This is a genomic window from Streptomyces prunicolor NBRC 13075 (assembly GCF_000367365.1).
Classification (GTDB): Bacteria; Actinomycetota; Actinomycetes; order Streptomycetales; family Streptomycetaceae; genus Streptomyces; species Streptomyces prunicolor.
The window spans coordinates 115,344-171,502 of the sequence record NZ_BARF01000025.1 but is presented as its reverse complement, the minus strand read 5'-3'; the positions used below and the strand labels follow the sequence as shown (position 1 = coordinate 171,502).

Genomic DNA, 56,159 nt, shown 5'->3' with positions numbered 1-56,159 from the left:
CGGTGAGCCGGATGTCGGCGCGCTTGGCGACCCGGCGTTGCAGCAGCGTGGGACCGAACGCGACGGCGGCGAAGTCGGTGTCCGGCGCGACCCGGCTCGTCGGCACCGCCCGGGGCGGATCCTGCGGGTGGGCGCCGGAGACCGGCTTGACCACCAGGTCCGGGAAGCGCCGCGAGAACTCGCGGGCGGCCTGCGGAAACGTGGTGATCAGGGTGGCCGGCACCGGCAGTCCGCTGCGCTGCGCGAGCCGCAGCTGCCAGGGCTTGTGCCGGGCGCGGCGGGCCGCGTCGGGGTGGTTCATCCAGCGGGCACCGGAGCCGCGCAGCATGCCGTAGAGCGCCTGGGAGGCCTCCTCGGTCAGCCACGCGGAGGGCTGGGGCGCACGGGTCGCCGGGGTGCCGGGCCTGCGCACCCAGATGGACCGCAGTCCGCTCACGCTCACCAGCCGCCCCCCGGCGGACAGATGACCGCGGAAGGCACCATGGACGTACTCGCCGGACAGCGCTACCCCGCCCGTGAGGTCGGCGGGATCGATCCGGACCACGGGGACGCCGGACGCGTGCAGGTGGACCACCACCAGGTCCGCCGTGACGTCCTCTTCGCAGGTAAGGACCAGGACGGTCATTTTCGTCGTTCCGTGTTCAGTCGTCGAAGTGAGTCTTCGATCCCGCGGTGGACGTCGTGGTCCCCAGTTCTCTCAGCAGAGCGAGATCATGGGCGGCGACCCGTCCGTCGGCGAGCACGTTCAACTGCAGTCCGGAGTCGTAGGTGTACGGAGCGCTGAGCTCCAACTGTGCTGCCGGGCGAGCGTAGTTGAGCGCGAACGGTTGCATCGTCTCTCCCTCGTCGGTACTGCCTCGTGCAAGCGGTGGCCACCCTGCGAGGTCGCTTGGCCCGCTGACTTCCGTCTGCTTCCAGAGACTTATACGAATCGAACGAGTGAATGGTTTCCTTACGCTGCGTAATCGCAGGAAGGAACGTGCGAGGCGCCCGACCGGTTCAGCCGAGGTCGCCCGGCCGCCCCTCCTCCTGCTCGCCGAGGGACTTGCGCATGGTGCGCAGGGCGAGGAGAAGTACGGCGATGTCGTCCAAGTACACGGGATCGGGCATCAGATCGGTCGGCAGTACGAAGTAGAGAACGGCACCCCAGAAAACCCATTTTGGGCCGGTCGGAAGCCCTGCGCGCCGCATTCCGCGCCGCATACGGACGAGCCGTACCAGCACTCCGACGGCCACGGCGAGCAGCACCGCCGCGAGCACCGCGGCGATGACGATCACGGTTGTGGTCGAGTCCACTGGCGCCTCTTTCCCCGGGTGTGGCCGCACGGCATGTGCCCTATCCGGATGCCCGGTTACGGCCCGGGTATGACCGACGAGGGGAACATCACACCCGAACGCCTGGAAGAGCCTTGACAGCCGTTGACCCCTTGTCAGGCACTGGTACGTTTTCACCGTGAGCGCGACCAACGGCACCGGAACCCACGTACGGATCGGCCTCGACGCCCCACCGCGCGTGGCGAGCCTCGGCGTCGGCGTGCACGGGACGACGGGCCCGCGCGACGTGTTCCGGCTGCCCGACCTCTGGCAGCTCCATCTGTACCGCTACGAGGCGGAGTTGACCGTCGACGGTGTGGTGCACGAGATCAGGCCCGGCCATGTCAGCCTGGTGCCGCCCGGCGCGCTGGTGCGGTTCCACTACCGGGGCCGCTCCGAGCATCTCTTCGCCCACCTGGAACTCCCGTCCGCCGGTGAGCGGTTGACCGTCCCCGTGATGCAGGACGCCGGTACGCAGACGCCCGTGCTGACCGACCTGATGCAGCGGGCCGTCGCTGCGGCACCGCGCAACTCCGCCCGCGCGGCGGCCGAGTTGTGGTCGGTGCTGTGGCGCGTGGCGGACCTGGCGTCCCCGGCGGCCGGTGGGACCGCGGGACCGCACCCCGCTGTCGCCCTCGCCGTCGCGCACATCGAATCGCACCTGGCGGCCCAACTGGCCGTCCCCGACGTGGCGTACGCGGCCGGCGTCTCGCACAACCACCTCATCCGCCTGTTCCGCGCCGAGACCGGCACCACGGTCGTCGCCTACATCAGGCACCGCCGCATGGAACGCGCCCGGCACCTGCTGCGCGAATCGACCCTGTCCGTCCCGGCGATCGCGGCCGCTGTCGGCATCGGCGACCTCCAGGCCTTCAACAAGGCGTGCCGACGCGAACTGGGGGCTTCACCCAGGGCGGTTCGCGCCGGCACCGCGTGACTCAGTCCCGGCCCACACCCCGGTAGAGGTCCAACTCCCCGTCCAGTTCGACCGCCAGGACCGTCGCCCGCTCGTCCACGTCGGCCGCGCCCGGGGCGTCGATCCACGTGACGCCCGGCACGTCACCGAGCCCGCCGATGACGTCGTGGCCGAGCTCGGCACCGGTGCCGAGCACCGTGACCCGCTTGACGGGCGTACGCAGGCCGCGCACCGACACCGACTCGCGCGGCGGATCGAAACACACCAGGTACAGCGTGCGCCGGTCGGCGGAGAGGGTGCTGGGCCCGTAGTGGTGCCCGGCCGGCAGACCGGCGACCGTGCCGTACACCGCCTCCGCATGCCGGGCGATCCAGGCACCGAGTCCCTCAAGTCGCTCCGTCTGAGCGGGCGTTATCGTCCCGTCCTCCCGCGGACCGACGTCGAGCAGCAGATTTCCGCCCATCCCGATCGTCTCCGTGAAGTAACGCACCAGCTGCCGCACCGACTTGTGGTGCTCGTCCCCGTGCTGGAAGCCCCACGAGTCGTTGACCGTGAGACACAACTCCCAAGGCCCGTCCGGGGCTTGCAACGGCACCCCCTGCTCGGGCGTCGCGTAGTCGCCGTAGCTGAGCATGCGGGCGTTGAGGACGGTGTCGGGATTCCCGGCGAGGATCAGCTCCGCCAACTCCCGCATCCGCCACTGCTCTTCGCCGCGCTCCCACTCGCCGTCGAACCACAGCAGGTCGGGCCGGAAGCGGTCGACCAACTCGCCTACCTGGCCGTCGCGGTAGCCGAGGTAGCGCGCCCAGGCGGCCGGGTCCTCGTGACCGGGGCGTGCGGAGGCGTACGGGTTGGTGCGGAGCTCCTCGTCGGGCGGCTGGGGGTGCACCGTGCTGGCGTAGTCGGGGTGGTTCCAGTCGGAGTGGGAGTAGTAGAGGCCGACCTTGAGACCTTCCTCGCGCAGCGCCTCCGTGTACGGCCCGATCAGATCGCGGCCCGCCGGGGTGTGGCGGACCACGTCCAGGTCACCGTGGGCCGAGTCCCACAGGGCGACGCCGTCGTGGTGGCGGGCGGTCAGTACCGCGTACTTGGCACCCGCCCGCGCGAACAGCCGCGCCCAGGCCCGCGGTTCGTAGCGTGCGGCGGTGAACCCGTCGAGCTGCCGCATGTACCGGTCGTGCGGGACCTGGCCCGTGTAGAACGACCAGGACTCCGGCACACCGTCGACGGCGTAGATCCCGTAGTGGACGAAGATGCCCAACTTGGCATCGCGGAACCAGGGTTGCATCGGCATGCCGCCAAGCTAGGCCGGGCGGTGCCGGGGGCGCGTGGGCGGCGATCACCATCGGTGGTCCATTTTCACCACCGGCACTCCGCTGCGTAGCTTCGCGGGACCGATGGGGGTCCCGCAAACCACCTGACTCAGGTCCGGGGTACTACCGCTCCTCGGGCGGCCGATCCCCGTCACGGGGAGGATCCTCGCGGTCGCCGTCGGTCGCCGGTGCCGGGCGCAGCGACTTCGTCGCGTCCCGCAGCCGGCCGAACGTCCGCTGGAACGGCGACCCGGTCGGCTGAGACGTCACCCCGGGCACGGAGGCACCGCCGGAATCGCGGAGCGCGGCCAGCGCCTCGTTGGCCCGGTCCGCGGACTCCCGGTACAGGTCACGGGACTTGGTCATCGCTTCGAGCGCCTCGGCGTACATGGCCACGAGCCTGCGCTCCCGGGCCAGTTCCTCCTCCAGCGTCATCAGCTTCCACTGCTCGCGCAGCGCGGTGACGGCCTCCTGGCCGCCCTCCGGCAGTGGACGCGCGGAGGCGGCGTAGCGGCAGAGCACGTCCACGAGTTCGGTGGGCTCGGAGCCGTCGAGGAAGACGCTGCGCACGGAGAACTCGCGCACGTCGTAGGAGGGAGCCACCGGACTGGTGGGCAGCACCACGGCACCGCCGCGCGGCACCTGGAAGTCGAACTCGCGCAGCAACGCCCAGTTGACGGACCGTAGTTGGTCGGGCGTGGCCCGGTGCTCCACCACGCAGTGCCGGAGACTCGGCGGCAGCAGCCGGGCCAGGGGCAGCCGGCCGTGCGCGTCCGGGGTCATGGCCTCGTGCACGACGACGTGAATGCTCCACCCGTCCTGCGCACAGCTCCGGAACAGCCGCCGCAACTCCTTCTCGTCGGAAGGCAGCGGATTGACCTGCCCGAAGCGCAGCCCCGGAACCGTCACACGGTCCCAGCCGCCGTCGGCGCTCTCGGAGTCCTCGGGCCAGAACATCGTCGCGGGGGAGGGCCACCGGGGATCCCAGACCCGCTCGGCCTCCGCGACCAGGATCCACTCCCGCCCGTCCGCCGGGACGGAGCCGGCGGCGGTCGAACCCGGTTCCGGAGCGGGCGGGAACGTCAGCCGTGCCCGCACGGTCACCGTCCCCTCCACCCGCCACCGGGCCTCGAAGACCTGCTCGCGCGGATCCTCGTGCTGGTCCTCGTCGGGTTCCAGGTGGTCGTCGATGACCTCGCGGTCCTTGAGCCGTTGCAGCTGTCGCCGTACGACATCCGCGGCGTCCTCGGACCCGACGTGGTGGCCGCGAGCCAGCCACACCGTGTGGGGGATCGTGGGCGGAGTTGTGGAGGAGTTCGACATAAGCCAATCTGCGGGCGGGTGCGGTGCTGACCCACCAGTATCACCGTCGGAGATCTTGGCGGGTCAAGCGGGGGGTCGAGCAGGGGATGTTGAGTCTCGTATGCCCGATTTTCCTGCGATACCGCGCGAGCATACGCGCGGGGTGTGATCCGTTCACTCCGGGCGGGCGGGTTTCACGCGTGCCTTTGACATGGCCCGGTCCGCAGAATGGTCGGGCGGACGGGACCCGCCCACCATCCGCTCGGGGCGGGTCCCTTCCGTGTGCCACCGGACCTCACCGCCGCCGGCGCCTGTCCGCGGCCCCCGGCCGGGACGGGACGCCCGGTTCGGGCGCGGGCGCGCTGAACCCGGCCGGCACCGAACGCGCGCCCGGCGCGGACGGCACTTCCAGCGGTACGACCGTCTCCTCGCGCGGCGGCCGGGTGCGCGGCAGCGGCTTGCCGACGACGCGGGTGTGCGTCATCAGCGAGGCACAGGCCGCGCAGACCTCGGCCAGGGTCCACACCTGGCCGACCGCGGGATCGTGGCGCAGCACGAGCAGCACCGAGCCCGAGCAGTCGACCCGGGTCCCCTCGTGCGCCGCACACCGCTGGCGACGGCAGCCGCAGGCCGCGTCGGGGCGTACGGTCGCCGCTCTGACATGGGCCGCCGCATGGGCTTCGGCGAAGCGGCGCAGGGCCGCGATGTCGCGCGACCGGGCGGGCATGCCGCACCCGGAGGAGCAGCTGACCGAGGCGGTACGGTCGCGGTGACCTGTGATGCGAATAGTCCAAGTACGCCCGGGCCGACGGGCTGACGGGGCGTCAGGGTACGCGAGAGCCAAGACCACAGTTCCTTTGAGTGGAGGTGTTCACGCGGAAGAGGCGCTGAGTTAAGAACTACCCGTCGTGGTGCACTTCACATCATTCGCGGACCCCAAGTATTCGTTCGAGCCGGTCGAGGCGCGGGAGCGTGCCATCCGGTACGAGGGGATGATGGTCGGCTTCTGGGAATGGGTGCGCCGCCGCGACGAACGTGCGCGGGACCGTTGACCACGACGGCGGTCGCACCTACCGTCGCGATGGTCCAGAAGAGATCATCGAGGGCCGGGCCGAGGCCATGAGCCGGCAAGGGGGCCGCCGTGCGTCGTCCGACGAACAGAATCCGGCGTCGCGCCACGATGATCGCGGTGACGGTCGTGTGCCTGGCCTACGCGCCGATCGCCATGACCGAACTCTGGCCCTACGCCCGCCCCGGCGCCCCCGCCCTCGGCGAATGGGTCATGGGCCGCGTCGTCTCCCCGCACTACGTCACCGACGCCCTGGCCAACCGGATCGCGCCCTACCGCCACAGCCTCGTCCCGATGATCGTCCACTCGGTCCTCGGCGGCGCCCTCATGCTCCTCGGCCCCGCCCAACTCCTCACCGCCGCACGCCACCGCACCCGCCTGCACCGCGTGCTCGGCGTGGGCTTCGCGGTCACGGTCTACGTCTCGATGGCGGGCGCCGGGATCTACCTGGCCCGCACGGCACCCGAGGACGCGTTCAGCGGTCCCGCGTTCTGGATCGTGCTCGCCACCCTCCTGGTCGGCACCGTCCTCAGCGTGACCTTCGGCATCCTCGCCGCGATCCGCGGACTCCTCGACCTGCACCAGCGCTGGATGCTCCTCTGCTACGGATTCCTGCTCACCGCACCGCTGTTGCGCCTGGAGTGGGGCTTCCTGCCCCGGCTGCTGCCCGGCCTGACCATGGAGCAGATCAACCAAGTGGCGATCACACACCTGGGTTTGGTCGTCACCTTCGGCGCGCTGGTCGCCTCGCGCGCACGGGACCACCGTACGACGATCGAGGGGGTCTCGGGGTCCTGGGCGCCGCTGCCCGTGCTCGCGGGCGCGCAACTCGCCGGTGCGGCGGCCCTGTTGTGGATCGCGCGCTCCTACCTGGACTTCGGCGCGACCGGACAGCGACTGCTGGGGGCCTATCTCCTGCCCTACGCGGTCGGTTACGTGACGATGGCCGTCAACGCCCGGCGTGCCGGGCGGCAGGGCAGGCACTGGGCCCAGGAGGAGTGGCGGCTGCACCTGACGGCACTCGGCCTGGCCCCGGTGCTGTCCGTCGCCGCCGTTCCGGTGTTCCAACAGGCCCTCGGCCTCGACCGGTTGACGGCTCTGACCGCCGGTGTCGCCATCGGCTGCGGCATGCTCGCGTTCGCGGCGACCACCGTGGTGAGCCTGCGCGTCGTGCGCGCCGGTGAAGTCCTGGCGGCGGTGAGCCGGTCGGTCAGTGGGGATAGGCGCGAGGCGGCCGTTGCCGGGGCAGTTCGTCGCGGAAGTCCTGGATGAGTGAACTGACCTGACGGATGAGGGCGGTTGACTCCAACCGGTCGAGATAGAGGTTCTGGCGCGCGAGCCCCAGGGCGTCCACGCAGAAGTACACGGCCATCAGCGGATTGATGAACAGCTCGCCGCCGCGCGTGCGTTCGGTGAAACGGACGTCTCCGAAGTCCCCGCGTACGGCCGCCGCCACGGAACCGTTGACGATGCTCGGATGATCCGGCGTGCACTCCTGAGCGTGGGCCACCGCATCGAGATACAGCTGCCCCTCGTGGCTCTCACGCGGGAGCGAGAACGCACCGAGATAGGCACCCTCGCGCTCCAGCGCGGCCAGATTCTCCAGCACCAGCGAGTGGTTGACCCCGTGATAGGCGTCGACACCGAACCCGAGGCACGCCACCATCCGCACCGGCACCTCGTCCAGCCCGGTCACCGCCGCGAGGCTGACCATGTCCTCCTCCGGCGTGCCCAGCCCGTGCTCGTCGCCCCGCATCAGGATGTCGGTGCCGCCGTCCACCAGCACGACGGCGTCGACCCCGCCGAGGTGCTCGATCAGCGTGCGGTACGCGTCCCGCAGCGGGCGCACACCGGTCAGCGGGAACGCGTACACCGTCGACGGCATGCCGTGCAGATCCAGCCACCGGGCGAGGGACCGCTCGGGGAAGTAGTCGCCCCGGGCCACCGTGTCGGGCCGTATCGCGGCGACGTCCTGGTCCACCCACACGTCCTGGTCGAGGCCGTACAGGTCGGCGAAGGACAGGTTGGCGAGGTGCACCTCCTTGCCGGCCGAGCGCAGCGCGAGGGCCAGCGGCAGCCCGGCGTAGACATCGAAACCGCCGCCCGCACCGGCGACGAGGATCCGGCGCGCGTCGCGCAGCCGGGAGAAGAACGGGGGTTCGAGGAGGGAGAACACCGGGGGACGTTAGCAGGCCCGTACGCCATGATGGGCGGGTGGACTTCGAACCGTACCGGGGCGAACTGGTGGCGTACTGCTATCGCATGCTGGGCTCGTTCCACGAGGCCGAGGACCTGGTGCAGGAGACGATGCTGCGCGCGTGGAAGGCCCGCGACCGGTACGACCCCGCACGCGCGTCCGTGCGCACCTGGCTCTACCGCATCGCCACCAACGTCTGCCTCACCGCGCTCGAAGGACGCGCGCGCCGCCCCCTGCCGTCCGGCCTCGGCGCACCGGGCGATGACCCCGGAACACCGCTCACGCCCGCGACCGACATCCCCTGGCTGCAGCCCTTCCCCGACGCGCGCTACGACGTGGAGGCCCGCGCCGACATGCGGCTCGCCCTCGTGGTCGCCCTGCAACGGCTGCCCGCGCGGCAGCGGGCCGTGCTCGTGCTGCGCGAGGTGCTGCAGTTCAGCGCCGCCGAGGTCGCCGACCAGCTCGACACCACCGTCCCGGCCGTCAACAGCACGCTCCAGCGCGCCCGCGCCGCCCTCACGGACGTCGGCGACGACGACACGATCGCCGAAGCGGACGACCCCGGGGCACGCGAGGTCGTCGACAGCTACCTGCGGGCGTTCGAGGCGGCCGATGTCCCCACCCTGGTACGGCTGTTGGCCGACGCCGTGGTCCTGGAGATGCCGCCGGTCCCGCTCTGGTTCAGCGGCACCGGGCACTACGGCGCGTTCATGCGCAGGGTCTTCGAACTCCGGGGCACGGACTGGGCGTTGACGCGCCTGGCCGCCAACGGGCAACCGGCGCTTGCCGCGTACGCGTCGGCCCCCGACGGAGACCGGTGGCTGCACAGCCTTCAGGTGTTCACGGTCACCGGCGGGCGCATCACCCGCAATGTCGTCTTCACCGATCCGCAGGTTCTGGACACCTTCGACCTGCCACGAAGGATTTCCTCGAACTGATCCCACTCGCCGCGATGAGTTCGGCCGACGCCACCGGTACGTACCGGTGAGCACCGACCGAAAGGACATCCATCATGAGCGTCATCGTCATCCAGTTCACCACCCTGGACGGGATCGTCTCCGACCCCGACGGGTCCGACGGCACCCCGGACGGCGGCTGGATCTTCCGCTACGGCCGTGAGGAGATCGACGGCGACAAGTTCCGGCTGGGCAGCACCCTCGACGGCGGGGTCATGCTGCTCGGCCGCAGGACCTGGGAGGCGTTCTCGCGGCTGTGGCCGGGCCGCGACGACGAGTTCTCCGCGCGCATGAACGCCGGGGCGAAGTTGGTCGCGTCCCGCACCCTGACCGATGTGTCGGCGTGGACGAATTCGAGCGTCCTCGACGGCGACCTCGTCGACGCGGTGAAGCGCGAGGAACGGGATGTGATCGTCATCGGCAGCCTGCCCGTCGTCCGCACGCTGATGGCGGAGGACCTGGTCGACGAGTACCGGCTGATCACCTTCCCCACGGTCCTCGGCACCGGCGAACGGCTCTTCCCGGCGGGCGGTCCGCCCCTCCACCTGGAGTGCCGGGAGATCGAGAAGACGGCCCACACCGTGTTCGCGCGGTACGGCAGGGCGGCCCGCTGACACGCGCGAGGGGCCCGGCGGTACGGCCGCCGGGCCCCTCGGTGTCAGCTGCGCGGGAGTGCGGCTTACGCGTTTGCGGGAGTGCGGCTTACGCGCCGCTCGCCCGCAGCATGTCCTCGCGCTCGACGATCTTCACGCGCTCGCGGCCCTGCGGCTCGCCCAACGCCTTCTCGGCGGCGTCGAGTTGGTACCAGCCGTCCCAGGTGGTGAAGCGGACGTCGCGCTCGGCGAAGAACGCCTCCACGGCCTCCGGGTCGGGCGAAACGGGCGTGTGCAGACGGCCGTTGGCGTGGTCGTCGAGCAGGTTCGCGACCGTCTCGTTGGCGTCGCCCTTGGTGTGGCCGATCAGGCCGACCGGGCCGCGGCGGATCCAGCCGGTGACGTACGTCGACCGGAGGTGCTCGCCGGTCTCCTGGATGACCCGGCCGCCCTCGTCCGGGACGGTGCCCGAGTCGATGTCCCAGGGGAGCTTGGGGAGTTTGTCGGAGAGGTAGCCGACCGCGCGGTAGATCGCGGTGGTGTCCCAGTCCTTGAACTCGCCGGTGCCCTTGACGTTGCCGGTGCCGTCGAGGGCGGTGCGCTCGGTGCGCAGGCCGACGACCTTGCCGTCCTCGCCGAGGATCTCGGACGGGGACTCGAAGAAGTGCAGGAACAGCTTGTGCGGGCGGTCGCCGACATCGCGGATCGCCCAGTTCTCCAGGGTCTTGGCGACCATGTCGGCCTGCTTGTTGCCGCGCCGGGTGGTGATCGAGCCCTCGTCGTAGTCGATGTCCTCGGGGTCGACGATGACCTCGATGTTCGGCGAGTGGTCCAGCTCCCGCAGCTCCATCGGGGAGAACTTCGCCTGCGCCGGGCCGCGGCGGCCGAAGACGTGGACTTCGAGAGCCTTGTTCGCCTTGAGGCCCTCGTGGACGTTCGGCGGGATCTCGGTCGGCAGCAGTTCGTCGCCGGTCTTGGCGAGGATCCGGGCCACGTCGAGAGCCACGTTGCCGACACCGAGAACGGCGACCTTCTCGGCCTCCAGGGGCCAGGTGCGCGGGACGTCCGGGTGGCCGTCGTACCAGGAGACGAAGTCGGCGGCGCCGTAGGAACCGTCGAGCTCGACGCCCGGTATGGACATGTCCCGGTCGGCCGTGGCGCCGGTGGAGAAGACCACCGCGTCGTAGAAGCTGCGCAGGTCGTCCAGGCTGATGTCGGTCGGGTAGTCGACGTTGCCGAAGAGACGGATCTGCGGCTTGTCCAGGACCTGGTGCAGGGCGTTGATGATGCCCTTGATGCGCGGGTGGTCGGGGGCGACGCCGTACCGGATCAGGCCGAAGGGCGCGGGCATCCGCTCGAAGAGGTCGATGGACACGCCGGGTTCGGCGGCCACCTCGGACTTGAGCAGGGCGTCGGCGGCGTAGATCCCGGCGGGGCCGGCTCCGACGATGGCTACCCGCAGGGGGCGCGGCATGATCAGGTTCCCTTCGAGCGAAAACAAGCGACTCGACGGGAAGCCTAAACTAAGGCATGCCTAAGTCGGTATGCGGGTCCCGTCTATGACCTCATAAGGCCGACTTATGGGGTGTTCACGTCTGATGCATGGATCGGGCGGGGGAGTGGGCGGGGAATCGGGTGCCGGACCGGGGCGGGGTTCTCAGTCGGCCGGACGGATGTGCACCACGTCCTGGACCACCTCGGGCGGTGTGCTGAGCAGCTGGACCATGACCCGGGCGACGGTGGCCGAGGGGAGCGGTTTCATGGCGCCCACCCTGGTCAGATAGCCGTCCGCCTCCCAGATCGGGGCCGCGCGCTGCCGGTCCTCGCCGGGGAAGTTCTCGATGAAGGCGCTGTCCGAGATCGAGCCCAGGATCACCAGCGCGACCCGGATGCCGTCGCCGCGCAGCTCCTTGTGCATCGCGGCGGTGAAGCCGTTCAGGCCGTGCTTGCTCGCCGCGTACATCGCCATCAGCGGCATGTGGTCCAGCGTGATCTCGGAGGAGATGTTGAGAATGTCACCACCGCCGGCCGCCCGCAGCAGGGGCACCGCCGAGCGGATCGTGTGGATCGGGCCCAGGAGGTTGGTGCCGACGCAGGCTTGGATGTCCGCGTCGGCGGTCTCCTCGATGGCGCGGATACGGGCGACACCGGCGCTGTTCACCAGGATGTCCACCCGCCCGAACCGCTCCTCGACCTGAGTGAACGCCGCGCGCACTGTCGCCGCTGCTCACGTCGGTCGGGATCGTCAGTACCGATCCCTTCATCTCGCGCGCCGCCGTCTCCAGTCGGTCCGCGCGGCGGGCGAGCAGCACCACCTGCGCCCCGTTCTCCGCGAGCAGTGCCCCGACGGCACGCCCCACGCCGGTCGAGCCTCCGCTGATCACGGCGACTTTGCCCTGGATCGTGCCTGCCATGACGGCCTCCCCGGCGAGACGTTGACGAGACGTTGACGAGACGGAACGAGCTGGGGCGATCAAGTGAGAGGCCATCTCTCGATAATTGAGAACGTCATATTCATCATCGGAGATCGGCATTCATCACTGGAGATCGGTCCTGCGTCACGGGCGGCCCTGCCCGGCAGTTGGCAACAGGCTGCTTCCGTGCGGGAAACGGCTCGGTAATGCCCGCGCGGTTTCCTCGGGAGAAATCGAGATTCACATCAGGAAACCCCGGATGCTGGGAGCCTCCCATGGCGATGGACACCGCAGCCGCACCGCCCACGACCACCGACCCGGCATCCTCGGCCGACCCCGCACCCGACCTCGCCGCCCAAGTCCGCGCCGACGGCATCGAGTTCGTCCTCGCGGTCTTCGTCGACCTCGCGGGCAAGCCCTGCGCCAAACTCGTCCCCGTCGAGGCGGTCGAGGAACTCCAGTCCGACGGCGTCGGGTTCGCGGGCTACGCGGCCGGAGCCCTCGGCCAGCAGCCCAGTGACCCGGACGTCATCGCGCTCCCGGACGTCAGCTCGTACACCCCGCTGCCCTTCGTGCGCCCGGGACTTGCCCTCGTGCACTGCGACCCGCACGTCGAGGGGAAGCCCTGGCCGTACGCGCCCCGCATCATCCTGCGCGCGGTACTGGCCCGTGCCGCCGAACTCGGACTGTCCCTCGCGGTCGGCGCGGAGATCGAGTACTTCCTCGTCAACCGCGACGAACACGGCACGCTCTCCGTCGCCGACAGCCGCGACACCGCCGCCCAACCCTGTTACGACGCACGCGGGTTGACCCGGATGTACGACCACCTCACCGCCGTCTCCAAGGCGATGAACTCCCTCGGCTGGGGCAACTACGCCAACGACCACGAGGACGGCAACGGCCAGTTCGAGCAGAACTTCGCCTACGCCGACGCCCTCACCACCGCCGACCGGGTCATCACCATGCGGTACCTGGTGTCGGTGCTGGCCGAACAGCGGGGCATGACGGCCACGTTCATGCCGAAGCCGTTCACCGACCGCACCGGCTCCGGGATGCACATGCACCTGTCGCTGTGGCGGGGCGACGAACCCGCGTTCCCCGACGCCTCCGACACCCGGGGCCTGGGCCTGTCCCCGCTCGCCTACTCCTTCGTCGGCGGCATCCTCGACCACGCCCGCGCCCTCCAGGCCGTCGTCGCGCCCACCGTCAACTCGTACAAGCGCACCGGCGCGATCTCGACCCGCTCGGGCGCCACCTGGTCACCCCGCAAGGCCGGTTACGGCGGCAACGACCGCACCCACTTCATCCGCGTCCCCGACGGCAACCGCATCGAACTGCGCGGCGGCGACGGCTCCGCCAACCCCTACCTCGCGGCGGCCGCGGCCCTGGCCGCCGGACTCGACGGCATCGAACGCACCCTCGACCCCGGTGATCCGGGAGACGCGGCGGTCACGGCGGCCCGCCCCGAACTGCCGCCGACCCTGCTGCACGCCGTGGAAGCACTGGCCGCCGACCCGGTGATCGGCGGGGCTCTCGACGCGGCGGGCCCGGGAGTCAGCGAGTACTTCGGCGAGGTCAAACGGCAGGAGTTCTTCGACTGGCACGGCACGGTGGGCGCCTGGGAGTTGGACCGTTATCTCACCGCCTTCTGACCCATCCCCACCCCCTCATGAGAGGAGAGCCGCATGTGCGGAATCGTCGGGCTCCATCTGCGTGAGCCCTCCCTCGAACCCCGGCTCGGTGAACTGCTCACCGCGATGCTGGGCCAAGTCGTAGAACGCGGCCCGGACTCGGCGGGTGTAGCGGTCTACGGCGACCCGCGTCTGTCGCCGCCGGGGCGTGCTGTCGTCTCGCTGCTGGGGGTGACTCCGGAGGAGGTTTCAACGGCCTTGCCAGGTGCGGGGGTTGTCGCCGCCGACGCCACGACAGTCGTCCACGCGGAGTTGCCGGTCGACGAGTTGCTCGCCACCATCGCCACCGCGCTGCCGTATGCCACCGTCATCGGCTCGGGAGAGGGGTTCGCCGTCCTCAAGGGCACCGGAAATCCGGTCCAGTTGGCCGAGTCGTTCGGGCTCGCCGGAGTGACCGGCTACCAGGGCGTAGGCCACACCCGGATGGCCACGGAGTCGGCCGTCACCCCTGAAGGCGCGCACCCTTTCTCCGTCGGCCCCGGTCAATGCCTGGTCCACAACGGCTCGTTCGCCAACCACGCCACCATCCGACGCGAACTCCGCGCCCAGGGCGTGCGGTTCGACAGCGAGAACGACTCCGAGGTCGGCGCCCGCTTCATCGCCCACCACCTCGACCGAGGTGCCGACCTGGAGAAGGCGCTGCGGCTGCTGTGCGAGCGTTTCGACGGTTTCTACACGCTGCTGGTCTCCACCACCGACTCCTTCGCGGTGGTCCGCGACGCCATCGCCTGCAAGCCCGCACTGGTCGCCGAGACGGACGCCTGGGTGGCGATGGCCTCCGAGTACCGCGCCCTGGACGTGCTGCCGGGCATCGAGAACGCCCGCATCTTCGAACCCGAGCCGGAAGAGGTGTACGTATGGCGGCGCTGACCGAGGCGGAGGTCGTGGACCTCGCGGCTTCCTCCGTCCGCGATCTCAACCAGGCGCTGCACGCTCCCCAACCGGCCGTGTCCTGGGGGGTGTTGAACCCCCGAGGCGCCCACAGCGTCGCCTGCGGCCTCAAGGACGAGGTGACCGTCGACATAGCGGGCCATGTCGGCTACTACTGCGCCGGCATGAACCAGCACGCCACGGTCACCGTCCACGGCAACGCGGGAGTGGGCGTCGCCGAGAACATGATGTCCGGAACGGTCCGGGTACGCGGCGACGCCTCACAGTCCGCGGGGGCCACCGCACACGGCGGACTCCTGGTGATCGAGGGCAACGCGGCTGCCAGGTGCGGGATTTCGATGAAGGGCGTGGACATCGTCGTCGGCGGGAACGTCGGCCACATGAGCGCGTTCATGGGACAGGCGGGACGGCTGGTGGTCTGCGGCGACGCGGGTGACGCCCTCGGCGACTCCCTCTACGAGGCCCGCATCTACGTCAAGGGCACGGTCAAGTCCCTCGGCGCGGACTGCGTGGAGAAGGAGATGCGGGACGAACACCTCACGGAACTGGCCGAGTTGCTCAAGGCGGCGGAGTTCGACGAGGACCCGGCCGACTTCCGCCGCTACGGCTCGGCCCGGCAGCTGTACCACTTCAAGGTCGACAACTCGACGGCGTACTGAGGGAGTTGCAACTTTCATGGACTTCGCATCCCGTGGCCTGCGCGAGTCGGCCACCTTCGACCGCGCCACCATCCACGCCATCCAACGAGCCGCGGCCACCGGCGTCTACGACATCCGCGGCTGGGGCGCCAAACGCCCCCTCCCGCACTTCGACGACCTGCTCTTCCTCGGCGCCAGCATGTCCCGCTACCCCCTGGAGGGCTACCGCGAGCGCTGCGACACCGACGTCGTCCTCGGCGCCCGCAACGCCAAGTACCCGCTGCACCTGGACATCCCGGTCACCATCGCCGGCATGAGCTTCGGCGCCCTCTCCGCGAACGCCAAAGAAGCGCTCGGGCGCGGGGCGAGCGCGGCCGGCACCTCCACCACCACCGGCGACGGCGGTATGACCCCGGAGGAACGCGGCCAGTCCAAGCACCTCGTGTACCAGTACCTGCCGTCCCGCTACGGCATGAACCCCGACGACCTCCGCGAGGCCGACGCCATCGAAGTGGTCCTCGGCCAGGGTGCCAAACCCGGCGGCGGAGGCATGCTGCTCGGCCAGAAGATCACCGACCGCGTCGCCGGGATGCGCACCCTGCCGGTCGGCGTGGACCAGCGCAGCGCCTGCCGTCACCCCGACTGGACCGGTCCCGACGACCTCACCATCAAGATCGGCGAACTCCGCGAGATCACCGACTGGGAGAAGCCGATCTACGTCAAGGTCGGCGCCACACGCACCTATTACGACGTGAAGCTCGCCGTCCACGCGGGCGCCGACGTCGTGGTCGTCGACGGCATGCAGGGCGGCACCGCAGCCACCCAGGAGGTGTTCATCGAGCACGTCGGCATCCCCACCCTCGCCGCGATTCCCCAGGCGGTACAGGCACTTCGGGAACTCGGCGTCCACCGCGAGGTCCAACTCATCGTCTCCGGCGGCATCCGCACCGGCGCCGACGTCGCCAAGGCCATCGCACTCGGCGCGGACGCGGTCGCCATCGGTACCGCCGCCCTGATCGCCCTCGGCGACAATCACCCCCGGCACGACGCCGAGTACCGCCAACTCGGCTCCGCCGCAGGCTACTTCGACGACTTCCAGGACGGCCGCGACCCGGCCGGCATCTCCACCCAGGACGAGGAACTCGCCGCCCGCCTCGACCCCGTCGAAGGCGGACGCCGACTCGCCAACTACCTCCGCGTCCTCACCATGGAGGCCCAGACTCTCGCCCGCGCCTGCGGCAAGGCCCATCTCCACCACCTGGAACCCGAGGACCTGGTAGCCCTCACCGTCGAGTCCGCCGCCATGGCCCGCGTCCCCCTCGCGGGCACCGACTGGATCCCCGGAGCCGTACGGTGATCGCCGTCATCGGCGCGGGCCTGATGGGCGCGGCCACGGCCTGGCAACTCGCCCGGCAGGGTCACGAGGTCACGCTCGTCGAGGCGTACGGGATCGGCCACAAGTCCGGCAGCTCCCACGGCAGTTCACGCATCTACCGCCGCGCCTACGCCGACCCCCTCTACGTCCGCCTGACCGGCGAGGCCCGTGAACTCTGGCAGGAGCTGGAGCACGACACCGGCGCCCAACTGCTGCGCCTCACCGGGGGATTGGACTTCGGCGCGGGCCGCGACCCGGAGGGCATCGCGGACCTCCTGGCGGCAGCCGCCGTACCGCACGAACTGCTGACCGCGGCCGAAGCGACCGACCGCTGGCCGCAGTTCCGCTTCGACGGTCCCGTGCTCCACCACCCGGACGCGGGCACGGTCGACGCCGACGCGACGGTGGCCGTAACCGTACGCAGGGCCGCCGAACTCGGCGCCCATGTCCTCACCGGCGTCCGCGTGACCGGCGCGGACATCCGCGCCGACGGCCGGGTGGAGCTGCGGACGGACGGCCCCACCGTCGTCGCGGACACGGTCGTCGTCGCATCCGGCGCCTGGCTGCCCCAACTAGCCGCCCCGCTGGGCATGGTGAAGCCCCTGCCACCCCTCCAGGTGACCCAGCAACAGGTCTTCCACTTCCGTCGCCGCGATCCGTCGGCGAACTGGCCCGTCTTCGTCCACAAGGACGAACTGAACCTCTACGGCCTCCCCTCCGGCAGCGACGGCGGACCCCTCCCGGCCCTCAAGGTCGCCCAGCACGACGAGGGCACCCCCACCACCGCCGACACTCGCACCGGCACCATCGACCCCGCCTCGCGCGACAAGGTCACCGCGTGGGTGGAACGCACCCTGCCCGGCCTCGACTCCACGCCCGTGGCGGAGGCCAGTTGCCTCTACACCACCACCCCCGACGAGGACTTCGTCCTCGACCGCACCGGCCCCTTCGTCGTCGTCTCACCGTGCTCGGGCCACGGCGCCAAGTTCACGCCCCTCATCGGCGCGATGGCCGCCGACCTCGCCCTGGGCCGCGCCGCGCCCCACCCACGATTCGCGCTGAGCCGTTGACCCGCGACCGGCAACTCCCGGCAAACACACGCCCATCAGGCAGAATGACCGCCATGGGCACCGACCACGACGACCGGACAGCCGCGCTGCCCGACCGGGAGATCACCCCCGAACAGGCCGACGGGCCAGTGGACTTGGAGACCGCGATCGCCCGCCAGGTGCGCCGCTACCGGGTCGCGGCCGGTCTGTCGGTGGCGGAGATGGCGGCCCGGGTCGGCATCTCGAAAGCGATGCTCTCCAAGATCGAGAACGCGAACACGTCGTGCAGCCTCACCACTCTCGGCCGCCTCGCCACCGGCCTGAACGTCCCGGTCACGGCCCTCTTCCGCGGCGTCGACACCGAACGTGAGGCCGTCTACGTTCCCGCCGGTCACGGCGCCCAGATCATCCGCCGCGGCAGCCGGGTCGGCCACCTCTACGAACTCCTCGGCGCCCTGCGCGGCCCCCACAAACGCATGGAAGCCGTCCTGGTCACCCTCACCGAGTCCAGCGAGGTCTTCCCCCTCTTCCAACACCCCGGCACCGAGCTGCTGTTCATGCTCGAAGGCGTCATGCTCTACGGCCACGGCGAGGCGGCCTACACCATGCGCCCCGGCGACGCCCTCCAACTCGACGGCGAGGGCGCGCACGGCCCCCAGGAACTGATCGAACTCCCCGTCCGCTTCCTGTCCGTCACCGCCTACGGCGACCACGGAGGGGACTGAACACTCTGGTGACGGGCCGGTCCGCTCGCTAGGCTGCGCGACAGAATCGGGATCGTCAACGCGCCGGTGGCTGGGTAGCGCGTCTCTCCGACGTGCTCATGGGAGACGCCGATGGCGTACCGATCCCTGCTGCGTGTTCCCGGCGCGGCATTCTTCCCCCTGGGTTTTCTGGCCCGGCTTCCCTACGCCACCTCCTCCCTCGCGACCCTCGTCCTTGTCCAGGCCGCCTCCGGCAGTTACGCCTTCGCCGGTCTCGCGGCAGCCGCCCAGGGCTGCGCCAACGCGCTCGGCGGTCCGGTCTCCGGGGCACTGGCCGACCGCCACGGCCACCGCCTCGTCGGGACGGTCACCGCACTCGCCAACGCCGCCGCCCTGACCGGCCTCATCGCGGCCAGTCACACCGGCCGCGCGAGCATGATCGTCGCCTCCGCGCTGGCCGGACTCACCCAACCACCGGTCGGCCCGCTGGTACGAGTCCACTGGTCACGCCTGCTCCACACCCGCGACCGGCCCGACCTCCTACCCACCGCCCTCTCGTACGAGGCGACCGTCGAAGAGATCAGCTTTGTCGCCGGCCCCGCGATCGTCGGACTGCTCGCCTCCCTCGGCCCGACAGCGCCGACCGTGGCGGCCATCGCCCTCCTCGTCCTGGCCACCCTCCCCTTCGCGCTCTCCCTCACCCACGAGGGAGCCGAGCACCGTCAAGGCTCCCGCTCCGTACGAACTCCCTTGCCCCGCTTGCCACTTGTCGCCATGTTCCTCGCCATGGCCGCGATGGGCACGATCTTCGGTGCCACACAGACCGCCGTCACCGCCTACGCCAACGACAGCGGCCACCCCGGCAGCGCGGGACTCCTCTACGCCCTCTTCGGCATCGGCAGCGCCGTGGCAGGCGCCGCCTGTGCCTGGCTTCCCGCCCGCTTCACCCTCCGCCACCGGTACGTGACCTTCGCGGCGACCTTGCTCCTGGGCGCCCTCACCCTGGTCGCGGGGGACAGCCTGCATGCCGTTCCTACGGCCATGACCATCGCCGGTGTGACCGTGGCCCCGTACCTGATCAGCCTCTACGCCCTCACCGAACGCCTCGCGCCCGCCGATCGCGCGACCGTCGCGCTGACGATCCTCTGCGCGGGCGGACCACTCGGTACCGCTACCGGGCAGGTGGTGGCCGGGTACCTCGCCGACAGCCACGGCAGCACCGGAGCCTTCCTGGTGGCACCGGTCGCGGCGACCGCGGCTCTGCTGCTCGCCGTCGCGGTGTTCGTGACAGGTACCGGTGCTCTCCGCCCGGCTGTTCGTGTTGCCGTCGGGTCCGGGACACCGGAGTCTGGGGGAATGGGTCGGGCCAAGGGGAGGACGGGCGATGGGGACGAGCGCTGAAACACCGGACGCCGAACGGCGACGGCTGGCCGAGGCCGACGATTCCGGGGTGCCCTGGCGCCGTTGGGGTCCTTATCTGAGCGAGCGCCAGTGGGGGACCGTACGGGAGGACTACAGCCAGGGCGGCGACGCCTGGTCGTACTTCACCCACGACCAGGCCCGCTCCCGCGCCTACCGCTGGGGCGAGGACGGCATCGCGGGCGTCAGCGACGACAAGCAGCGGCTGTGCTTCGCGCTCGCGCTGTGGAACGGCCGCGACCCGATCCTCAAGGAGCGGATGTTCGGCCTGACCAACGCCGAGGGAAACCACGGCGAGGACGTCAAGGAGTACTACTTCTACCTCGACAGCACGCCCACCCACTCGTACATGAAGTACCTCTACAAATACCCGCAGTCGGAGTTCCCGTACGAGGACCTCAAGGCCACCAACCAGGCCCGTGGGCGCGGTGACTTCGAGTACGAGCTCCTCGACACCGGCATCTTCGACGAGGACCGCTACTTCGACGTGTTCGTCGAGTACGCCAAGGCGGGCCCCGACGACCTGCTGATCGAGATCACCGCGCACAACCGCGGCCCCGACGAGGCACCCCTGCACCTGCTGCCGACCCTGTGGTTCCGGCACACCTGGTCCTGGGCCGGCGGCACCGCCGTACCGTCCATCCACCAGGAACCCGGCGGCCGACTCCGCGCCGACCACGAGGAGCTGGGCCCGCGCTGGCTGTACTGCGACGCGGACACGGAGACCCTGTTCACCGAGAACGACACCAACAACGAGAAGATCTTCGGCAGTTCGAACACCTCCCCGTACGTCAAGGACGGCATCGACCGCTACGTGGTCGGAGGCGAGACCGGAGCCGTCAACCCCGACCGGACCGGCACCAAGGCCGCCGTTCACCACGTACTCACCATCCCGGGCGGCCAGAGCGCCACCGTCCGCCTGCGCCTCACCGCCACCGAACTGCCCGACTGGACCGGCGACTTCGACTCGGTCATAGCCCAACGCCGCGCCGAGGCGGACGAGTTCTACGACGGCGTCACCGCCGCCGACACCCCGGCCGACGAACGGAGGCTGGTCCGGCAGGCGTTGGCCGGGATGCTCTGGAGCAAGCAGTACTACTACCTCGACGTCGAGCGCTGGCTGACCGAGCACGGCGTCGACCCGCTCGCCTCCGACCCCCGGGTGCGGAACAGCAACTGGTACCACATGGTCAACGACGAGATCATGTCGATGCCGGACACCTGGGAGTACCCGTGGTTCGCGGCCTGGGACCTCGCCTTCCACACCGTCGCCCTCTCGATGGTCGATCTCACCTTCGCCAAGGGCCAGTTGGACCTGCTGCTGCGCCGCCTCTACCTCCACCCCAACGGTCAGATCCCGGCGTACGAATGGAACTTCGGCGACGTCAACCCGCCCGTGCACGCCTGGGCCACCCTGTTCCTCTACGAGTTGGAGAAACACCGCACCGGCAAGGGCGACCGCGCCTTCCTGGAGAACGCCTTCCAGAAGCTGATGAAGAACTTCAGCTGGTGGCTCAACCGCAAGGACACCGACGGCAACAACGTCTTCCAGGGCGGCTTCCTCGGCCTCGACAACATCGGCGTCTTCGACCGCAGCGCCCCGCTCCCCACCGGCGGCCACCTCGACCAGGCCGACGGCACCGCGTGGATGGCGCTGTACTGCCAGAACCTCCTTGAGATCGCCATAGAGCTGGCCGTCGACAACCCCGTCTACATCGAGCAGGCGCAGTCCCTGTTCGAGCACTTCGCGTGGATCGCCGTCGCCATGAACCGCATCGGCGCCGACAACGCGAGCCTGTGGGACGAGGAGGACGGCTTCTTCTACGACGTGCTGCGGCTGCCCGACGGCACGGCGACCCGGCTCAAGGTCCGCTCCCTCGTCGGCCTGATCCCGCTCGCGGCCACCAGCCTGGTCGGCGGCTGGGCGGACCGGCGCTTCCCCGAACTGGTCGCCGGCGCGCGGGAGTTCATCGAACGCCATCCAGCCGTCGAGGCCACCATCTCCTCGCACGAGGCACTGGGCCCGAACGCCGACGGCCGCTACCTCTTCGCCCTGTTCGGCGAGGACCGACTCCGCCGCATCCTCTCCCGGATGCTCGACGAGGGCGAGTTCCTCGGCCCGCACGGCATCCGCTCTCTCTCCCGCCACCACGCCGAGCACCCGTACGCCTTCGAGGTGCACGGGGAGTCGTACGGCGTCGGCTATCTGCCCGCCGAGTCCGACTCCGGGATGTTCGGCGGCAACTCCAACTGGCGCGGCCCTGTGTGGTTCCCGGTCAACCTGCTCCTCATCCGCGCCCTGCTCAACCTGCACGCCTTCCACGGCCCGGCGTTCACCGTCGAGTGCCCGACCGGATCGGGTCGCCAGCTCACTCTCTACGAGGTCGCCCGCGAGATCTCCGACCGGCTCACCGCCACCTTCCTCAGCGACGCCGACGGACACCGGCCGGTGCACGGCGCCCAGGCCAAGTTCGCCAAGGACCCGCACTGGAAGGACCTGATCCTCTTCTACGAGTACTTCCACGGCGACAACGGCGCCGGCCTCGGCGCCTCCCACCAGACCGGCTGGACCGGCCTGTCCGCGGTCACCGCCACCCTCTTCCACACCCTGGGCGACGGCGAGTGGTCGGCCCGGGGCCGCGAGAGCCTCCGCCCGACCGGTGACCGAGAGGAACCGCTGTCATGACAGCCTGGCCCGAGCATCCGGTGATCTACGAGATCAACACCCTTATCTGGCTGGGGGAGTTGAGCCGCCGCTACGGCCACCCCGTGACCCTCGGCGAGATACCAGAAGCCGCCTGGGACGAGGTCGCGCTCCCTGGCGTCGACGCCGTCTGGCTGATGGGCGTGTGGGAGCGCAGCCCCGCCGGGCTGGAGATCGCGCTGCGCGACGCCTCGCTCCAGGAGTCGTTCCGGGCCGCGCTGCCCGACCTCCGCCCGGAGGATGTGGCCGGTTCGCCGTACTGCGTCCGCAACTACGTCGTGGACGCAACCCTCGGCGGCCCCGAGGGGCTGGCTGCTGCCCGCGCCCAACTGGCCGCCCGTGGCGTCCGGTTGATCCTCGACTACGTCCCCAACCACATCGCCCCCGACCACCCCTGGCTGACCGAACGCCCCGGCTGCCTGGTCCAGGGCACCCCGGACGACCTTGCCCGCGACCCCGCCGCCTTCCTGGAGACCGGCGGCAAGGTCTTCGCCCGAGGCCGCGACCCCTACTTCGCGCCCTGGCCCGATGTCGTCCAACTCAACGCCTTCAGCGACGAGTTGCGCACGGCGGCCGTCGACACCCTCACTTCGATCGCCGACCAGGCGGACGGCGTGCGCTGCGACATGGCCATGCTGCTGATGACCGACGTGTTCGCGAAGACCTGGGGCGAACGGGCGGGCACGGCACCGGCCGAGGACTTCTGGCCGTACACGATCCCCAAGGTCCGCGAGCGCCACCCCGACTTCCTGTTCGTCGCCGAGGCGTACTGGGACCTCGAATGGGCCCTGCAACAACAGGGGTTCGACCACTGCTACGACAAACGGCTCTACGACCGCCTGCTGCACGAGGGCGCGGAATCGGTGCACGGCCATCTCCAGGCCGACGTCCGCTACCAGCGCGGCTTGGTCCGCTTCCTGGAGAACCACGACGAACCCCGGGCCGCCGCCACCCTGTCGCCCGAGCGGGAACGGGCGGCGGCCGTGGTCATCGCGACCCTGCCCGGTGCGACGCTCTGGCACGAGGGGCAGTTCGAGGGACGGAAGGTGCGGCCACCGGTCTTCCTCTCCCGTCGGCCGGAGGAGCCCGTCGACAAGGAACTCCTCGCGTTCCACCACCAGTTGCTCGCCGCGGCCGCCTCCTCCGGCATGCGCACGGGAGGGGAGTGGCAGCTGCTCGACTGCACCGGCTGGCCGGACAATCCCACCCACGAGAACCTGGTCGCCTGGTCCTGGACGACCGATTCTCGCCGCCATCTCGTCGTCGTCAACCTCTCCGAACAGCCCGCCCAGGGTCGCGTCCGCCTCCCGTGGACCGACCTGCGCGGTGGCTCCCGCCAACTCACCGAACTGCTCGACGAGTTGACCTACGATCGGGACGGCGACGAGCTGGTCGACCCCGGCCTCTACGTCGAGTTGGAGGGGCTGCGCTGGCATCTACTCGCGGTGATGCCCTGATCTTGACCTGTGGTCAAGTGGTGAAGGATTGACGGGAGTTGTGAAAGGTGACAAGAATTCAGCTTGCTTCGCTGTGCCTTAGCTGAGCGGAGCATCTGCGAGCGGTCCGGTCGCGCACGCCCTCGATCGTTTTCTTTCGTGCGCCCGCCGCTCGTTCTGCCACCTCCCACACCTTTTACCATCGTCGAGGCTCACTTTGTCACGTTCGCACCATTTCCGATCCCTGTCCGCCCTCGCAGCCACCGCGTTCATCGCTGCCGCCGCGCCCGTGCTCGCGGCCGGCCCGGCGAGCGCCACCGACGCCGACGCGTGCCAGTCCGCCACCGTGCAGTACCGCATCGTCGGCGCCGATGGAAACGTTGTCGGCGCAAACTGGACCTCGCAGGGCGGGTTCCTCCAGTGGGACACCATCCCCGGCACCGTCGAGGTCCGGCTGGCTCCCGACCAGAGCGTCGGGGACGGCTGCAAGTACCCCGTCTCGCTCGCCGAGTACACCGCCGAAGGCTCCACCTGGTACACCTCGGGCCACCAGACCATGGTCGACAAGGCCACGGTCTACCTCACCGCCAAGGACGTCGCGGGCTCGCAGGACACCTGGCAGCAGCTGAAGGTCAAGTCGCCCGACTGCTACGGCCAGATCGACCTGTACGGCGACGACGTCACCTACGACGGCGGCACGGGCGAGGGCCACGGCCCGCTTCCGTACCAGCCCGACAACATCATGACCCCGTACCACCTGATCGCGGCCTGGAACGGCGGCGACAAGGAGTGCACCCCGAGCACGCCGGAGTCGCCCACCCCGCCGGCCTCGGTGCCGCCCGAGACGCCGGGGACCCCGGCCGACAGCACGCCTCCCGCCGAGGAGTCGACCCCGCCGGCCAGCCCCAAGCCGTCGACGACGCCGCCCACCTCCGCGCACGTCCCGCCGCTGAAGGCGTCGCCCTCGCCCTCCCCGAAGGCGACGCCCAATGGTGGCAACACGCCGCTGGCGGAGACCGGTTCCAACGCGCCGGTCGGTCTCATAGCGGGCGGTGCAGCCCTGGTGATCGTCCTCGGCGGCGGCGCGGTCTACATGGCCGGCCGCTCTCGCCGCTCCTCCTGACACAGTCGCGCCCGGCGTGAACTGACCGCCCCGCCCCGTGAGTTGTCACAGGGCGGGGCTCACGGCCGTGGCCAGGGACGCCCGCCGAGCCGTTCGATGTCGGTGTTGAAGCGTCGTAGAAAAGCCGCGAAGGCGTCGATGTCCTCGTCCGGCCAGTCGTCCATGATCTGGTCCAGGGTCTGGACCAGACCCTCGCGTTCCTCGTCGAGCATCCGCGCGCCCAGGTCCGTGATACGGAACTTGCGGGCCATCCCGCCCTGGGGATCGGGGATGCGCTCCACCAGCCCGGAGCGCATGGCTGCCGCCGTCTGCCGGTTGAGGGTGGACGTGTCGAGGCCGAACGCGTCGCTCAACTCGCCGATCGACATGGGCCCTTGGATGCGGATCCGGCTCAGCAGGATATAGGCGCTGCGCTCCAGTACGGCGTCCTTGCGGCGTGCGGCCTTGTGCGAGAGAAGAGCGTGCCGGCTGAGGAGCATCTGCTCGTACTCGATCTCACGCGTACGCCTGTCCATCGGTCCGCCGCCTCCTGCTCTCTGCCGATGCCACCGCCGTGTCCTGCGGTCCGCGGAGGCCCGGCCCATCCTCGCACGACGGTATGCATCATCCTGATGACATGGCCGATACATATGATGTGTACGATGCACATTCCTTCACATCCCGACTGAACTGATACGCCGAGGAGTCCCGTCATGGACGCCCCCCAGCCCTCAGCCCGCGCAGGCGGCGTGATCGCCACGCTGGCCTTCGCAGGCACCACCGCGGCGATCATGCAGACGCTGGTCACCCCGCTCATCGCCGATCTCCCGGAGATGCTGCACACCTCGTCGTCCAACGCCGCGTGGGTGGTCACCGCCACCCTGCTGGTGGCGGCCGTCAGCGTGCCGGTCGTCGGCCGCCTCGGCGACCTGCTGGGCAAGCGCCGCATGCTGCTCGTCTGTTCCGTCCCGCTGATCGTGGGCTCGGTGGTCTGCGCGCTGTCCTCCTCGATCGTCCCGATGATCATCGGACGCGGTCTCCAGGGCATCGGCATGGGCATGGTCCCGCTGGGCATCGCCCTGCTGCGGGACGTCGTACCGCGGGAGCGGCTCAGCCCTTCCATCGCACTGGTCAGCGCCTCCATGGGCATCGGCGGCGGGCTCGGTCTGCCGATCGCCGCGGCCGTCGCCCAGTACGCCAACTGGCGTGCCCTGTTCTGGGGTGCGGCCGCCCTGGCCGTGGTGGTCGCCGCCCTGATCTGGTTCCTGATCCCGGACGTACCGGCCGCCGCCAAGGGCCAGCGCTTCGACGTGCCCGGCGCCCTCGGCCTGGCCGTCGGCCTGGTCTGCCTGCTGCTCGGCATCTCCAAGGGTGCGGACTGGGGCTGGGGTTCGGGCACGGTCCTCGGCCTGTTCGCCGTCGCCGTGGTGGCCTTGCTGGTCTGGGGCGTGTGGGAACTGCGCACCAGCGACCCGCTGATCGACCTGCGCACCACGGCCCGGCCCCGGGTCCTGATCACCAACGTCGCCTCGGTGTTCGTCGGCGTCGCCATGTACGCCAGCATGCTGGTCGTGCCGCAGCTGCTCCAGTTCCCCGCGGCCACCGGATACGGCCTGGGCCAGTCGATGCTCGCGGCCGGCATGTGGATGCTGCCCGGCGGCATCATGATGATGATCGTCTCCCCGCTCGGCGGAAAGCTGACCAACATCCGCGGCCCGAAGTTCACCCTGATCAGCGGTGTCCTCGTCATCACCGCCGGCTACGCCCTGTCGATGGGCCTGATGGGCTCCGCGTGGGGCCTCATGGTCGTCTGCATCGTCATCAACAGCGGCGTCGGCCTCGCCTACGGCGCGATGCCCGCCCTCATCATGAGCTCGGTCCCGCTCTCCGAGACCGCCGCCGCCAACGGCTTCAACTCCCTCATGCGCGCCCTCGGCACGTCCATCGGCGCCGCGGTGATCGGCGTGGTCCTCTCCCAGATGACCACCACGGCAGGCGGCTACACCTTCACCTCCGAGGGCGGCTTCCGCACGGGCCTCATCATCGGCGGCGGCGTCGCCCTGCTGGCGGCCCTGGTCGCGGCGGCGATCCCGGCGGTACGGGCAGCCACGCCGACCGAGGAGAAGACCGAGGCGGTCAGCGAGTTGGAGGATGCCGGGGTCGAGTTCTGACCCGGGCGAGATGAACGTACGGGGGTCCACTGCCCGGCGTCGGAGGAGCGGAGGATCGCTCTTCGGCGCCGGGCAGCGGGCTGTCCGGACGCCGATGCCCGGTCACGCCAGAGACAGCTCAGTTCTGTGAACCAAGGCCCTGTAGCGCGGTGTTGAGCTGTGGCGCGGTGAGGGCGGGGGAGGGGAGCGCGGTGGTGGTGGGTGCGGCGCGCAGCCCGTCCAGGAGGAGCGCCAGCGGACGGCGCCAGGCGTCGGGGCCCGCTGCCGCGGTGAGGGCGGGGACGGTTCGGCCCAGCGCGGCGAGGGTGAACAGGACGTCCTCCGGTGTGACATCCGCGCGGATCGTGCCCTGGTCGCGGCCCCGGCTCAGCAGCAGCTCCACGGTGTGCCGGTTGTGGGCATGCACGGCCTGGAGCGAGTCGACGCCGTCGAGGTGGGTGGTCATGAGGTCGTTGGTGCCGCGGTCGGCGGCCAGGCCCGTGAAGACGGTCCCCAGGTAACCGGTCAGGCCCGCCCAGGCGTCGTCGACGGTGCGCGCCTGCTCGCCCACGCTCATCGTGTCGGTGAGCAGGTCACGGAAGACCGCGTCCACGAGGGCTGCGCGGGTGGGGAAATGCCGGTACAGGGTGGCGTTGCCGATACCGGCCCGGCGGGCGATCACGTCGATCGGCGCGTGCAGCCCCTGCTCGGTGAAGACGGCGTGGGCGGCCTCGATCAGCAGCTCCCGGTTGCGCCGCGCATCGCGGCGTCGAGCAGGTGCCGTCGCGTCGTTCGGGCCCGTCATCATCGTCCTCCGTATTAGTGGGGAGTGCTCCCCGGTCGTGATGCTATCGTCGATCCGTCAAGTGGGGAGTGCTCCCCATTTCTTCGACGAGGGGGTGGCGTCATGCGTGGCACGGCACTGGTTCTGGGTGGCGGCGGGCCCGTCGGCGGGGCGTGGATGACGGGTGTACTCGCCGGGCTCGCGGAGGCCGGCGTCGACCTCGACCGCGCCGACGTGATCATCGGCACCTCCGCGGGCGCGATCTTCGGCGCCCGGCTCGCGGCCGGCGAGGCACCGGGGGAGTTGTACGAACGTCAACTCGCCCGCTCCGACAAGGTGGAGCTACGGGTCACCGCGGCCCAGACGCTCCGTTTTCTGTGGGCGGCGCTGGGCTCCCGCGATCCGCGACGCTCCGTACGCCGGCTCGGCCGTGCCGCCCTCGGCGCACGCACCGGACCCGAGTCCGAACTCCTCGACGCCGTCGGCACGTTGCTGCGCGGCGCCCGGGACTGGCCGGACCGTGCCCTGCGGATCACGGCGGTGGACGCCGATTCCGGGACCTTGTCGACCTTCGACGCGCACACGAAGGTGCCCCTCCTCGAAGCGGTCGCCGCGAGCTGCGCCGTCCCCCTCGTCTCACCGCCCGTCACGGCCGCGGGCCGCCGCTGGATCGACGGCGGCAGCCGCACGACCACCAACCTGCACCTGGCCGACGGCTACGACCACATCCTGGCCGTAGCGCCGATCCCGAAGGCGGTCGGCCCGCACCCCGGCGCCCCGCAACAGGCGGCCCAACTCGCAGCGCAGGGCGCCGAGATCACCCTCGTGACCCCGGACCGCCCGTCCCGCCGCGCGATGGGCCGAGACCTGACCGCGAACGCCCGCCGTCCGGCAGCCGCCCGTGCCGGCCACACCCAGGCGATGGCCCTCGCGCACGCGGTGCACGCCGTATGGCGCGGTGGTGTGTGACCGCCCGGCCCCGAACGCCTCGTAACCATCGACAGGAGTACCGTGCCGGACCCGATCGTGCGGCCCGGGTTGCGATGGGCCGCGACTTGAGCGCCGACGTCAGCCGCCCGGGCGGGTCACGCCCGGGCGATGGCCCTCGCACGCCGTGCATCCCGTTTGGCGCGGGGGCATGTGGCGGCCCGGCCCCGAGTGCCCCGTGACCATCGACAGGAGTGCCGCGCCGGACCCGATCGTATGGCCCGACATGCGATGGGCCGCGACTCGACCGCCGACGCCGGTTGCCTGGCGGGCGCCCGTACCGGCCACGCCCAGCCGATGACCTTCGCGCACGCGCCGCCTGCCCTTTGGCGCGTCGGCATGTGACCGCCCCACCCCGAGTACGCCGTGACCAGGGGCCGCGACTTGACCGCCGACGCCGGCCGCCCGGCGGCCGTCCGAGCGGGCCACGTCCCAGGCGACGGCCCTCGCGCACGCGCTGCATGCCGTACGGCGCGGCGGCAGCTGACCGCCCGGCCCGAACCCCCGCCGACCACCGAAAGGAGTGCCATGCCGGCACCCACCCTCCAGGACCTCGCCCCCGGCGGGCACGACCTGGCCACGGATCCCCACCCCGTCTACGCGGCCCTGCGTGAACGAGGTCCCGTGCACCGGGTCCTAGTGCCGGGCAGCGGCGAGAGCTGGCTGGTCGTCACCCTGGATGCGGCCCGCGCCGCCCTGACCGACCCGCGCCTGCGCAACGACATCCGCCACTCCGCGACTTGGCAGGACGACGGAGGCCACGCCCTGGGTCGCAACATGCTGCAGACCGATCCACCGGACCACACGCGCCTACGGCGGCTGGTCGCGGGCCACTTCACGCCCGCGCGGATCGCCGCCCTGCGCCCACGCATCGCGGACATCGCCGGCGATCTGCTCGCCGAGCTGCCGGCGCGGGGGACGGTGGACCTGGTGAGCCGGTACGCGCTGCCGCTGCCCGTCACCGTGATCTGCGATCTGTTCGGGGTGCCCACCGAGGACCGTACGGTGTTCCACGCCTGGTCGAACGAGCTCGCGATGCCCGCTTCGCCCGAGTCGGGCGCCTCGGCCGCTGCCGCCCTGGGCGGCTACCTGGCCGAGTTGATCCACCGGAAGCGCTGCACACGAGAGGACGACCTGCTGAGTGACCTGGTCGCCACGGCCCGCGAACCCGCCGCCGAGTCGCCCCTCACCTCCGAGGAACTCCTCGGAATGGCTTTCCTGATCCTCGTCGCCGGCCACGAGACGACCGTCAACCTGATCTCCGCGACCGTCCATGCCCTGCTCACCCACCCCGACCAACTCGAACTGCTGCGTTCCGAACCGGACTTGGCCGGTGCCGCCGTGGAGGAGACGCTGCGTCACCAGTCGCCCGTCCACGCCACCGCGTTCCGTTTCGCGGCCGAGTCGCTGGACCTCGCCGGTACCCACATCCCGGCCGGGGACGCGGTGCAGATCTCCTTGGCCGCAGCTTCCCGCGATCCGCTCCACTTCCCCGAGCCCGACCGCTTCCACCTACGGCGCCGGGGACCCGCACACCTCGCCTTCGGCCACGGCCTCCACCACTGCCTGGGAGCACCCCTGGCCCGCACCGAGGCCGCCATCGCCGTACGCCTCCTCCTGCACCACTGCCCCGACCTCACCCTCGCCACCGACCCCGCGACACTGACGTGGCGAACGAGCACGCTGCTGCGGGGCCTGAGCGAACTGCCGGTGCGTATCGGCACGTCAGGAGACCCGGGCGGCACCGACTAGACCAAGTCCAAGACGCCGGTGGGTAGTTGAGGGTCGGGCCAGTGAGGTTCGTAGCGCCACGTCCCCAACCCCCGTTCCGCAGCGAACGGTCCGACGGCCCCCTCGATCATCGCGACCGCCTCCTCGCGAGCCTTCTCCACCGCCCGGTGATCGGCCTCGCTCACCACCCCCAACCGGCGGCCGTGGGCGTACTCGTCCTCGTCCTTCCAGTCCCACCGCGACAGGTCGGGCGCGACCACCAGGTCCAGCAGCAGGTCGAAAGTGTCGAAGCCGATGGGCGTGCGGCGCATCGGATGCTGGAAGTTGACGTACCAGTACGTGAGTCGGCCCTCTCCCGCGGCGTCGAAGAACGCGTTGACGCTGAACCAGCTGTCGGGCGGCACCCATTGGAGATGGGTGGTGTCCCGCCAAGTCCAGCGGCCGAGCTGCCAGTTGCCGTTGGCCAGGTTCGCCAGGGCGCGCAGCCGGGCGGTTTCGTCGCCGGTGAGGAGGGACTCGATCCAGGTCGTGGGGGCCAACGACTCCGCGCCCGGCCGGCACCCCAGAACCAGCGCCTCGGCGGTGTCCTCCACGACCCGTAACGCATGGGCACTCCACACCTTCCGCCGGAACACATCACGCCGTACGGCGGTCTGACCCGGCTGGAACTCCCGCATACCCACCTCCGGTTGCTCGGGCTACTCATGTCTGCCCGCGTGCCACCGCCCGGAACTCCAGTGGCGTACGTCCTTCCCGCTTGCGGAAGAACTTCGCGAAGTCGGTCGGCTCGCCGAAGCCGAGGGCGCGGGAGACGTCCGCCGCCGTCGCGTCGGTGTGGACGAGGAGGCGCTTGGCCTCCAGGAGGATGCGGGCGTCGAGGTACTGCTTGGCGGTCGTGCCGGTCGCCGCGAGGGTCGCCCGGGTGAGGGTGCGCGGGCTGTAGCCCAACGCGGCGGCGTAGTCGGCGACTTGGTGGCTGGTGCGGAAATCGCGTTCCCGGGCGGCGCTGTAACGGCGGAACGTGTCGTCGGCCGGGGCGGACGACACCGGGTCCGGGCGCACGTGCGAGAGGCGCAGCAGCAGGACGGAGAGGAGCATGCGGAGGGTCTGGAGGTGGGCGTCGAGGGGGAGTGAGGCCAAGTCGGCGTATTCGTGCGTGAGATGACGGAGTGTCAGGCGGGCCGCCCGCGCGTGCGGACCCGTCGGGAGCAGGGGTGACTGGTCGAAGGGAGGATCGGCCAGGACGAAACCGGGCTGCCAGATCACGATCGTGCCCCGGGTCGTCGTCAGGTCGTCGGGGACGTACTGGTGCACCTGCCCCGAGCTCACCCACAGCCAGCCGCCCGCCTCCACCGCGCAGTCCGTGAAGTCCACCCGGTGGCGCAGCGTGCCCTCGGTGACGTGGATCAGGTGGTGGAAGTCCGGCCGCTGCGGCGCCGACAGGTCGATGCCACGGCGCTCACCGCGCGCCAGCAGCTCGGTGAATCCCACCACGTCCATACCGATGGGCGCGCTGAGTGACGGACGGTACGCCACGTCCGTGATCTCGGATCGATGCTGACCGTTTTTTCCCATGGTGAGTCCCGAGCCTACCCTTGTCGGACAGCGAACCGCTCCTACGGTCGAAAGCGCAGAGACCGAACTGGGCAAGGAGCTGGTGACGTGCGACTGATCGTGGGAATGACCGGAGCGACCGGGGCCGTGCTCGGTGTCCGGCTGCTGGAGCAGCTCGCCGAGCTGCCCGAGGTCGAGACCCATCTCGTCCTCAGCCGCTGGGCCCGGACCACTGTTGAGCTGGAGACGGGACGCACCGCCCGCGAGGTCGCCGAGCTGGCCGACGTCGTCCACAGTCCCGAGGACCAGGGCGCCACCATCGCCTCCGGGTCGTTCCGCACCGACGGCATGGTGATCGTGCCCTGCTCCATGAAGACCCTGGCCGGCATCCGCACCGGCTACGCCGACGGGCTGATCGGCCGGGCCGCCGACGTGATCCTCAAGGAACGCCGCCCGCTGGTCCTCGTACCGCGCGAGACCCCCCTGAGCGAGATCCACCTGGAGAACATGCTCGACCTCGCGCGCAAGGGCGTCCGGATCGTGCCCCCGATGCCCGCCTTCTACAACCACCCCGCCACGGTCGACGACATCGTCACCCACATCACCTCCCGCGTCCTCGACCAGCTGGACCTGCCCGCCCCCGCCGCCAAGCGCTGGGAGGGCATGCGCCCCGCCCGCGACACACGCATCCACCCCGCCGCCTGACACACCGCCAGAGACACCCGAGGCGCCCACATCACCCGCGCCACACGCCCCTTCACGTACGGAGCCCCCATGCCCTACGACGACCTCCGCAGCTTCCTGGACACCCTGGACAAGCACGGCCAACTGCTGCGGATCACCGAACAGGTCCTCCCCGAACCGGACTTGGCCGCCGCCGCCAACGCGGCCGGACGTATCGGCGAAGGCGCCCCCGCCCTCTACTTCGACAACGTCAAGGGTTTCACCGACGCCCGGATCGCGATGAACGTCCACGGCTCCTGGCGCAACCACGCCCTCGCCCTCGGGCTGCCCCCGGAGACCTCCGTGCGCGAGCAGGTCGAGGAGTTCGCCCGCCGCTGGGACGCCTTCCCGGTCGCACCGGAGCGCCGCGAGGACGCGCCCTGGCGGGAGAACACCCAACAGGGCGCCGACATCGACCTGTTCGAGGTCCTCCCGCTGTTCCGGCTCAACGACGGCGACGGCGGTTTCTACCTCGACAAGGCCGCCGTGGTCTCCCGCGACCCGCGCGACCCGGACCACTTCGGCAAGCAGAACGTCGGCACCTACCGCATCGAGGTCATCGGCCGCGACCGCCTCGCCTTCCAGCCCGTCCCCATGCACGACGTGGCCCAACACCTGCACGCCGCCGAGGAGTTGGGCGAGGACCTGCCCATCGCGATCACCCTCGGCAACGACCCGGTCATCACGATCGTCGCCGGCATGCCGATGGGCTACGACCAGTCCGAGTACGAGATGGCCGGCGCCCTGCGCGGAGCCCCCGCCCCCATCGCCACCGCGCCCCTCACCGGCTTCGACGTCCCCTGGGGTTCCGAGGTCGTCATCGAGGGCGTGGTCGAGAGCCGTAAGCGGCAAATCGAGGGCCCCTTCGGCGAGTTCACCGGCCACTACTCCGGCGGCCGACGCATGCCGACGATCCGCATCGACCGCGTCTCCTACCGCACCGACCCGGTCTTCGAGTCCCTCTACCTGGGCATGCCGTGGACCGAGGTCGACTACCTCGTCGGCCCCAACACCTGCGTCCCCCTCCTCAAGCAACTCCGCGCCGAATTCCCCGAGGTGCAGGCAGTCAACGCCATGTACACCCACGGCCTCGCGGTGATCGTCTCCACGAAGAAGCGCTACGGCGGCTTCGCCAAGGCGGTCGGCATGCGCGCGATGACCACACCCCACGGCCTCGGCTACGTCACGCAGGTCATCGTCGTGGACGAGGACGTCGACCCCTTCGACCTGCCCCAGGTGATGTGGGCGATGTCCGCGAAGGTGAACCCCCAGGACGACGTGATCATCGTCCCCAACCTGTCGGTCATGGCCCTGGCACCGGCCGCCAACACCCCGGGAATCACCAGCAAGATGATCATCGACGCCACGACACCGGTCGCACCGGACAACAGGGGCCACTTCGACACCCCGGTACGCGACCTGCCCGAGACCCCGGAGTGGACCGACCGGCTGCGCGCCCTCCTCGCCGCCCGCTGAAAGCCCGCCGAAAGGCCGCTGAAAGTCCACAGACCGCCCCAGTGCACCGACCTCAGGAGTCACCCGTCATGATCTGCCCCCGCTGCGCCCACGACACGGTCGACACCGTGACGACCTCGCCGGTCCCCGGCGTGTGGGACGTACTCCAATGCGTCCGCTGCCTCTACATGTGGCGCACCACCGAACCCGACCGCCGCACCCGGCGCGAGGCCTACCCCGTCGAGTTCCGGATGACGCAGGCCGACATCGATGCAGCCCCGGAGGTGCCCGTCGTACCGCCGCTGCGCGTCGGCTGAACCGATCGCGCGGCCGGGTCAGATCGCCAGAATCGCCCGCACCCGCTTGCCGCCCCCGGTGAGCGGGGTGACGTCCAGGCGGTGCGCCAGGCAGCGGACCATGGACAGGCCGCGTCCGCTCTCGCCCTCGGCTGTCAACGGCCGTACGCGGGGCGGGGTCGGGTTGTCGTCGTATACCTCGACCGTGACGCGCTCGTCGGACAGTTGGAGGCGCAGCCGGCACTCGCCGCGGCCGTGCTCGGTCGCGTTGGCGACGAGTTCGGACACGATCAGCGTCGCGTCGTCGATCTGCTCCGCGTCCACCCGCGCCAGCTGATGGCGGGAGCGGGCGAGGAACTCCGAGGTCAACTTCCGTGCCTGACCCGCCGACGCGGCCTCGTCCGGCAGCAGGTACTCCACGCGTACAGAACGCCTATGGGTACGCCGATGCGTACGCATGGCGAATCACTTCCCCTCCTAGGACAACCCGGTATCCCCGCGGCGCGACCGCACCGGGGCCGCTGCATGTCTTGCACGGCCGGTCCTACACCGTTCCCTTGCCCGCAGTCCGTGATCGGCAACCAGGCGGAACCACATGGTTGTCGTCGATCAGGAAATGTCCGTTCTCGGACTCAATTGAGTAAAGCGCCGGGCACACCAAGGGGATTGCCTGGCAGCCTTGCGATGTCCAAAGGTGGGGGAGGGCCCCTGCGGAAGGCGGCCCCCGAAAGCCGCGACGCCCTTGGAGTGGACCATGGCCGCAGCGAAGCCGCAGCGCAGCCTTTCCGTGCTGACCTGGCTGCCCGCCGCGGTGATGGCGGTGGTGGCGGTCGGGGACCTCGTCACGGGGCCGGGCCTCGGCTTCCTCCCGCTGGCCTCCCTCGGCCCGGCCTTCGCCGGACTCGTCGGCGGCTGGCGCCGTACCGCGTGGTTCGGCGCCGCCGCGCTCGCGCTGTGCGTCGGACTCGGTCTCTACGACGGCCTGTTCCAGGAACGCCGGGGCTTCCTGGCGATGGTGTCGGTGGTGGGCGTGACCGGCGCGGGCATCGCCGCCGCCGTGATGCGCGGCCGCCGCGAGGCCGAACTCGCCAGCGTGCGGTCCATCGCGGAGGTCGCGCAGCGAGTACTTCTACGACCCGTACCGCTGACCGCGGGTCCGCTCCAGGCGGCGGTGTCGTACACCTCGGCCGTCGCGGAGGCCCGCATCGGCGGTGACCTCTACGAGGTGGTCGCCTCCCCGCACGGTGTGCGGGTGATCGTCGGCGATGTGCAGGGCAAGGGGCTCGCCGCCGTCGAGACGGCCGCCGTGGTGCTCGGCGCGTTCCGCGAGGCCGCGCACGACGAACCCGACCTCGTGGGACTCGGCGAGCGCCTGGAGCGCAGCGTCTCCCGCGTCCTGTCCGACGAGAAGTTCGTGACCGCCGTCCTCGCCGAGATCGGCACGGACCACGAGGTGCTCTTCCTCAACTACGGCCACCCGCCCCCGATGGTCGTACGGCGCGACGGCACCGCCGACTTCCCCGCACCGCCCTCCTACGCCCCGCCGCTCGGCCTGGGCGGCGCCCAGGGCAGCGAGAGCCCGAAGCCGTTCTCCGTGGGTTTCGCGCCGGGCGAGCAGCTGCTGCTGTACACCGACGGCGTCACCGAGGCCCGCGACGGCCAGGGCACGTTCTATCCGTTGGGCGAGCGGGCGCACCTGCTGAAGGAGCCCGACGCGCAGAGCGCGCTGGACTCCCTGCGCGAGGACCTGGTCCGGCACACGGCCGGCCCGCTCCACGACGACGCGGCGATGCTCCTGCTGCGCTATCACGGCCATGCGGACACGACGGGGGACGAGCCGCCCGTCCGGTGAGCACGGAAGCCGCGAGGCGGTCGCTCTCATCGGCCCACTTGCTTGTTTCGTCAATCAAGTAAACTGGTGGCATGACCACGCCCGAGCAGCCACTGCGACCCATGAGTCCGCACGAGGAGGAGTTGGTGCGTGAACTCGCGCGGGTGATGCTCGTGCTGCCCCGGGCCGTCGACGCCGACATGATGCGGGAGCAGCGCCTGCCGCTGTCCGAGTACACGACCCTCATGCATCTGTCCGAGGCCACGGACCGGCGCATGCGGATGAGCGAGTTGGCGTCCGTCTGCAGCCTCTCGCTGAGCGGCATGACCCGCATCGTCACCCGCCTGGAGACCCAGGGGCTGGTCGGACGGGAGCGGTGCGCCGAGGACGCCCGCGGCTGGAACGCCGTCCTCACCGACCAGGGCCTCGCCCGCCTCCAGGAGGCATGGCCCGCCCACCTCTCCAGCGTCCGGCGCCATGTCCTCGACCACGTCGACGCCGCCGACCTGACCCGGCTCCTCGGCCTGATGCGCCGTATCGCCACCTGACCCACCGAGCAGAACCAAGGAGTACGAGATGACCACCCCGACCACCCCCTTCGCCATCACGCTCGGCCTGGACACGTTCGGTGACGTCACGAACGACGCCGAGGGCGCGCCGCTGACCCACGGCCAGGCCATCCGCCGCCTCGTCGAGGAAGGCGTCCTCGCCGACCAGGTCGGCGTCGACCACTTCGGCATCGGCGAGCACCACACCGAGGCGATGCCCCTGTCGGCCGCCGACGTCGTCCTCGCGGCCATCGCCGCGCGCACCGAGCGCATCCGCCTCAACTCGGCCGTGACGGTGATCAGTTCGGACGACCCCGTCCGCGTCTTCCAGCGCTACGCCACCCTCGACGCCGTCTCCGCGGGCCGCGCCGAGGTCATCCTCGGCAGAGGGTCCAGCACCGAGTCCTTCCCGCTCTTCGGCTACGACCTGAACGACTACGAGGAGCTGTTCGAGGAGAAGGTCGCCCTCTTCGCCGAACTCCTCAAGGAGAAGCCCGTCACCTGGTCCGGAAACACCCGTGCCGCCCTCGACGGCATATCGGTCTACCCGCACAGCGAGACCGGCTCGATACCCACCTGGATCGGTGTCGGCGGCAGCCCCCAGTCCGTCATCCGCACCGCCCAGTACGGGTTCTCCCTGATGCTGGCGATCATCGGCGGTGACGTGGCCCGCTTCGCCCCGTTCTCCCAGCTGTTCCGGCGGGCGCTGGCGGAGTTCGGCCACCCCGCGCGGCCCATCGGTGTGCACGCGCCCGGCCATGTCGCCGCCACCGACGAACAGGCGGTGGAGGAGTTCGTCCCGGCCTTCCAGGAACTGATCCGCAGCGTGGCCCGGGAACGCGGCTTCCGCACCCCGACCCGCGAGAGCCTCATGCAGGACGTCGGCCCCGGCGGGGCCCTGCACGTCGGATCACCCGAGACCGTGGCCCGCAAGATCACGGACACCCTCAAGACCCTCGACGCGACCCGCTTCAACCTCAAGTACGGCATCACCGGGATGCCCCACGACACCCTCATGACCAACATCGAGCTGTACGGCACGAAGGTGGCCCCGCTGGTGCGCGAAATGATGGAGGACTGAAGGCACGGGGCCCGGAAACTCCGTTGCGAGTCGGGGGCGATCATCCGACAGTGGGTCCATGACCGCCCCCAGCCCTCCGCCGCCCGGACTGACCGTGCGCCCGGTGACACCGGACGACGCGCCGACGGTGTGCGCCCTGCTGAACGAGATCGACCTGCTGGAGATCGGCCGCGCGGACACCGAACTGGCCGAGATCCAGGCGGACTTGAAGCACCCCGAGGTGGACCTGGAGCGGGACTCCTGGCTGCTCTTCGAGGGCGCCCGCCTCATCGGGTACGGCCTGCTGTGGGACGACTCGGGCGGCGAGCGGATCGACATCGACCACTACATCGTGCCGGGCCGACTCCCCGGCGCCCTGCACCTGTTCGACCTGATGGAGACCCGCGCCGCGCAACGGGCCGCCGCCAACGGGGCGCCCCGCGCCGTGGTGCACCTGCACCTCACCCTCGCCCCCACCATGGACGTGGACGCACTACGAGGCCGAGGCTGGCAACCGGTCCGCCGCTACAACGTGATGGCCCGTCAACTAGTTGCCACGGCCGACCCGTTGCCACCCTCCCCGTCCGGTGTGACCCTGCGCCCCTGCCTGGAGGAACCGGACCGCCGACGCGCCCACGCGCTGCTCCAGGAGGCCATGACCGAGCACTTCGACTTCCAGTACCGCACGTACGCGCAGTGGCTGGACGACATCGACGCCGAGCGGGTCGACTGGTCCCTGATCTGGATCGCCCATGTCGACGGCCTCGGTGACGCCGGGATGCTGCGCACCCACAACGACCGCGCCTCGATGGCCTGGATCGGCAACATCGCCGTCCTGCGCCAGGCCCGCGGCCGGGGCCTGGGCAGCCACCTCCTGCGCTACGGCTTCGGCCACTACGCGGCACTCGGCCGCGACCGGATCGGCCTGGGCGTGGACACGGACAACACCAGCAACGCGCTCGCGCTGTACGAACGGCACGGCATGGCCCTCGACTACGGCGTCGACACCTGGGAGTTGACCCTCCCCGTCACCTCCGGGTGAACGACTTGAAGGTGTGGCTGAAGTACCAGGTGTCCTGAGCGATCCCGGAGCAGTTGTTGGCGCCGCCGGTGCCCACGCAGCCGCCGTTGTCGCGCTGGAGCGCCCAGAAGGACAGCGTGTTGATGCCCCGGGCCACGGCCCACTTCTTCACGGTGACCGCGTTCTGCGTGGTGAAGGTCTCCGCGGGACCGAAGTCGTCGATGCCGGGCATCTCGGTGACGCCGATCATCTTCCACAGCTTGGCCGGGTTCTTCTTCGGGTACAGCGCGGCGAGTTGGGAGTGCAGGCCGGTCGCGGCGGTCTTGGTGTCCTCCGCCATGTCGTGGGTGGCGCCGTCGTAGTAGTCGAAGGTCATGATGTTGACGACGTCCACGCGCGCGCCGTTGTCGACCGCGTTCTGCAGCAGGGCAACGCCGTTGGGCGCGAGACCGGTGGTGGTGGTCGGCAGTGTGTAGGAGAACTCCACGCTACGGCCGGTGCGTTGGGCCCAGCGCTGCACCTTCGCGATCGCCTTGTTGCGGCGGTCTATGCCGGCCGTGTTGTTGATGGAGTCGGCCTCGATGTCGAGGTCGATGCGGCTCACGCCGTAGGTCGTGACCAGGCTCTCGTAGACCTTCGCGATGGCGTCGACATCGGTGCAGCTGTCGGCCAGTTCGGTGTTGGTGGTGTCCGCCGCGTAGCCGCCGAAGGACGGGATGACGTTGCCGCCGCGCGCCTGGATGGTGGCAATGTCCTTGCCGAAGGTGGACTTCGAGATCGGCTGGGCGGGCAGACCGTTCCAGTACGCCGAGCACGAGCCGGCCGCCTCGGTCTGCAGGAAGGCCATCGTGAGGTACTTGTTGCCGGACTCGGCGGCCAGCACGGCCGGGCTCTCACCGGTCCACGCCTCGAAGTACGGCGCCGCCACATGATCCGGCATGGGCCGCGCGCGGTGATCGGCGCTCGCGGCACCCCCGCCGAGAGCGACAAGCCCCGTGGACAAGGCGGTTACGGCCGCGCAGGACAGCGACGCGCGAAGAGGCCCAGGTCGTCTCATTGACGCTCCCATGCTGAAAGGAGAGAAGTCGCCCCGGTCCGGGGCGAACAGCGACCATAGTTGGACTAGACCAATCGCCTGTCAAGGTTCTTTACAGTGAACTGACCGGGGCGGTGCGGAAATTCGGCGGGAGGCGGGGTCCCCGGCTAGTGGTGATGGTGGTGCTCGTGTTCCTGCCCGCCGTCGTCCGGTGAACCGCCCATCATCCGCAGCATGGCCGGGCCGCCACTGCGCAGGAACCGTACGACCAGACTCGCGGCCAGCAGCAGGAAGACGATGTTCAGCCAGGTCGTGTAGTTCCAGGTGATCCCGTCGTCGGGGATCTTGGCATCGGCCTGGTCCGGGATCAGTCCAAGACCGCCGAAGGCGAACTCGACGATGTATCCGGCGACGGCCATCGCGGCGAAGAAGGTGACCAGCAGGAAGCCGGCCATCCGGGCCCCGTAGTACTTCCGGTAGATGTTCAGGATCGGCAGGATCAGCAGGTCGGCGTAGATGAAGGCGATCACCCCGCCGAAGCTGATGCCGCCCTTCCAGAGCACCACCGCGAGCGGCACGTTGCCGATCGAGCAGACGAAGGTCGCGATGGCCACCAGCGGGCCGACGAGCGGCCCGACCAGCTTCGAGGCGAGGGGATGGTCCGCGAGGAAGAACGTGTGCCAGAAGCTGTCCGGCACCCAGGCGGCGATCGCGCCCGCGATCAGCAGCCCGGCCACCAGGTCGCGCAGGATCGCGGCCCACTCCATCACGAAGATGTGCGCGACGGACGTGAGCCCGTCCCGCGAGAACAGCCGCCGTACGAAGCTCCCCTCGCCCCCGATCGACATGTCCATCGCCGCGTGCCCCTCCATGGAACCGGCGAGCCCGCGCTCCGCCTGCTCCCGCGCCCCGCGCAGCAGACGCTCACGCAGGAAGAGGCGGAACAGCACCGCGAGGACGACGATCATGATCGGCCCGCCGACGAACTCCGCGGCGGTGAACTGCCAGCCCATCAACAGGGCCAGGATCACGCCGAGTTCGACGACCAGGTTGGTGGAGGCGATCTCGAAGGCCATGGCCGCCGTGAAGTTCGCGCCCTTGCGGAACAGGGAGCGGGCGAGTGCGACGGCCGCGTACGAGCAGGAGGACGAGGCGGCACCGAGCCCGGCGGACAGGGCGAGCGTGCGCGGCCGGTCGTCACCGAGCAGCCGTACGACCGTCGACCGGCGCACCACCGCCTGCACGACGGCGGAGAGCGTGAAGCCGAGGATCAGTGCCCAGGTGACCTCCCAGGTCATCGAACCCGCGATGGACAACGCGTGCCTGATCGCTTCCATGAAACCGCCCCTCTCCGGTGTGCGTCAGGCGGGACTATACCCCTAGGGGGTATGAAACGCATGCGTTGCACCCCGGGCGGGGGGAAGGTGGTGCTGATGGAGACCGGGTCGCCGCGCGGCCGGACCTGTCCTCCGGTGCGGCGCCCGTGTCGATGCAGAGCGAGACCGCCCACGCGGGTCGCCTTCGCCGCGAGGACCATCACCAGAAACCTCACGACCCGGCCGGTCCATGGCGTGTGGGCCTGGGCGGTTCCCACTCCACCCGCAGCGGATCGCGCCTGCTGAACCTGGCGATGTGCGTGTCGACGAGATCCTGAAGCCGCTCCAGGTTCTCTCGGTCGTCGGACTCGACGCGCACCCGCAGCGCGCCGGGAACGGCTTGCAGGGTGCACTGCCCCCACGGCAGACGGAGCGTCCCGTCGCTGTCCGTCCATTCGACCTGGATCTGGTCGGGCCGAAGCTCCGGGAGTGTGTGGGTGCGTGGGCGATGCGTCAGATGGCGGCCCTTGTTGGCGAAGTGCTTGCAGAGTTGGACGAGGTAGCGACCGGGGCGGTCGGTGGGGATGCGTGCTTCGGCGGTGGGCATGGGGTCCTCGGTTCGGTCAGGCGTTGGGACTCGTGCGTATCGGCGCCGCCAGCTTTATCGAGACACTGTGTCGCTGTCAATGCATAGTGTTTCGACGGCGGCGAGTCGTATGCTGAGACCGTGCCGAAGCTCTGGAACGAGACCATCGAGGAGCACCGCCGCGCCGTACGCGAGACGGTGTTGGAGACCACGGCGGTGCTGGTGACCGAGCGTGGGCTGCGTTCGGTGACGATGTCGAAGATCGCCGAGGAGAGTGGGATCGGCCGGGCCACGCTGTACAAGTACTTCCCGGACGTCGAGTCGATCATGACGGCGTGGCACGAGGAGCAGATCGCCGGCCATCTCCGTGAACTCGCCGCCCTTCGGGACGGCCCCGGCGGCGCGGGCGAACGGCTGAGAGCGGTACTGGAGGCGTACGCCTTCATCCAGCAGCGACGCCACGGCCACGGACCGGAACTCGGCGCGCTGCTCCACCAGGGCGAACACGTCGCCGGCGCCGAACAACACCTCCACCGCTTCCTCCGCGAACTCCTGGCCGAGGGCGCGCAGTCCGGCGACATCCGCGACGACGTCTCCCCGGACGAACTCGCGACCTACTGCCTCCACGCCCTCGCCGCGGCGGGCGCCCTGCCGTCCAAGGCAGCGGTACGCCGACTTGTCACGGTCACGGTCACGGGGCTGGGCCCGGCTACGGGCTGATCCTGGAATCCGCGCTCCGGTCGGTGTTTGACCTGGCTCCCCTGGACGCGACGGCAGGACACGTGGCCGCATCCCTCAGGTACGACAGGCCGGTGACATCCCGTTCAACCGATCGGTTGAACGGGACTTCAACCTCTCGCACACCCTTCGCTCCGTACGGACGACGCGAACGGCCCCTGGGCGGCTGAAGAATCACGCATGTCCATGGCGCCGGGCTTCCGCCCACGCGGTCCATGGCCTCACGCCCCCCTCAGAGAGGCCCCACAGCGTGTCCAGTTTTCTCAGCAGACGACGTGTCCTTGCCGGTGGAGCCGGTGCCGCGCTCGGAATGAGCGTGCTCGGTGCCACGGCCACGACGGCCTCCGCCGCCCCGGCACTCCGGTCCTCGCGGGAGGAGACCAGAACGCTCGACGAGCTGTACCGGGCCGCCCTCGCGGACGGCGGCAAGCTCGTGGTCTACGCCGGGGGTGACAATCCGACCCAGCTGGACGCCACCAAGACGGCCTTCAGGAAGCGTTTCCCCGACATCGATCTGACGCTGATCGTCGACTACAGCAAGTACCACGACGTGCGCGTGGACAACCAGTTCGCGACCGGCACCCTGGTACCCGACGTCGTACAACTCCAGACCCTGCAGGATTTCACGCGGTGGAAGGAGCAAGGCCGACTGCTGCCCTACAAGCCGGCCGGGTTCTCGAAGGTTCACGACGGCTTCAAGGACCCGCAGGGCGCCTGGGTCGCCATCGCCGCGGTGGGCTTCAGCTTCCTGTACGACGTCGCCGCGGTCGGTGCGGATGCTCCCAGGTCCCCGCTCGATCTCATCGATCCGAAGTGGAAGGGGAAGATCGCTTCGCCCTTCCCGCACGATGACGACGCGGTCCTCTACCTCTACTCGTTGTACGTACAGCAGTACGGCTGGGAATGGGTGGCCGCGCTGGCGGGGCAGGACGTGCGGTTCGCCCGGGGTGCCGACTCCCCGATCGGCGCGGTCTTCGGCGGGGAGAAGGAGATCGGCCTCGCCACGGCGGGCACGTTGGCCTGGACGTCTCCCGTGAAGTGGGTCGTTCCCGACGGTCACCCGTTCATGGCCTGGGGTCAGCGCGCCGCGATCCTGAAGCAGGCCAGGAACACCACGGCCGCCCAGCTCTACCTCAACTGGCAGCTGTCCGACGCCCAGCAGCGGGCTTCCTTCAACGGCTGGTCGGTACGGACCGACACCACGCTCCCTGCTGGGCTGAAGCCGATCTGGGAGTACCCGAACGCACACCTCGACGGCTTCCCCGCCTTCATGGCCGACCGCGCGGCGGTCGAGCGCTGGAAGCAGACCTTCGCCCTCTACTTCGGAGAGGTGAAGGGCGATCCCACACCGGGCTGGCTGGGGCTGCACCCGGGGGCGTGAGGGGCTCCACTGTTCACACTGGTCATACAGGTGGCGGATAGACTCGGGGACCCTGTCCGGATCGTTCGTCCCAAGGGGATCTGCCGTGTCCGCTCGCGTTCCGCTGACCGCTCGCGGCAGTCGGCACACCCTGGAGCACGTCTCCCATTTCGCGCTGTTCCTCGTCGTCGGGGCGGGCTTCGTCCGGCTCGCCCTGACAGACGTCCCGTTGTGCTGGTACATCGTGAGCCTCAGCGGAGTGCTGGCGCTGGTGTACGCCGCCGGGCTCACGTGGTGGGACCGGCTCGGGGCGCTCGGCAGGCGCGCGTGGGTCCCCGTGCTGGTCCTGCTGTGGACGGTGCTGACCTTCCTCACCCAGGCACCGCTGACAACCGCCTACGTGTGGTGCGCTCTGCCGCTCGCCTGCGCTGCCCTGCGCGTGCTCGGCCGACGCGCTGCCGTAGTGACCGTGGCCGTGATCACCGTCGTACTCGTCGGGTCGCTCGTCCGGGCCACGGGTCGGTTCGACCCCGAGGTCGCGCTGGTGCCCGTCGCGGCGGTATGGGCGACCGTCGCCCTGTACCGGACCCAGCAGCGGGACGCGGCCGTCCGCCAGCGGCTGGTGGAGGAACTGCGGGACACCCGGGACACGTTGGCCGAGCAGCAGCGCCAGGCCGGTGTGCTCGCGGAGCGCACCCGTATCGCCCGCGATCTGCACGACACGCTGGCCCAGGAACTCGCCGGCAGCGTCATGATGCTGCAGGTGGCCGAGCGGGACTGGGACGAGCGGCCGGACGTGGCGCGCACCCGGGTCCGCGCCGTGGCCGACGGACTCGGCGCGAACCTGGCGGAGACCCGGCGGATCATCCGCGACCTCACTCCCGCCGCCGTCGCCGAGGCGGGCCTGGAGGACGCGCTACGGCTGCTGTGTGCCCGATCACGGACCGAGGGCGCCGGAGCCAGCGTCCGGTTCCACGCGGTGGGCGCGCATCAGCCGGTACTCGACGACCACACGGCCACCACCCTCTTCCGCGTCGCCCAGAGCACACTGGCGAACGTACGCGAACACGCCCGCGCGGCAAGCGTGTTGGTGACCTACCGGCGGCACCGGGACCGGGTGGAACTCGAAGTGAGCGACGACGGGCTGGGCTTCGACCCCACCGCGGCCTTCGCGGCCGGTGCTCGCGCGGACCGCGGCTTCGGGCTGCCCGCGGCCAGGGCGCGACTGCGCGAATGCGGCGGAGACCTCGACGTGAGCAGCGTGCCGGGCGGGGGGACCAGGGTCCGCGCCACGGTCTCAGCACCGCCCCGGATCCGGCCGGTCGCACCTCTCACCGCGGCGACCGCCTCATGACCGGCGGACCGTTCCGGCTCCTCATCGCGGACGACCACGCCGTCGTACGGGCCGGACTGCGCGCCCTGCTCGACGGCGAACCGGACCTCGATGTGATCGCCGAGGCCGGCAGCGGTGAGGAAGCCGTGCGCCTGGCAGCCCAGTTGACGCCCGACGTCGCGCTGATGGATCTGCGGTTCGCCGGGCCGGGGAGTGGGATCGACGGCGTCGAGGCCGTCCGACGGCTCGCCCAGCGGGCGCCGGGCGTCGCGGTGGTCATGCTGACCAGCTACGCCGGACGAGCCGATGTCGTACGGGCGTTGCAGGCGGGCGCCCGCGGCTATGTGCTCAAGGCGGGGCCGCCGGAGGAACTCTTCCAGGCGGTCCGTACGGCCGCCGGCGGATCGGTCGGGCTCGCGGCGGACGTCGTCGGTGAACTGGTCGGCCAAGTGGTCAGCCCCGCCCAGGAGTTGACCGCGCGCGAGGTCGAGGTCGTCCGGCTGATGGCCGAGGGGCACAGCAACCGGGCCATCGCCGAGGCGTTGTTCCTCAGCGAGGCCACGGTCAAGACCCATCTCGTGCGGATCTACCGCAAGTTCAAGGTCGACAACCGGGCGGCGGCCGTGTCGGAGGCCGTCCGCCGCGGGCTGCTCGAACTCACCTGAGCCGTCCGTCAGGTCGCGGGCTGGCTCACTACGGCGACCTCCCTTGGGGAGAGCACGGGGAAACCGTCCTCGCCCGCGCTGCCGACCAGCAGTTCCCCGGACAGACCGGTCAACGGCACTGTCCCGTCGGTCCGGTTGACCAGGAACAGGTAGCGGCTGTCGGCGTTCCGGCGCACGGTCAGCTCGACAACTCCCCGTGCGGCGTCGGGGAGTTCACTGCCGACACCGGCGGGCGCGAGCAACTCGGGGAGCAGACCGGCGAGTCCGGCACGGCCCAGACGCGTGGAGACGTACGCCGCCGAACCTCCGCCCACCGTACGGCGGGTGACCGCGGGGCGACCGGCGTACGTGCCGCTGCGGTAGTGGGCCAGCACCTCCACCTCGGGGTCGGTCACCGTGATCCGGTCGGTCCACAGGGAGCCCGTGGCCGTGCCGTCGAGGTCCAGCTCGACCGTGTCGCCGTCGAGCAGCGGGCCGAACTCCTCGATACGGATGCCCAGCAGGTCGCGCAGGGCGCCCGGGTAGCCGCCGAGCCAGATGTGGTCGTTCTCGTCGACGACACCGGAGAAGTACGTGGAGACCAGGTGGCCGCCCTGCTCGACGTACCGGGTGAGTTCCTTGGAGAGGGCCGCCGGGATCATGTGCAGCACCGGCGTGATCACCACGTCGTAGCGGTCCAGGGCGGTCTGCGCGGTGACGATGTCGGCGCGGACGCCGAGGTCGAGGAGGGCGGAGTACCAGTCGAGCGCTTCCTGGCGGTAGTCGAGCCGGTCGGTGGGGTGCGAGTCCTGCTCGCTGGCCCACCAGGACTCCCAGTCGAAGACGATGCCGACCCGGGCCGTCTCGCGGTCCGACCCGGCGACGGGGGCCAACGTGCGCAGTGTGCGGCCGAGTTCGGTCACCGCGCGGAAGACCTCGCTGTCGGCGCCGGAGTGCGGGACCATCGCGGAGTGGTACTTCTCGGCGCCGGCCGCGGACTGGCGCCACTGGAAGTAGCAGACGGCGTCGGCGCCGTGCGCGACGTGCAGGAGGGAGTCGCGGGCCAGGTCGCCGGGGCGCTTGGCCACGTTGACGGGCTGCCAGTTGACGGCGCTGGTGGAGTGCTCCATGAGGAACCATGGCTTGCCGGCGGAGATCCCGCTCACGAGGTTCGCGGAGAAGGACAGCTCGTCGCGGTCCTGTGAACCGGGCAGCACGTAGTGGTCGTTGGAGACGAAGTCGATTTCGGCGGCCCAGTCGGCGTAGTTCATGCCCTTGGTGTTGCCCATCACCATGAAGTTGGTGGTGACCGGCACGTTGGGCGTGATCTCGCGCAACAGGTCGCGCTCCACGCGGAGATGGTCCTTGAGCGCGTCGGAGGAGAAGCGCTTGAAGTCCAGCTGCTGGGTGGGGTTCGGGAAGGACGCGGCCAGCCGGGGCGGCAGGATCTGCTCCCAGTCGCTGTACCGCTGGGACCAAAATGCGGTGCCCCAGGCCTGGTTGAGCGTGTCGATCGTGGTGTAGCGGGCGCGCAGCCAGTCGCGGAAGGCGCGGGCCGCGTCGTCGGAGTAGTCGTAGACGTTGTGGCAGCCGAGCTCGTTGGAGACGTGCCAGGCGACCAGCGCGGGGTGGTTGGCGTAGCGTTCGGCCAACTTCCGTACCAGGCGTAGCGCGTGCTCGCGGAAGACGGGCGAGGTGGGGCGCCAGTGCTGGCGGCCCCCGGGCCACAGGGTCTCGCCGGCGGCGGTCACCGGGAGGATCTCCGGGTGCTCCGTGCTCAGCCACGGTGGCGGGGACGCGGTGGCGGTGGCCAGGTCGACGCCGATGCCGCCCGCGTGCAGCAGGTCCATGACCTCGTCGAGCCAGCCGAAGTCCCATGCGTCCCGGGCCGGTTGGATGCGGGCCCAGGAGAAGATCCCCACGGAGACGATGTTGACGCCGGCCTCGCGCATCAGCCGGATGTCCTCGTCCCACACCTCCCGCGGCCACTGCTCCGGGTTGTAGTCGGCGCCGTAGGCGAGACGCGGGGTGGTGGGCTCACCGTCCGGCCCGTGCCGCAACTGGGACAGGAGGGTGGAGATCATGATGGTCCTTCCGGTTACTGCACAGGCGGTACGAGATCCGTGGTGGATTCCGGGCGGGCCGCCGCCGAGCGATCGCTGCTCGGCGGCGGCTCCCGAGGTGGTGCCGGTTACTTCTTCGAGCCGGTTACTTCGAGCGGGTCACTTCGAGACCGTGAAGCCCTGCTCCTTGCCGTACTTGATCGAGGCGTCCTGCCAGCTCTTCAGACCCTGAGCCAGCGTGGTGCCCGAGATGTAGGCCTTGCCGACGGTGTCGTTGAAGATCGAGTTGGCGTACTGCTGGAAGGGCAGGTACGACCAGTCGGAAGCGACCTCGGCCGCGGACTCGGCGAAGATCTTGTTGGCCTTCTGCCCGCCGAAGTACGGGAATTCCTTGTTCTGGAACGCCGCGGACTGCTGCTCCGCCTTGGTCGCCGGGAAGGCGCCCTCGTTCACGCGGGTCTGGATGCCGGCGCCGGCGTTGGCGTACTCGACGAACGCGTAGGCGAGTTCCTTGTTCTTGCCCAGGGTGGGCAGGGCGAGGGACGAACCGCCGTTCTCCGCGCTGGCCTTGCCGCCCGCGGTCCACTGCGGCATCGGGGCCGCGCGCCAGTCACCGGAGGCACCGGAGACACCGCTGACGAAGTTGGCGGGCATCCAGGCGCCGGTGGTCAGGGTGGCGATGGTGCCGTCACCGAGGCCCTTGTACCAGTCGTCCGTCCAGCCGTTGATGGGCGCGACGAGCTTCTGGTCGATGAGCTTCTGCCAGGTGTCGGTGTACTTCTTGGCGGCCGCGTCCTCGAAGTTGATCGTCACCTTGGTGCCGTCGACCTTGTAGGGGCGCGAACCGGCCTGCCACAGCATGCTGGTGGTGAAGCCCGCGTCACCGGCGTCGGCGGCGATGTAGGCCTTCGGGTCGGCCTTGTGCAGCTTCTGGGCCGCGACGACGTACTCGTCCCACGTGGTGGGGACGGCGATCTTGTACTTGTCGAAGACCTTCTTGTTGTAGAACATCGCCATCGGGCCCGAGTCCATCGGCAGGCCGTAGACCTTGTCGCCGTCGCTCACCGCGTTCCACGGACCGGCCGTGTACTTGGAGGCCAGCTTGTCGGCGCCGTACGGCGCCAGGTTGGTCAGGCCCTTGGTGAGGGAGTACTGGCTCAGCGCGAAGTACTCGACCTGGGCGACGTCGGGGACGCCCTTGCCGGCCGCGATGGCGTTCGACAGCGCGGTGTAGTGCTTGTCACCGGACCGGTCGCTGACCAGGTTGATCTTGACCTTCGGGTACTTCTTCTGGAAGTCGGCGGCGACCGTCTTCAGCGTGGGCTCCCAGGCCCAGACCGTGACCGAGCCGCCCTTCTTGAGAGCCGCCTGGATGTCCGCGGCGGAAACCGCCTTGGTGCTGCTGGAGCTGTCGTCGTCGGAGCCGCCGCAGGCGGTCGCTCCCAGGGCGAGGACGGAGAGGAGAGCCATGCCGCGCAGCAGGCGGCCGGTAGTTCTGCGCATGGAGGTGCTTCCACTTCTTCGTGGGTGGGACTTCTTGAGGGTTGGGTTATTCCTTGACGCTTCCGGCGGCGAGTCCGGACTGCCAGTACTTCTGGAGCAGCAGGAACGCGGCGATCAGCGGCACGATGGTGAGCAGCGAACCCGTGATCACCAGGTTGAAGATGACGTCACCACCGATCGTCTGGGCCTGGGAGTTCCAGGCGTCCAGTCCCAGGGTCAGGGGGTACCAGTCCGGGTTCTTGATCATGATGAGCGGCAGGAAGTAGTTGTTCCACGTCGCGACCGTGGTGAACAGCAGGACCGTCACGACACCGGGCGCGAGCAGCGGCAGGGAGACCTGGAAGAAGGTGCGGATCTCGCCCGCCCCGTCGATCCGCGCGGCTTCGAGGAGCTCGACCGGGATGGCCTCGGTGGCGAACACCCACATCAGGTACAGGCCGAACGGCGAGACCAGCGAGGGGATGATCACTGCCCACGGGGTGTCCGTGAGCCCCATCTTGCTGAACATCAGGAACGTCGGCACCGCGAGAGCCGTACCGGGGACGGCGACCGCGCCGATGACCACGGCGAAGATGGCGCGCTTCCCGGGGAAGTTGAACTTTGCCAGCGCGTAACCGCCGAGGATCGACAGGAAGGTGGCGCCGCCGGCGCCGAGCACGACGTACAGCAGGGTGTTCAGCAGCCAGCGGACGAAGATGCCGTCGTGGTAGGTGAACGTGTCGTGGATGTTCGACCAGAGGGCGAAGTGGTGGGCGAACCACAGGCCGTTGGAGTCGGCGAGGCCCGCCTGGGTCTTGGTCGCGTTGATGACCAGCCACAGCAGCGGCACCACGGTGTAGACCAGGATCAGACCGGTGAGCACGGTCAGCAGAATGCTCCGCTTGGGGCGCCCGGGGGAGTGCTTCTTGCGCGGGGTGCGCAGCCGGGGGGCGTTCTTGGAGCCGCCGCCGGACGCGGCCGATGCGGAGGGAGAGGCGGTGGTGACGGGGGTGCTCATGGCTCAGGCTCCCTTGCGCATGCCGCGGAGCTGCACGACGTAGGCGATGACCATGGTGATCAGGCCCATGATGATGGCGACCGCCGCGGAGTAGTTGTGCTGCTGTCCGTTGAAGGACAGTGAGTATGTGTAGAAGTTCGGCGTGTAGTCCGTCGTGATCGCGTTGCGCGCCAGCGGTCGCAGGATGCTCGGCTCGTTGAAGAGCTGGAAGCTGCCGATGATCGAGAAGATCGTCGCGATGACCAGGGCGCCGCGGATCGCCGGGAGCTTGATGGCCGTGATGACGCGGAACTGCCCGGCGCCGTCGATCTCCGCAGCCTCGTACAGCGAGGTCGGGATGACCCGCAGCGCGGAGTAGAAGATCAGCATGTTGTAGCCGACGAACTCCCAGGTGACGATGTTGCCGATCGACGCCAGGACCAGATGGGCCGAGAGCGGGTCGGGCAGCGTCACGTCGAAGGCGCTGTTGATGTCACCCACCAGACCGAACTGGGTGCCGTACATGAAGCCCCACATCAGGGTGGCGACCACGGCGGGCACGGCGTACGGCAGGAAGATCGAGATCCGGAAGAAGTCCCGGCCGAAGAGCCGGCCGCTGTCCAGCGCGAGCGCCACGAACAGGGCGATGCCGAGCATGATCGGCACCTGGATCACCAGGAACAGCGAGACCCGCTCCAGGGAGGACCAGAACTGGTCGTCCTGGAAGGCCTGCTTGTAGTTGTCCAGGCCGACGAAGTGGTTGCCGCCGATGAGCTGGTCGCGGAAGAGACTCAGGTAGATCGAGTACGCGATCGGAGCCAGGAAGACGAAGGCGAAGACCACCGCGAAGGGTCCGATGAAACCCCACCCTGTCCAGGATCGTCGGTCCCGTTTCGCCGACGGCCCGGTAGGAGGCCGAGTCGCGGCCGCAGGGGGTTGAAGCGTCGTCATGTAGTTCCTCGCTCGTCCATCTCGGAACCGGCGTCTCACGCCGTCGCGATGTTGCGTAAACAGCACGGTCCAGAACGGCCCCGGGCTGTTATGTTTACGTAAACATCTGATGGCGGCATGTCTACACTGCCCCAATGTCGGTGGTCAAGGGTCGTTTGCGGAAACACGACCGAGGCGATCGGATCGATATGTGAGGGATACAGGTGGACACAGTGGACGGTGCCCCGGGCGGTACGGAGAAGCCACGCAGACGCACCGGGAAACGGTCGTCGAGACGCGCCCCGAGCGCGTCCATGGCGGATGTCGCGCGCGTCGCCGGCGTGTCGTCACAGACGGTCTCCCGCGTGTCGAACGGCTTCGCGGGCGTCAACGAGGAGACCCGGCAACAGGTCCTCGCCGCCATGAAGGAACTGGGCTACCGGCCCAACAGCGCCGCCCGCGCGCTGAAACGCGGTGAGTTCCGCACCATCGGCGTGATCACCTTCAACCTCTCCACCACCGGCAACATGCGCACCCTGGAGGCGATCGCCACTTCCGCCGCGCACGAGGGCTACGCCGTCACGCTGCTGCCGGTCGCCGTGCCCACCCAGGACGAGGTGCGCGGCGCCTTCTCCCGGCTGGGCGAACTCGCCGTCGACGCCGTCATCGCCATCATGGAGGTCCACCTCCTGGACGCGGCGACCATCTCCCTGCCGCCCCACGTCCAGGTCGTCGTCGCCGACTCCGACGCGGGCGACCGCTACAGCGTGGTCGACACCGACCAGAACGGCGGCGCGCGAGCCGCCGTACGCCACCTTCTCGACCTCGGCCACCGCACGGTCTGGCACCTGGCGGGCCCCGAGGAGTCCTTCGCGGCCCAGCGCCGGGCCGACGCCTGGAGCGCCGAACTCACCGACGCGGGACGGCCCGTGCCCCCCGTCGTACGCGGCGACTGGTCCGCGGAATCCGGCTACCGCGTGGGACTGGAACTCGCCCAACAGGCCGACTGCACGGCCGTGTTCGCGGCCAACGACCAGATGGCACTGGGCCTGCTGCGGGCCCTGCACGAGCGCGGCCGGCGCATCCCCGAGGACGTCAGCGTCATCGGCTTCGACGACATCCCCGAGGCCGGTTCCTTCCTGCCGCCCCTGACCACCGTCCACCAGGACTTCGCCGAGGTCGGTCGCCTGTGCGTGGAGGGTGTCCTACGGCGGATGCGGGACCGCGGCGACGAGCACGGCACCACGCTGGTGCCCACGCAGCTCGTCATACGCGACAGCACGGCACCGCCCGTCGGGTAGCGGCACACAGAACTCCGGCCCCCCTGCCTGAGCAGGAGGGCCGGAACGTCATGCGCGCACGGCTCAGGCCGTCGTCTCCGGGCGGCCGGGCCGGGACCAGTGCGTGTGGAACATGCCGGTGCGGTCCGTACGGCCGTAGGTGTGGGCGCCGAAGAAGTCGCGCTGGCCCTGGAGCAGGGCCGCCGGCAGCCGGTCGGCGCGCAGCGTGTCGTAGTGCGACAGCGCGGCGGAGAACGCCGGGACCGGAATCCCGCGGCGGGCCGCCGAGGCGACCACCTCACGCCAGGGGACCTGCGCGTCGCCGATCTCCTGCGCGAAACGCTCCTCGCCCAGCAGGCTGACCAGCCCCGGGTCGGCCGTGTACGCGGCCCGGATGCGGTCGAGGAAGGAGGCCCGGATGATGCAGCCGCCGCGCCAGATCCCGGCGACCGCGGCCAGGTCGATCGACCAGCCGAACTCGGTCGCCGCGTCCTGGATCATCTTCCAGCCCTGGTCGTAGGCGATGACCTTCGACGCGTACAGCGCCTGCTCGACCTGGGCGGTGAACCGGTCGGCCTCGGTGCGGCTCAGCGGGGGAGTGGTGCCGCCGGGCAGACCGCGGTAGGCGGCGCGCAGCTCGCCCTGGCTGGACGAGGCGCGCGCGAAGGTGGCCTGCGCGATCGCGGTGACCGGCGAACCCAGCTCCAGCGCGGTCTGCACGGTCCAGCGGCCGGTGCCCTTCTGCCCGGCCGCGTCGGTGACGATGTCGACGAACGCCTTGCCGGTCTCCGCGTCGGTGTGACCGAGGACCTCGGCGGTGATCTCGATCAGGTAGGAACCGAGCCGCCCCTCGTTCCAGCGCTGGAAGATCTCCGCGATCTCGGCCGGGGTGTAGCCGCCGACCTGGCGCAGCAGGTCGTACGCCTCGGCGATGAGCTGCATGTCGGCGTACTCGATGCCGTTGTGCACCATCTTGACGAAGTGCCCGGCTCCGTCGGTCCCGATGTGCGTGGAACAGGGCTCACCGTCGACCTTCGCGCTGACGGACTCGAACATCGGACCCAGCACGGCGTACGACTCCGCCGAACCGCCGGGCATGATCGACGGGCCGTTCAGCGCGCCCTCCTCGCCGCCGGAGACACCGGCGCCGACGAAGTGCAGGCCCTTGTCGCGGAGGGCGGCCTCGCGGCGGCGGGTGTCGGCGAAGTGGGCGTTGCCGCCGTCGATGATCATGTCGCCGGGCTCCATGAGCGCGGCGAACTCGTCGATCACGGCGTCGGTGGCCGGACCGGCCTGCACCATGATCATCAGGCGGCGGGGCTTCTCGAGCGCGGCCACGAACTCCTGGGCCGTCTCGGCCGGGACGAAGGCGCCCTCGTCGCCGTACTCCTTCATCAACTCATGGGTGCGGTGCGGCGATCGGTTGTGGACGGCCACCGTGTAGCCGTTGCGGGCGAAGTTGCGCGCGAGGTTGCGGCCCATCACGCCGAGGCCGGTGACGCCGATCTGGGCGGTTCCGTCGGCGGCGGGGTTGTGCGGTGCGGATGCGTTCATGGGGTGCCTGTTCTCCGGGTCGGTGACGTGGCGGGTCGGCGCGGGGCGCCCATGACCGCAGGTACGTCTGTGATCACGAATTGACTCGAAGTCCGGGGACCCGATTCGTAATTCGTTCCGGCGCCCCGCAGTCGGACCTACCTTTCAGCAACCCGTTCCGGCCGGGGCGAATTCCACGCGAGCGTGGTCGTCCGCGGTGCGGACCGTGTCGTAGACGGCGCGCGTGACCTGGTACCAGACGTCGTCCTTCGCGGTGTTGCCGCCCACGTCGTCGAGGCTCACGCACCACCGTTCCGCGCGGACGGTCCGGGTGTACGTCTCGGTGCCGCTGCGCACTTTCGAGCACTTCCGGTACTGCTCCGTGGTGGTCCAGGTGCGGGTCTTCTTCTTGGAGCCCGATCCCGAACTGGACTTGTGCTGGACCCTTTTGGTGGCGGGCGTGCACTTGGTGACGGTGTGCGGCCGCGTGGCCTTCGTCGTCTGTTTGGCGAGATGGCGGACCGAGTCACGGAGCCCGGTCACGGTGTCGGGGGTGGGCCGGGCCTTCTGCGGGGTGCTCGAACTGCCCTGCCCGACGCCGGACGTACTGTCGCTGCTTCCGCTCCCGCTGCCGCATGCGCTGAGCGCCCCGACCAGAAGTGCTGTCAGTCCGCCCGCTATCAATCGCTTGGTGAACATGCCCCCGCCGCCTGTTATTTGGAAACGGTCAGCGTAACTGATCACCGGGGGACGTCAGCTGGAGGCGAGCGCGAACTGTCGCTGCTGCAAGGTGCCTACGGCAGCGGGAGCCTCCAACATGCCCTGAAGGCGCCGGAGTTGCCACGTCCCGTTCGCGGCCGTCCGGTCACGACCGGTGGCGTAGACGTACAGGCGCAGCAGCAGGAAGCGGGCGAGGCCGGCGAGACCGGACGCGCCGAGATACACGGCCTGCTCCGTCAGCGCCCCCGGCGACGACTGCACCAGGTGCAGGACGAACATCGCGGCGCAGGTCACCAGATAGGCCGCCGCTGCCGAGCCCGCCGACTGCCAGTGCCGACGCCATCCGGCGTGCCGACCCGAACCGAAGGTGAAACGGGCGTGGAGTTCCGTGCACAGGAGGGTGGAGGCGACGGTGATCAGCGCGTTCGCCAGCACCCAGGGCAGCTGCTCCGCGAGCAGGGCCACGGCGCCGCCGGAGAGGAGCCCGACACCGCCGCCCAGCGCCGTGAACCGGGCGAAGGAGGCGAGCGGACCGGGAGCGGCCGGGGTCCGGGGCGCGTCGTCCATGGCGGTCTCCATCCGCTCCGTACGCTGCGCCTCTGCGATGCGACCACGTAATTTTGCTTGACTTACTCAACTATAGCGGAGTGCTTGAGTTACGCAAGTACATTTTCGCCATGGGGAAGCCCGTCTCACAGGCGCACTACGTACAATGCGGCCTGACCATGGGTGAGTTACTGGTGAGTTGCGCGACGTTCAACGTGCTGCACGGCCGGCGGATCCAGCCGGACGGCCGCCCGACGCCCGCTGCCCCCGACGAGCCCTCGGCACCCCTCGCCGAAGCCGTCGCGTCCCTGGACGCCGATGTGGTGGCGCTCCAGGAGGTCGACCGGCTCCAGGAACGGTCGGGCGGTGTCG

The 56,159-nt window shown here is 70.0% G+C and carries 55 protein-coding genes and 1 pseudogene (2 of these 56 cut by a window edge); 32 read left to right on the top strand and 24 right to left on the bottom strand.

Annotated features, from left to right (window positions below; translation table 11 throughout):
• The 3 genes from tgmB to SPR02S_RS10535 form a co-directional block, all read right to left on the bottom strand.
• Positions 1-625, bottom strand: partial view of an ATP-grasp ribosomal peptide maturase gene (gene tgmB / locus SPR02S_RS10545; RefSeq protein ID WP_019056921.1) — the 5' portion only. It extends 362 nt beyond the left edge of the window; only the first 625 of its 987 coding nucleotides appear in the window; the start codon lies at positions 623-625; its stop codon lies beyond the left edge, outside the window.
• A gap of 16 nt (positions 626-641) precedes the next feature.
• The gene (tgmA, locus tag SPR02S_RS10540) at positions 642-833 is read right to left on the bottom strand and encodes a putative ATP-grasp-modified RiPP (protein ID WP_019056920.1); all 192 of its coding nucleotides are present in this window, start codon (positions 831-833) and stop codon (positions 642-644) included.
• 166 nt (positions 834-999) lie between these two features.
• A complete protein-coding gene (locus SPR02S_RS10535) occupies positions 1,000-1,296 on the bottom strand; it encodes a YkvA family protein (RefSeq protein WP_019056919.1) in 297 nt (98 codons plus the stop codon).
• A gap of 157 nt (positions 1,297-1,453) precedes the next feature.
• Here SPR02S_RS10535 and SPR02S_RS10530 point away from each other — a divergent pair, with 157 nt between their 5' ends.
• The gene (locus SPR02S_RS10530; protein ID WP_019056918.1) at positions 1,454-2,251 is read left to right on the top strand and encodes a helix-turn-helix domain-containing protein; all 798 of its coding nucleotides are present in this window, start codon (positions 1,454-1,456) and stop codon (positions 2,249-2,251) included.
• A 1-nt stretch (position 2,252) separates the two neighbouring features.
• Here SPR02S_RS10530 and SPR02S_RS10525 read toward each other — a convergent pair whose 3' ends face one another.
• From SPR02S_RS10525 to SPR02S_RS55505, 3 genes are all read right to left on the bottom strand, one after another.
• Positions 2,253-3,524: an alpha-L-fucosidase gene (locus SPR02S_RS10525; protein WP_019056917.1), complete on the bottom strand. Its 1,272-nt coding sequence runs from the start codon at positions 3,522-3,524 to the stop codon at positions 2,253-2,255.
• Between the two features lie 142 nt (positions 3,525-3,666).
• A complete protein-coding gene (locus SPR02S_RS10520; RefSeq protein WP_026150405.1) occupies positions 3,667-4,866 on the bottom strand; it encodes a hypothetical protein in 1,200 nt (399 codons plus the stop codon).
• A gap of 274 nt (positions 4,867-5,140) precedes the next feature.
• Positions 5,141-5,572 carry a hypothetical protein gene (locus SPR02S_RS55505; RefSeq protein ID WP_052346958.1) on the bottom strand — a complete coding sequence of 144 codons (432 nt, stop codon included), beginning with the start codon at positions 5,570-5,572 and terminating at the stop codon, positions 5,141-5,143.
• A gap of 184 nt (positions 5,573-5,756) precedes the next feature.
• Here SPR02S_RS55505 and SPR02S_RS62975 point away from each other — a divergent pair, with 184 nt between their 5' ends.
• A complete protein-coding gene (locus SPR02S_RS62975) occupies positions 5,757-5,897 on the top strand; it encodes a hypothetical protein (protein WP_158697803.1) in 141 nt (46 codons plus the stop codon).
• An 89-nt stretch (positions 5,898-5,986) separates the two neighbouring features.
• Positions 5,987-7,186: a DUF2306 domain-containing protein gene (locus tag SPR02S_RS10505; protein ID WP_245607541.1), complete on the top strand. Its 1,200-nt coding sequence runs from the start codon at positions 5,987-5,989 to the stop codon at positions 7,184-7,186.
• On the opposite strand, the gene SPR02S_RS10500 is transcribed toward SPR02S_RS10505, so the two are convergent.
• A complete protein-coding gene (locus tag SPR02S_RS10500) occupies positions 7,125-8,090 on the bottom strand; it encodes a DUF1152 domain-containing protein (protein ID WP_019056913.1) in 966 nt (321 codons plus the stop codon). The two genes, SPR02S_RS10505 and SPR02S_RS10500, sit on opposite strands and share 62 nt — an antisense overlap.
• 38 nt (positions 8,091-8,128) lie before the next feature.
• On the opposite strand from SPR02S_RS10500, the gene SPR02S_RS10495 reads away from it, so the two are divergent.
• On the top strand, positions 8,129-9,049 hold the full coding sequence (locus SPR02S_RS10495; RefSeq protein WP_019056912.1) for a sigma-70 family RNA polymerase sigma factor: 921 nt from the start codon (positions 8,129-8,131) through the stop codon (positions 9,047-9,049).
• A 74-nt stretch (positions 9,050-9,123) separates the two neighbouring features.
• A complete protein-coding gene (locus SPR02S_RS10490; protein WP_019056911.1) occupies positions 9,124-9,681 on the top strand; it encodes a dihydrofolate reductase family protein in 558 nt (185 codons plus the stop codon).
• Between the two features lie 88 nt (positions 9,682-9,769).
• Here the strand turns inward: SPR02S_RS10490 and SPR02S_RS10485 are convergent, their stop codons facing one another.
• Together SPR02S_RS10485 and SPR02S_RS55500 are read right to left on the bottom strand one after the other, a co-directional pair.
• Entirely contained in the window at positions 9,770-11,134 is a 1,365-nt protein-coding gene (locus SPR02S_RS10485; RefSeq protein WP_019056910.1) for an FAD-dependent oxidoreductase, read from the bottom strand.
• 183 nt (positions 11,135-11,317) lie between these two features.
• Positions 11,318-12,074, bottom strand: a pseudogene (locus tag SPR02S_RS55500) (SDR family oxidoreductase).
• A 275-nt stretch (positions 12,075-12,349) separates the two neighbouring features.
• Between SPR02S_RS55500 and glnT the strand changes: the two are divergent.
• The 10 genes from glnT (at position 12,350) to SPR02S_RS10430 (ending at position 25,104) form a co-directional block, all read left to right on the top strand.
• A complete protein-coding gene (gene glnT / locus SPR02S_RS10475) occupies positions 12,350-13,726 on the top strand; it encodes a type III glutamate--ammonia ligase (RefSeq protein ID WP_019056908.1) in 1,377 nt (458 codons plus the stop codon).
• 33 nt (positions 13,727-13,759) lie between these two features.
• Complete coding sequence (locus SPR02S_RS10470; protein ID WP_019056907.1) at positions 13,760-14,635, top strand: class II glutamine amidotransferase domain-containing protein; 876 nt, start codon at positions 13,760-13,762, stop codon at positions 14,633-14,635.
• Positions 14,623-15,315 (top strand): GltB/FmdC/FwdC-like GXGXG domain-containing protein, encoded by a 693-nt coding sequence (locus SPR02S_RS10465; RefSeq protein ID WP_019056906.1) that lies wholly within the window; start codon positions 14,623-14,625, stop codon positions 15,313-15,315. The genes SPR02S_RS10470 and SPR02S_RS10465 overlap by 13 nt, the downstream gene beginning before the upstream one ends.
• Before the next feature lie 16 nt (positions 15,316-15,331).
• Positions 15,332-16,651, top strand: coding sequence for an FMN-binding glutamate synthase family protein (locus SPR02S_RS10460; RefSeq protein ID WP_019056905.1), 1,320 nt, complete (start codon positions 15,332-15,334; stop codon positions 16,649-16,651).
• Entirely contained in the window at positions 16,648-17,739 is a 1,092-nt protein-coding gene (locus SPR02S_RS10455; RefSeq protein ID WP_019056904.1) for an FAD-dependent oxidoreductase, read from the top strand. Before SPR02S_RS10460 ends, SPR02S_RS10455 begins: the two co-directional genes overlap by 4 nt.
• Positions 17,740-17,792: 53 nt before the next feature.
• A complete protein-coding gene (locus tag SPR02S_RS10450; RefSeq protein WP_019056903.1) occupies positions 17,793-18,443 on the top strand; it encodes a helix-turn-helix domain-containing protein in 651 nt (216 codons plus the stop codon).
• A gap of 111 nt (positions 18,444-18,554) precedes the next feature.
• Positions 18,555-19,823 (top strand): MFS transporter, encoded by a 1,269-nt coding sequence (locus SPR02S_RS10445; protein WP_019056902.1) that lies wholly within the window; start codon positions 18,555-18,557, stop codon positions 19,821-19,823.
• On the top strand, positions 19,807-22,527 hold the full coding sequence (locus tag SPR02S_RS10440) for an MGH1-like glycoside hydrolase domain-containing protein (protein ID WP_019056901.1): 2,721 nt from the start codon (positions 19,807-19,809) through the stop codon (positions 22,525-22,527). The genes SPR02S_RS10445 and SPR02S_RS10440 overlap by 17 nt, the downstream gene beginning before the upstream one ends.
• Complete coding sequence (locus SPR02S_RS10435) at positions 22,524-24,002, top strand: alpha-amylase family protein (protein ID WP_019056900.1); 1,479 nt, start codon at positions 22,524-22,526, stop codon at positions 24,000-24,002. The genes SPR02S_RS10440 and SPR02S_RS10435 overlap by 4 nt, the downstream gene beginning before the upstream one ends.
• A 196-nt stretch (positions 24,003-24,198) precedes the next feature.
• Entirely contained in the window at positions 24,199-25,104 is a 906-nt protein-coding gene (locus tag SPR02S_RS10430) for a hypothetical protein (protein ID WP_019056899.1), read from the top strand.
• A gap of 59 nt (positions 25,105-25,163) precedes the next feature.
• Here the strand turns inward: SPR02S_RS10430 and SPR02S_RS10425 are convergent, their stop codons facing one another.
• Positions 25,164-25,619, bottom strand: coding sequence for a MarR family winged helix-turn-helix transcriptional regulator (locus SPR02S_RS10425; RefSeq protein ID WP_019056898.1), 456 nt, complete (start codon positions 25,617-25,619; stop codon positions 25,164-25,166).
• Positions 25,620-25,796: 177 nt separating this feature from the next.
• Between SPR02S_RS10425 and SPR02S_RS10420 the strand changes: the two genes are divergently transcribed.
• Positions 25,797-27,254 (top strand): MFS transporter, encoded by a 1,458-nt coding sequence (locus SPR02S_RS10420; protein ID WP_019056897.1) that lies wholly within the window; start codon positions 25,797-25,799, stop codon positions 27,252-27,254.
• Positions 27,255-27,372: 118 nt separating this feature from the next.
• On the opposite strand, the gene SPR02S_RS10415 is transcribed toward SPR02S_RS10420, so the two are convergent.
• Positions 27,373-28,041, bottom strand: coding sequence for a TetR/AcrR family transcriptional regulator (locus SPR02S_RS10415; protein ID WP_026150404.1), 669 nt, complete (start codon positions 28,039-28,041; stop codon positions 27,373-27,375).
• Between the two features lie 99 nt (positions 28,042-28,140).
• On the opposite strand from SPR02S_RS10415, the gene SPR02S_RS10410 reads away from it, so the two are divergent.
• The 3 genes from SPR02S_RS10410 to SPR02S_RS10400 all read left to right on the top strand — a co-directional run bounded on the left by SPR02S_RS10410 (position 28,141) and on the right by SPR02S_RS10400 (position 30,756).
• Positions 28,141-28,986, top strand: coding sequence for a patatin-like phospholipase family protein (locus SPR02S_RS10410; protein ID WP_019056895.1), 846 nt, complete (start codon positions 28,141-28,143; stop codon positions 28,984-28,986).
• 234 nt (positions 28,987-29,220) lie between these two features.
• The gene (locus tag SPR02S_RS65680; protein ID WP_019056894.1) at positions 29,221-29,349 is read left to right on the top strand and encodes a hypothetical protein; all 129 of its coding nucleotides are present in this window, start codon (positions 29,221-29,223) and stop codon (positions 29,347-29,349) included.
• A gap of 183 nt (positions 29,350-29,532) precedes the next feature.
• Positions 29,533-30,756 carry a cytochrome P450 family protein gene (locus SPR02S_RS10400; RefSeq protein ID WP_019056893.1) on the top strand — a complete coding sequence of 408 codons (1,224 nt, stop codon included), beginning with the start codon at positions 29,533-29,535 and terminating at the stop codon, positions 30,754-30,756.
• Here the strand turns inward: SPR02S_RS10400 and SPR02S_RS10395 are convergent.
• Positions 30,753-31,412: a ribonuclease FAU-1 family protein gene (locus tag SPR02S_RS10395; protein WP_019056892.1), complete on the bottom strand. Its 660-nt coding sequence runs from the start codon at positions 31,410-31,412 to the stop codon at positions 30,753-30,755. The genes SPR02S_RS10400 and SPR02S_RS10395 overlap by 4 nt on opposite strands.
• 25 nt (positions 31,413-31,437) lie before the next feature.
• Entirely contained in the window at positions 31,438-32,310 is an 873-nt protein-coding gene (locus SPR02S_RS10390) for an AraC family transcriptional regulator (RefSeq protein ID WP_026150403.1), read from the bottom strand.
• 87 nt (positions 32,311-32,397) lie between these two features.
• On the opposite strand from SPR02S_RS10390, the gene SPR02S_RS10385 reads away from it, so the two are divergent.
• The 3 genes from SPR02S_RS10385 (at position 32,398) to SPR02S_RS10375 (ending at position 34,784) form a co-directional block, all read left to right on the top strand.
• Positions 32,398-32,994, top strand: coding sequence for a non-oxidative hydroxyarylic acid decarboxylases subunit B (locus SPR02S_RS10385; protein ID WP_019056890.1), 597 nt, complete (start codon positions 32,398-32,400; stop codon positions 32,992-32,994).
• Positions 32,995-33,063: 69 nt separating this feature from the next.
• Positions 33,064-34,488: a non-oxidative hydroxyarylic acid decarboxylases subunit C gene (locus SPR02S_RS10380; RefSeq protein ID WP_019056889.1), complete on the top strand. Its 1,425-nt coding sequence runs from the start codon at positions 33,064-33,066 to the stop codon at positions 34,486-34,488.
• 68 nt (positions 34,489-34,556) lie between these two features.
• Positions 34,557-34,784 (top strand): non-oxidative hydroxyarylic acid decarboxylases subunit D, encoded by a 228-nt coding sequence (locus SPR02S_RS10375; RefSeq protein ID WP_019056888.1) that lies wholly within the window; start codon positions 34,557-34,559, stop codon positions 34,782-34,784.
• 18 nt (positions 34,785-34,802) lie between these two features.
• On the opposite strand, the gene SPR02S_RS10370 is transcribed toward SPR02S_RS10375, so the two are convergent.
• Positions 34,803-35,222 carry an ATP-binding protein gene (locus SPR02S_RS10370; protein ID WP_245607540.1) on the bottom strand — a complete coding sequence of 140 codons (420 nt, stop codon included), beginning with the start codon at positions 35,220-35,222 and terminating at the stop codon, positions 34,803-34,805.
• A 295-nt stretch (positions 35,223-35,517) separates the two neighbouring features.
• On the opposite strand from SPR02S_RS10370, the gene SPR02S_RS10365 reads away from it, so the two are divergent.
• The 4 genes from SPR02S_RS10365 (at position 35,518) to SPR02S_RS10350 (ending at position 39,244) form a co-directional block, all read left to right on the top strand.
• Positions 35,518-36,615 (top strand): PP2C family protein-serine/threonine phosphatase, encoded by a 1,098-nt coding sequence (locus SPR02S_RS10365; protein ID WP_019056886.1) that lies wholly within the window; start codon positions 35,518-35,520, stop codon positions 36,613-36,615.
• A 71-nt stretch (positions 36,616-36,686) separates the two neighbouring features.
• A complete protein-coding gene (locus SPR02S_RS10360) occupies positions 36,687-37,142 on the top strand; it encodes a MarR family winged helix-turn-helix transcriptional regulator (RefSeq protein ID WP_026150402.1) in 456 nt (151 codons plus the stop codon).
• A 28-nt stretch (positions 37,143-37,170) separates the two neighbouring features.
• Positions 37,171-38,223, top strand: coding sequence for an Atu2307/SP_0267 family LLM class monooxygenase (locus tag SPR02S_RS10355; protein WP_019056884.1), 1,053 nt, complete (start codon positions 37,171-37,173; stop codon positions 38,221-38,223).
• Between the two features lie 58 nt (positions 38,224-38,281).
• A complete protein-coding gene (locus SPR02S_RS10350) occupies positions 38,282-39,244 on the top strand; it encodes a GNAT family N-acetyltransferase (protein ID WP_026150401.1) in 963 nt (320 codons plus the stop codon).
• Here the strand turns inward: SPR02S_RS10350 and SPR02S_RS10345 are convergent.
• The 3 genes from SPR02S_RS10345 to SPR02S_RS10335 form a co-directional block, all read right to left on the bottom strand.
• Positions 39,231-40,163, bottom strand: a complete 933-nt coding sequence (locus SPR02S_RS10345) for a chitinase (protein ID WP_306305723.1) — start codon at positions 40,161-40,163, stop codon at positions 39,231-39,233. The two genes, SPR02S_RS10350 and SPR02S_RS10345, sit on opposite strands and share 14 nt — an antisense overlap.
• A gap of 263 nt (positions 40,164-40,426) precedes the next feature.
• Entirely contained in the window at positions 40,427-41,596 is a 1,170-nt protein-coding gene (locus SPR02S_RS10340; RefSeq protein WP_019056881.1) for a permease, read from the bottom strand.
• Between the two features lie 211 nt (positions 41,597-41,807).
• On the bottom strand, positions 41,808-42,182 hold the full coding sequence (locus tag SPR02S_RS10335; RefSeq protein ID WP_019056880.1) for a DUF2218 domain-containing protein: 375 nt from the start codon (positions 42,180-42,182) through the stop codon (positions 41,808-41,810).
• A gap of 120 nt (positions 42,183-42,302) precedes the next feature.
• Between SPR02S_RS10335 and SPR02S_RS10330 the strand changes: the two genes are divergently transcribed.
• The 4 genes from SPR02S_RS10330 (at position 42,303) to SPR02S_RS10315 (ending at position 46,257) form a co-directional block, all read left to right on the top strand.
• The gene (locus SPR02S_RS10330) at positions 42,303-42,881 is read left to right on the top strand and encodes a TetR/AcrR family transcriptional regulator (protein ID WP_019056879.1); all 579 of its coding nucleotides are present in this window, start codon (positions 42,303-42,305) and stop codon (positions 42,879-42,881) included.
• A gap of 328 nt (positions 42,882-43,209) precedes the next feature.
• Complete coding sequence (locus SPR02S_RS10325) at positions 43,210-44,280, top strand: ABC transporter substrate-binding protein (RefSeq protein WP_019056878.1); 1,071 nt, start codon at positions 43,210-43,212, stop codon at positions 44,278-44,280.
• 85 nt (positions 44,281-44,365) lie between these two features.
• Positions 44,366-45,613 carry a sensor histidine kinase gene (locus SPR02S_RS10320; RefSeq protein WP_019056877.1) on the top strand — a complete coding sequence of 416 codons (1,248 nt, stop codon included), beginning with the start codon at positions 44,366-44,368 and terminating at the stop codon, positions 45,611-45,613.
• The gene (locus tag SPR02S_RS10315; RefSeq protein ID WP_019056876.1) at positions 45,610-46,257 is read left to right on the top strand and encodes a response regulator; all 648 of its coding nucleotides are present in this window, start codon (positions 45,610-45,612) and stop codon (positions 46,255-46,257) included. The genes SPR02S_RS10320 and SPR02S_RS10315 overlap by 4 nt, the downstream gene beginning before the upstream one ends.
• Before the next feature lie 8 nt (positions 46,258-46,265).
• On the opposite strand, the gene SPR02S_RS10310 is transcribed toward SPR02S_RS10315, so the two are convergent.
• The 4 genes from SPR02S_RS10310 to SPR02S_RS10295 form a co-directional block, all read right to left on the bottom strand.
• Positions 46,266-48,320 carry a beta-galactosidase gene (locus SPR02S_RS10310; RefSeq protein ID WP_019056875.1) on the bottom strand — a complete coding sequence of 685 codons (2,055 nt, stop codon included), beginning with the start codon at positions 48,318-48,320 and terminating at the stop codon, positions 46,266-46,268.
• A gap of 138 nt (positions 48,321-48,458) precedes the next feature.
• Positions 48,459-49,802, bottom strand: a complete 1,344-nt coding sequence (locus SPR02S_RS10305; protein ID WP_019056874.1) for an ABC transporter substrate-binding protein — start codon at positions 49,800-49,802, stop codon at positions 48,459-48,461.
• Between the two features lie 46 nt (positions 49,803-49,848).
• Positions 49,849-50,799, bottom strand: a complete 951-nt coding sequence (locus SPR02S_RS10300; RefSeq protein ID WP_019056873.1) for a carbohydrate ABC transporter permease — start codon at positions 50,797-50,799, stop codon at positions 49,849-49,851.
• A gap of 3 nt (positions 50,800-50,802) precedes the next feature.
• Complete coding sequence (locus tag SPR02S_RS10295; RefSeq protein WP_026150398.1) at positions 50,803-51,729, bottom strand: carbohydrate ABC transporter permease; 927 nt, start codon at positions 51,727-51,729, stop codon at positions 50,803-50,805.
• 203 nt (positions 51,730-51,932) lie between these two features.
• Between SPR02S_RS10295 and SPR02S_RS10290 the strand changes: the two genes are divergently transcribed.
• Positions 51,933-53,009, top strand: coding sequence for a LacI family DNA-binding transcriptional regulator (locus tag SPR02S_RS10290; protein ID WP_078622862.1), 1,077 nt, complete (start codon positions 51,933-51,935; stop codon positions 53,007-53,009).
• Positions 53,010-53,072: 63 nt separating this feature from the next.
• Here the strand turns inward: SPR02S_RS10290 and gnd are convergent, their stop codons facing one another.
• The 3 genes from gnd to SPR02S_RS55495 all read right to left on the bottom strand — a co-directional run bounded on the left by gnd (position 53,073) and on the right by SPR02S_RS55495 (position 55,820).
• Entirely contained in the window at positions 53,073-54,542 is a 1,470-nt protein-coding gene (gene gnd / locus SPR02S_RS10285; RefSeq protein ID WP_019056870.1) for an NADP-dependent phosphogluconate dehydrogenase, read from the bottom strand.
• A gap of 144 nt (positions 54,543-54,686) precedes the next feature.
• Complete coding sequence (locus tag SPR02S_RS10280; RefSeq protein ID WP_019056869.1) at positions 54,687-55,220, bottom strand: hypothetical protein; 534 nt, start codon at positions 55,218-55,220, stop codon at positions 54,687-54,689.
• A gap of 54 nt (positions 55,221-55,274) precedes the next feature.
• Positions 55,275-55,820: a GtrA family protein gene (locus SPR02S_RS55495; protein WP_019056868.1), complete on the bottom strand. Its 546-nt coding sequence runs from the start codon at positions 55,818-55,820 to the stop codon at positions 55,275-55,277.
• Positions 55,821-55,918: 98 nt separating this feature from the next.
• Between SPR02S_RS55495 and SPR02S_RS10270 the strand changes: the two genes are divergently transcribed.
• On the top strand, positions 55,919-56,159 hold the beginning of the coding sequence (locus SPR02S_RS10270) for an endonuclease/exonuclease/phosphatase family protein (protein ID WP_019056867.1). Its footprint extends 668 nt past the window's final position; the window shows 241 of its 909 coding nt (coding positions 1-241); the start codon lies at positions 55,919-55,921; its stop codon lies off the right edge, out of view.

Coding starts and splice junctions, on each gene's coding strand:
- tgmA (WP_019056920.1), bottom strand. CDS start 833: ATGCAACCGTTCGCGCTCAACTACGCTCGCCCGGCAGCACAGTTGGAG.
- SPR02S_RS10525 (WP_019056917.1), bottom strand. CDS start 3,524: ATGCCGATGCAACCCTGGTTCCGCGATGCCAAGTTGGGCATCTTCGTC.
- SPR02S_RS10520 (WP_026150405.1), bottom strand. CDS start 4,866: ATGTCGAACTCCTCCACAACTCCGCCCACGATCCCCCACACGGTGTGG.
- SPR02S_RS55505 (WP_052346958.1), bottom strand. CDS start 5,572: ATGCCCGCCCGGTCGCGCGACATCGCGGCCCTGCGCCGCTTCGCCGAA.
- SPR02S_RS10490 (WP_019056911.1), top strand. CDS start 9,124: ATGAGCGTCATCGTCATCCAGTTCACCACCCTGGACGGGATCGTCTCC.
- SPR02S_RS10485 (WP_019056910.1), bottom strand. CDS start 11,134: ATGCCGCGCCCCCTGCGGGTAGCCATCGTCGGAGCCGGCCCCGCCGGG.
- glnT (WP_019056908.1), top strand. CDS start 12,350: ATGGCGATGGACACCGCAGCCGCACCGCCCACGACCACCGACCCGGCA.
- SPR02S_RS10470 (WP_019056907.1), top strand. CDS start 13,760: ATGTGCGGAATCGTCGGGCTCCATCTGCGTGAGCCCTCCCTCGAACCC.
- SPR02S_RS10465 (WP_019056906.1), top strand. CDS start 14,623: ATGGCGGCGCTGACCGAGGCGGAGGTCGTGGACCTCGCGGCTTCCTCC.
- SPR02S_RS10460 (WP_019056905.1), top strand. CDS start 15,332: ATGGACTTCGCATCCCGTGGCCTGCGCGAGTCGGCCACCTTCGACCGC.
- SPR02S_RS10450 (WP_019056903.1), top strand. CDS start 17,793: ATGGGCACCGACCACGACGACCGGACAGCCGCGCTGCCCGACCGGGAG.
- SPR02S_RS10445 (WP_019056902.1), top strand. CDS start 18,555: ATGGCGTACCGATCCCTGCTGCGTGTTCCCGGCGCGGCATTCTTCCCC.
- SPR02S_RS10440 (WP_019056901.1), top strand. CDS start 19,807: ATGGGGACGAGCGCTGAAACACCGGACGCCGAACGGCGACGGCTGGCC.
- SPR02S_RS10435 (WP_019056900.1), top strand. CDS start 22,524: ATGACAGCCTGGCCCGAGCATCCGGTGATCTACGAGATCAACACCCTT.
- SPR02S_RS10425 (WP_019056898.1), bottom strand. CDS start 25,619: ATGGACAGGCGTACGCGTGAGATCGAGTACGAGCAGATGCTCCTCAGC.
- SPR02S_RS10420 (WP_019056897.1), top strand. CDS start 25,797: ATGGACGCCCCCCAGCCCTCAGCCCGCGCAGGCGGCGTGATCGCCACG.
- SPR02S_RS10415 (WP_026150404.1), bottom strand. CDS start 28,041: ATGATGACGGGCCCGAACGACGCGACGGCACCTGCTCGACGCCGCGAT.
- SPR02S_RS10410 (WP_019056895.1), top strand. CDS start 28,141: ATGCGTGGCACGGCACTGGTTCTGGGTGGCGGCGGGCCCGTCGGCGGG.
- SPR02S_RS65680 (WP_019056894.1), top strand. CDS start 29,221: ATGGCCCGACATGCGATGGGCCGCGACTCGACCGCCGACGCCGGTTGC.
- SPR02S_RS10400 (WP_019056893.1), top strand. CDS start 29,533: ATGCCGGCACCCACCCTCCAGGACCTCGCCCCCGGCGGGCACGACCTG.
- SPR02S_RS10395 (WP_019056892.1), bottom strand. CDS start 31,412: ATGCGGGAGTTCCAGCCGGGTCAGACCGCCGTACGGCGTGATGTGTTC.
- SPR02S_RS10390 (WP_026150403.1), bottom strand. CDS start 32,310: ATGGGAAAAAACGGTCAGCATCGATCCGAGATCACGGACGTGGCGTAC.
- SPR02S_RS10380 (WP_019056889.1), top strand. CDS start 33,064: ATGCCCTACGACGACCTCCGCAGCTTCCTGGACACCCTGGACAAGCAC.
- SPR02S_RS10375 (WP_019056888.1), top strand. CDS start 34,557: ATGATCTGCCCCCGCTGCGCCCACGACACGGTCGACACCGTGACGACC.
- SPR02S_RS10370 (WP_245607540.1), bottom strand. CDS start 35,222: ATGCGTACGCATCGGCGTACCCATAGGCGTTCTGTACGCGTGGAGTAC.
- SPR02S_RS10365 (WP_019056886.1), top strand. CDS start 35,518: ATGGCCGCAGCGAAGCCGCAGCGCAGCCTTTCCGTGCTGACCTGGCTG.
- SPR02S_RS10360 (WP_026150402.1), top strand. CDS start 36,687: ATGACCACGCCCGAGCAGCCACTGCGACCCATGAGTCCGCACGAGGAG.
- SPR02S_RS10355 (WP_019056884.1), top strand. CDS start 37,171: ATGACCACCCCGACCACCCCCTTCGCCATCACGCTCGGCCTGGACACG.
- SPR02S_RS10350 (WP_026150401.1), top strand. CDS start 38,282: ATGACCGCCCCCAGCCCTCCGCCGCCCGGACTGACCGTGCGCCCGGTG.
- SPR02S_RS10345 (WP_306305723.1), bottom strand. CDS start 40,163: ATGCCGGATCATGTGGCGGCGCCGTACTTCGAGGCGTGGACCGGTGAG.
- SPR02S_RS10340 (WP_019056881.1), bottom strand. CDS start 41,596: ATGGAAGCGATCAGGCACGCGTTGTCCATCGCGGGTTCGATGACCTGG.
- SPR02S_RS10335 (WP_019056880.1), bottom strand. CDS start 42,182: ATGCCCACCGCCGAAGCACGCATCCCCACCGACCGCCCCGGTCGCTAC.
- SPR02S_RS10325 (WP_019056878.1), top strand. CDS start 43,210: ATGAGCGTGCTCGGTGCCACGGCCACGACGGCCTCCGCCGCCCCGGCA.
- SPR02S_RS10315 (WP_019056876.1), top strand. CDS start 45,610: ATGACCGGCGGACCGTTCCGGCTCCTCATCGCGGACGACCACGCCGTC.
- SPR02S_RS10310 (WP_019056875.1), bottom strand. CDS start 48,320: ATGATCTCCACCCTCCTGTCCCAGTTGCGGCACGGGCCGGACGGTGAG.
- SPR02S_RS10305 (WP_019056874.1), bottom strand. CDS start 49,802: ATGCGCAGAACTACCGGCCGCCTGCTGCGCGGCATGGCTCTCCTCTCC.
- SPR02S_RS10300 (WP_019056873.1), bottom strand. CDS start 50,799: ATGAGCACCCCCGTCACCACCGCCTCTCCCTCCGCATCGGCCGCGTCC.
- SPR02S_RS10295 (WP_026150398.1), bottom strand. CDS start 51,729: ATGACGACGCTTCAACCCCCTGCGGCCGCGACTCGGCCTCCTACCGGG.
- gnd (WP_019056870.1), bottom strand. CDS start 54,542: ATGAACGCATCCGCACCGCACAACCCCGCCGCCGACGGAACCGCCCAG.
- SPR02S_RS10280 (WP_019056869.1), bottom strand. CDS start 55,220: ATGTTCACCAAGCGATTGATAGCGGGCGGACTGACAGCACTTCTGGTC.
- SPR02S_RS55495 (WP_019056868.1), bottom strand. CDS start 55,820: ATGGAGACCGCCATGGACGACGCGCCCCGGACCCCGGCCGCTCCCGGT.